This is a genomic window from Neolewinella persica DSM 23188 (assembly GCF_000373105.1).
Classification (GTDB): Bacteria; Bacteroidota; Bacteroidia; order Chitinophagales; family Saprospiraceae; genus Neolewinella; species Neolewinella persica.
Genome location: NZ_KB890430.1, coordinates 1 through 57,671, shown reverse-complemented (window position 1 = coordinate 57,671; position 57,671 = coordinate 1). Strand labels below are relative to the sequence as shown.

The window sequence follows — 57,671 nt, the reverse complement described above, 5'->3', positions numbered from 1 at the left end:
CTTAAGGAACTCCTTGTCGCGAGCACGTTCGCTTGCTAAAGTACTTAGCTCTAATTGGGCGGACCGCAACTCCTGTTCCAATTTTCTACGGTCCGAAATATCCGTAGCCACCAACATGGCTGAATGAACCGGATATCCTTTTACGTCACAAATCTCTACTTCCACGGACAGAAGTTTCCCATCGCGACGTATAAACTGAGTTTCGTATTTAGCACAACCTTTTTCGCGCGCAACCTTTAATCGATGACGCCAGGAAACTTCAGAAAATTCAGTGTCAATCGCGCTCATGTTCAATTCGATATCTTTCCCATCGGCTTCGGCCGGGCAAAGAATCCGTTGAGCCGCAAAATTCAGGTAACTTGTTTGTCCCTTCCCATTCACCATTAACACCAGTGGCGGCAGATTCTCAAGATAAGCAAATGGATGCTCCGCATTAACTACTACCTCGGGTAAGTCTTTGTCCTTAATAGAAATGGTGCAAAAGACAATATCAACCTCTTTTATGTAAACCGCATTAAGCCAGATCGTATGACTATTATTCCGCAATCGGGTAGCAGGTAAGCTAACGCGTTGCACAGGCCCTACGGTAGTAAAACCCTTTATAAATCCCCGAAACTCTGCTTGATTGTTAAAAATGCCAAGACCAACCAAACTCCTCTGGCGTGCAGAATTTTCACCCCCGATCAACCGCTTCATCTCGTCGTTGAGATAAAGAAGCTCCGAACTGGTTGATGCTAAAAAAGCAGGCAACTGAACAATATGTAGTAGCCGAGATAACTGGGCTTCCATAAAGCGGTAGGTAAAAATTAACAGCCCTCAAACAAAAAAGAATGATAAAGCGAGCAGATTTCAGGTACGAGTACGTATCAAATTTACAACAAAGAAATGAACACGGTGCCACCATAAAGCTCATTCTTTAGCGCTCTTCAGGTTCTAATTCTCTTCTCTTAGTATACCGCTCTCTGCTCAGTGTTGCCCTGAATGTATATTTCCTGTTGGAAATAACAGCATATATTAGGGCTGTTTAATATCGTCCGACGCTCCGGCTTTCTGTACTAGTCTTCCTTTCTATCGCTATACTTCATTGCAGCCGCCACAAAGGAAACAAACAAAGGATGCGGTGCCTCCACGGTACTCTTTAGCTCCGGGTGAAACTGTACACCGATGAAATAAGGGTGGTCCTTCAACTCGATGATCTCCACCAGGCCAGTATCCGGGTTGATGCCAGTGATCTGCATACCAGCCTTTTTCAGCTGGTCCAGATAGGCATTGTTGAATTCGTACCGGTGACGATGGCGCTCATCGATGGAAGTGGTGCCATAGGCCTTTGCGGCAATGGACTTTGGCGTTAGTTCGCAGCGGTAGGCACCTAGTCTCATGGTTCCTCCCATGTTTTCAATTTGCTTTTGCTCCTCCATTATCGCAATGACGGGAGCCTTGGTCTCCTTATCTACTTCAGTAGAGCTGGCATTAGGGATGCCAGCCATGTTTCGGCTGAACTCAACCACTGCACATTGCATGCCCAGGCAAATACCGAAGAACGGAATGTTGTTTTCCCGGATGTATTGGATTGCGGCAATTTTTCCTTCGATTCCACGCTCACCGAAGCCGGGGGCGACCAGAACGCCATCGAACTGACTGAGGTACCGGCCCAACTCTACCTTGGTTCCTTCCAGTTGTTCGGAATGGACGGGAACGACCTTTACTTTGCACTCGTTTATGGCACCAGCGTGGATAAAGGCTTCGTAAATGGATTTATAGGCGTCTTGCAGTTCGTTGTACTTTCCAACCAGGCCGATGGTTACTTCACCGGTAGAGTTCTTTAGTTTGCCGAGGAACTTTTTCCATCGGCGAAGGTCTGGGGCTTTCCGGTCGGGCAGCCGCAGTTTACTCATTACCTGGGCGTCGAGCCCTTCCTTCAACATCAACAGGGGAACGTCGTAGATGGTCTCCGCGTCGATCGCTTCAATAATGCAAGCCTTTTCTACATTGCAGAACAAGGCGAGTTTACGCCGGATGGAATCGTCGATCTGGTGCTCCGTTCGGACCACCAGTATGTCGGGCTGAATACCTGCGGAAAGCAATTCCTTGACACTGTGTTGGGTAGGCTTGGTTTTTAGTTCTTTAGCGGCAGCGAGGTAAGGAATGAGGGTGAGGTGGATAGCCACGCAATTGTCCCGACCAAGTTCCCAGATAAGCTGGCGAAGGCTCTCAACGTAGGGTAACGATTCTATATCGCCCACGGTGCCACCTAGTTCGGTGATGACGATGTCATAGTCCCCGGTCTGTCCTAGCAACTGCATCCGTCGCTTGATCTCGTCCGTAATGTGCGGGATAACCTGGACTGTTTTGCCCAGATAATCTCCCTTCCTTTCCCGGTCAATAACCGTTTGGTAAATGCGACCGGTGGTCACATTATTCGCTTGGCTGGTAGGCGTATTCAGGAATCGTTCGTAGTGTCCCAGATCGAGATCGGTCTCCGCTCCGTCATCGGTAACATAGCATTCCCCGTGTTCATACGGGTTCAGTGTGCCGGGATCGACATTGAGATAGGGATCGAATTTTTGGATGGTCACTGAAAGACCTCTGGCTTGCAAAAGCTTAGCTAAAGAAGCGGCAATGATGCCTTTACCAAGGGATGATGTGACCCCGCCCGTAACGAAAATATACTTGCTCATGTAGTTAAATTACGGGAAACAAAGGTAGCACATATATCGGCCAAGCCTAATGTTTCGACAGCTATTTGAAATACTTTTCCTCCGGACTTTAGAAAAAGATTAAGCCGTTATCAGAAGTCCCACTGTTAAAAACACGTCCAATGTTAATTTAATGTAAATTAGGTGTTACTTTAGCGTTTGTTAATCAGTTGCAATGTTAAGCCATCATATCGGCAAGTCGGGGCATATAAATAGGTACTACTGCTCAGTGCTGGTGGTTATACTATGTATTTTTTCGGCGCGGACGCAGGATGCAGTGTCCGTTTTGAAAGCACCGTTCAGTGTTGAGCGGACAGCTAATACCGATTATGCGGACATTGCTGAGCAACCATTTAACCTTACCCGGAACCTGATTTTTTTTCCTGCTCGTATTGATGGCCAGACCGGTAATTTCGTCCTGGACACCGGCGCCCCTTCTTTACTATTGAATAATCGGGGCAAAGATGTGAAGGGGCATCCGGCTCCGGCGGGAGTTGCTACTGGAGGGAGTGTTGCCCTGACCAATCAGATGGTAGAATCGTTTGAAATCGGTGGTCGTAACCTTGGTAAGCGCTGGGCGCTTGCACTCGATCTACGCTCAATGGAGCAAAGAACAGGACAAACCATTGACGGATTCGTCGGCCATGACTTGTTGGATAATAAAGAGCTACGCATCAATTTTCCTGATGGCAAGTTCCAATTACGAAAATCCGTCAAACATCCCTTGCATAAGGGCCAGGAACCCCGCAAGGTCCTGAAATTCGATTTTGTGGACCACCTTCCGGTCATCACCGTTAAAATCGGAAAGCGTAAACTACGTTTTGCCATCGATACCGGAGCCGGTGTCAATATCATTGACGAAGGCTACAAGTCGCTTTTGCGGGCTAGTGGTGAGGAGATGAATATCCAGGGGCTCGATGGAAACAGCTCAATGAACAGTGTGGTAACCATCCCTGAACTTAGCATTGTTGACCCTGCAAAACTGGAGGACATCTCCTTTGTGAGTATGGACCTTACCCATCTTCAATCGTCATCGGGAGCACCAATTTCGGGGATCATCGGTTCGGCATTTTTACATGATTACGTTGTTAGTATTGATTATCGGCGGCGGAAACTTTATTTTTGGTAACCTGGGATTCCCCGCAATTCTTCACTAATGGACTTAAGTCAATTTCCCGAGCGTTTTCGGGCGCACGTTCTTTCCTGTATCGTCCGCAACAACCGGAAAGGAATCGCGATTCGATTTGGCAAATTGGATGGCCAGGTGCTTCCGCTTAGTATTCGTCAGGAACCTCTGCAGCCAGAAGCATTACCTCCGCAAGAACTGGAGAAAATGGCTCGAATGGCTTTTTCTCAACTGCCTTATGATCTTAGAATCAAGGTTGGAGAATAATGAGGACGACTAAGACCTTGTCTGAAATTTCAGGCACGCTCTAGGGTTTATCATTGCTCCTTATCAACTTTTCCCTGAACCTGCGGCCGCGCCATCTGCTGTTCTTAAGTCAGCTGTACCTCAAACCTTTACGGTTTGGGAATATTAAAGCTTCAAAACTTAGAAAAGGAACCCTATGGAAAAGTGGGGGCCCAATATTCCATGGGGTCTATTGCTTCCTTGTCTTTACCATGTAGCACCTCGAAATGCAAGTGAGGCGTGGTGTTTTTGGCATTGCCTGTATCTCCGACGGTGCCCAGGATTTGCCCAGCTTCCACCGGTTCGAATTCTTCAACCTCCCACGAATCAAGGTGGGCATAGTAGTACAGCCGGCCCTTTGCATCACGCAGGTAAAGCTGCTTACCACCCGATCCCCCTTCTTTGATTCGCTCAACGAACCCATTGGTAGTAGCGACTACATAAGTCCCTCGGGGAGCTTTAATATCGATGCCTTCATGACTGCGTTTGCCGCGCTTATCTCCAAATACGGAGATGACGTCCTCTGTATCATGACCCGCAACGGGAAAGGTGAGCTCGCCACTACGGATAGTGCTTACGGGCTTTGGTTTTTCTGTAGGGAGTAAGTCTGTCGCCCGATCTTCGCTGGCTCTGGAGGACACCGTCACTTCAGTACCTGACGAAGGAGGTGCCTCGCTGGTTTGGCGAACTTTCAGGCTGATCATACCTCCAATCAGTACTATTTCTAATAGAAGCACTTTGTAGAACATAATGGGTTGCTTTTCAGTGCTCTAACAAGGTGCAACGGTTAAAAATTGTTTGACGGTACCTGTTATACTTACCTTAAACAAGGTTGATTCCAGGGTTAATTTACTGGTTTTTAGTGGTTTAAAGGTAGCTTGCGTTCTATTGCTTTATGATCTTCCGAACCACCTTTTCAGCTCCTTTTTCTAATTGAAGCAGGTAAGTACCTGCGGATAAATCACTAAGATCGAGATCTCGTGTTGTACCTGCCAGCCTGCGTACCCGTTGTCCGTTTACATCAAAGATGACCAATCGATCCAGCGAAGGCAAATTACCTCTGATGTTGAGCGGGCCAGCAGTGTAAGGATTGGGGAAAATGATCAATTCCCTTCCCCAGTTCGGCTCCCGAACGGCAACAGTTCCCATTACGGTAATGGTGGTGTTACTTCCTTGGATATCTGCAGACGACTGGTCGGCTAACAGGAAAGTATCCGGGACGATTTGAAACGTTAAGTCGTAATCTCCACCGTCGACATTGTCAAGTGCGATAAAACTGATCTTACATACCTCTCCGCCCGGGTTGGTTGTGTTGACCTGGTCCTTTCTGCTAAGGGCTATCTCCAGGCGGCCGTTTTCATTCGGGCTCAGGCGGGCAATGGTGAGCAGGTCTTCTCCCAGATAGGAATCATCGAAGTCGACGGATATCGTATTCAGGTCAATTTGGTCAGGATTGAAGTTGAGGACAAAAGCCATCCCGTAACCGACTGCGAGAGGATCATTGTTTTCCCCAAATGCCACCGAAAGGGTGGAACGTTCTCCGGAATTAATGGGACCTCCAACCAGGGCAAGTGCTGGTCCCTGTCCGGTGGAAGCACCATTTCCAGGTTCCCAGAGACCATCAATGATCCGGCCATAGTAGGTTTCGACTAAGGTCAGATCCTGGCTTTCGATCAAGCCGTTGCCATCACAATCAACTTTTGCCTGGTTTAAGCCGGAGTTAAAGCTATTGGGCCATGCCGGAGCCACTTTCTCCTCAAAGGTAACTCCCGGAGGTGTACGGGCCGGGCCGCTGGTTCCATGGATGAGGCCAATGTTGAGAAGATCCTTATGGTCTATCTGGCCATCGTCATTTGTGTCCCCGGGCCACATCGTGGTGGCGACGTTGCTACCATAGTTTATACTTCCTGAGAGTAAGGTGTCGGGAAAGGCAACAATCGTTCCTTCCTGGGCAAACTCTCCGGGAAGGGCTGCATCCCAGTTCAAAGGCGTTGAACCACTTTCCATTGTTACGTCGAAGCATAGCTCAAGAATTACGGTTCCTGGCTCAAGAGTAATCCCGACTAATCCGGGCGTAAGAAAAGCGATCAAATAAATATTGGATTCTGGCATGGACGCAGCCATGTCATCAAGGCCGAGTGGGTTGTCTCCAAGGCGGGCTTCAGTAAAAGTTACCTGGGTGGTGTCCCAGTCAATCGAAAACTGCAACGAGGCAATGTTCGGGAAACTATCAGCAATGATCGGCACACATATTTCGGTAACGCCCCCGGGGGCAATTACGTCCGGAATAGACAGCTGAACTTTCGTTTGCGCCTGCAAACTGGCAACCAGCAAGAATGCCAGAAGGAGAAAAGTAATACGTTGTGTCATGTGTTGTTCTGTTCAAGAGTAAATGCGTCATTCAGACGGTGAAAAAAGCAGCAAAGTCACACCTTAAACGGTTTGATTTTTACGAATCAGGCGAAGCGTGCTGGCGGGATAACCATCAGTACGTCATCAGGCAAACACACCGTTAGCAAACGCTAAGTTAAGGCTTACAGATTCTCCAGCATGATCTGCCCGGATAGGTAGGTGATGGCCTGACCGGTCAGCCGGACCTTCTTTCCTTTTAGTTCGCAGGTTAGGTTTCCGCCACGGGCGGAAATCTGACGGGCGTCCAGCCGCTTCTTTTTTAATTTTTTTGCCCAGTAAGGGGTCAAAAGCGTATGTGCGGAACCAGTTACCGGGTCTTCATCAATACCGTAGGCCGGGAAAAAGCCCCTGCTGACAAAATCATGCTTTTTACCCGCTGCGGTCACCAACAAGCCCCTCCGCTTTTTCAAGGAAGCCAACATGGGGAAATTTGGTGTTAGGTTTTTAACCTGCTTTTGATTTTTTAATACCACCATCAAATCATCCAGACCGGCATAAACCTCCACTGGTTGAAGGCCGCCCAGGATACCCTTCAGACCCTTAGGCGCTCGAACTTTTTTGGGTATATCAGCCGGGAAATCCATTGAATACGAACCTGCCCCGTTTGCGGTAACTACGATGGTTCCTGCCTCCCAGGTACGGAAGTGCATCTTCTTAAATTGTTGCCCACCAGAATGAAACATGATGTGCGCTGAGGCTAATGTAGCATGCCCACATAACCGTACCTCCATGGTGGGGGTAAACCACCGGATATCAAATTTCCCAGGCCCGCGAACTACGACGAACGCGGTTTCTGATAAATTATTCTCAGCGGCAATTTTTTGCATGACTTCGTCCGGCAGGAATTGTGGCAAGGGGACAACAGCTGCTGGGTTGCCACCAAATAATTGGTCAGAAAAGGCATCAACCTGGTAGAGAGGTAAATTTTGCATATGAGCGAATTGTTTTTTGTTTATGGCGTTAAGTATAGTGTTTCTGTAGGTAAAATTTGGCGCTTTGACATCTAACCGTGACTTTTTTACGTAAGTCTCGTCACATAGTCGTCTTATGGCCGGAACGAAGTTTTCCGGGTAAGGCTACCGCAACTGATACATACAATTATTCATGCACTTTACCTATGAACTATTTTACTAAATCTCCCGATCATTTGTTCCTGCGGGAAGGGACAACTTACGTAAAAATTCCCCTTTCTGAGATTGAATACATCCAGGCAGATGGCAATTATGCTTACCTCCAGACTGGAAGCAAGAAATTCGCCATCAAACGTTCGTTAGCTTCAATTGCGGAAGAACTACACGCTCCGGAATTTGTTCGTGCAAGTCGCGGAGTTTTGGTGAATTTCACCAGAGTCACCAAAATCAGTTTTGCCACTGGCACAATCCACCTTGGGGACCATGAACTCAAAATGGGTAAAGCTTATCACGCAGAGATTAAAAGCCGTATGCCACGCCTTTAATCGAATTCCCTTCAGAACGGATTCATTTCAAGAATTTATTTCAGTCACGAATATTTTGGCCAGGTAACCCTCACAGGGCTATCTGGCTTTTTATTATAGCGCCTTCCAGTTCATAAACCAGTTATTTTCGTTCTGGCTGAACCTTACACCCCCTTCCCTGCATTCTCTGAGGGTGAAGTTTATTGTATACGACATTGAGGCTACCTGCTGGGAAGGACGGCCACCGGGACTAGTGCAGGAAACCCTGGAAATCGGAGCTTGTGAATTAGATGCCTATGGCCGGATTAACGGCTATTTCAGCCGGCTGATCAAGCCAACACTACATCCGCAGATGAGTCACTTTTGTCGCAACCTGACTAAAATCGATCAACAGGAAGTCAATCGGGCCAGAGACTTTACACGCGTCGTTAAGGAATTTCAAGACTGGATCGGCGTGGGGTATGATGAATACCTGTTAGCCAGCTGGGGAGACTTTGATCCGGAGCAATTAGGTGCAGACTGCCGGATGCATCGCCTTGACGACTATTGGCTTGATGAACACATCAACCTCAAAGCCCAGTACCGGGACATTAAGAAACTTCCCAAAAAGCGCGGCCTTAAATCAGCCGTCAAACATGAGGGGCTTACCTGGGAAGGGGAACAACACCGGGCATTAACGGATGCCAAGAACACCGCTAAAATATTTCAGGCTTTGATTGATGTATGGCAATACTAGGTGAAAATTCGCTGCGCTCCTTTTCTCGGTAGCCTATCCTCTACCCACTACCAACAGTGAAGCGGTGTCTACCAGGAAAACAAGCGCAGCGGGTTTTCGTCTGATGAAGGAGGTCTTTACCGGTCAAAAAGCACCCGTTCCCCCTTCATCTCCTCAAAGAAGAGCCCCCGGTCATAAGCCAGGTGCCCGGAAACGATGGTCTGGCGAACCCGTCCTTTGAATTGTTCCCCCTCCAACGGAGACCAACCAACTTTGTAGAAGATATTGTCCTGGGCTACGGTCCATTCGGTGGCCGGATCGTAAATCACAACGTCGGCCCACATACCTTCATCGAGGTAGCCGCGACGGTCGATCTCGAAACAAATGGCCGGCGCGTGGCACATTTTTTCAATGACGCGCTCCAGGCTGATCTCTCCACGCTGGACCATCCGCATCATCATGTCCAGAGAATGCTGAACCAATGGCAGGCCACCCGGCGCTTTGAAGTAATCTGTCTGGGCCTTTTCTTCTGCCGTATGCGGGGCATGATCGGTGGCAATAACGTCGAACCGGTCATCGAGTAGCGCGGGCAGCAAGGCTTTACGGTGATGCTCGGATTTGATGGCTGGGTTACACTTGATCTTATTCCCAAGTCGCAGGTAGTCGTCTGCATTGAACGTGAGGTGATGCACACAGACTTCGGCCGTGATGCGCTTCTCCGCCAGCGGGATGTCGTTTCGGAAAATTTCTGCTTCTTCAGCAGTGCTTATGTGCAGGATATGTAGTCGGGTGTTGTGTCGTTTGGCCAGTTCAATGGCCAGCGTGCTGCTTTTCAGGCAACCCGCTGCGGAACGAATGTTGGGGTGCTCAACGACCGGAATATTATCACCATACTTTGCCCGAGCAGCAGCGGCGTTGCCGCGGATAGTGGCTTCGTCTTCACAGTGTGTGGCAATGAGTAGGGGGCAGTCCGAAAACAAGGCGTCGAGCGTCTTTTCATCGTCTACCAGCATATTTCCCGTACTGCTTCCCATGAAGATCTTGAGCCCACACACCGTTTTAGGGTCCGTTCTCAAAGCTTCCTCCCGGTTATCGTTAGAAGCGCCCATGTAGAAGCTGTAGTTGGCGGGACTGACGGCGGCTCCGATGTCGTATTTGTCTTGCAACAGGCGTTGGGTGAGGGCCGAGGGCTTGGTATTCGGCATCTCCATCCAGGTAGTGGTGCCGCCGGCTACGGCGGCGCGGCTTTCTGTTTTGATGGTGGCCTTATGGGTCAGGCCGGGTTCCCGGAAGTGTACCTGATCATCAATGATGCCGGGCAATACCAGGCAGCCTTCCGCATTGATCTCCCGGTCTGCGGAACGGTCGATGGAAGGGGCAACCTGCTCAATGAAGCCATCCTTTAGGTATAAGTCACAAACAGTACGGGTACCCCGGTTTACGATGGTGCCCCCTTTGATCAAAATAGTGCCTTTGCGCATAGTCAAATAATTGAGAAGGCGCAAGGTAATAAGATGGCCGGGAATATTGTAGGTCAGGTGGGCGACGGCGCGCAGGTGCAGAAGAAAGTTGAAGAGCAGGGTAGGGTGTAACTTCGGCTTTAGCCGGGATGCTTTATTCCTCTACCTTAGTGTAGCGCTTAATGCCCTTAGTGACTTAGTGGTAACCTACTTCCGCAAACTCCACACCTCATGAACGGGGTCTCCCTTAGTACTAACACCCCGGTGGACCCAATCACCGTTAACCAATTCAAAGTCAAAGCTCAACTGCTGGCCGGCACGCGCCGGATCCCGGCTAAAGAACTCAATCTTCTCGATGTACAGACCTTCCTTGTTCGTAGTGTAGCTTCCCCCTCCGGTTGCCGAGAACTGGTTTGTCTCAGTATTGAAGGCAATCCATTGAAAGCGCTTGCCGGACATGATTTTCATGGTTTTGCGGGGGCCGGTCCGCCTACTGCTGAGGTCCTGCATTACCCCATCCCGTTTCCGACCGATAATCTCCCAGGCACCGGCCAGGGCACCGGGGGTACCGTCATCAACCCTGGTCCAGAATTTATCTTCGTTAAAGATCAATACGGATCCAGACAGCTTATAAGGCATGGTGGCTACGCCACCAACCTGGGAAGAATCCGATGAATCAAATTCGTAGGTAATGCTGAAGTTGTCCCAATCGGCGCGCCAGCGACCACCCAGGGTTGCGATGAACTCCCCACTATCCGCGTTATAGGCCGTCATGGCCATAAACCCGTCGACGATGGTCATCGTTAAATTGGAGTTACGCCCTTCGCTGTCCACAAAGGTCGACTCCCAGGCCCCCAGCAGTTGGGTGGCAGGAGACTGGGCCTGAAGGGTGAAGGAGGAAAGGACTAAAAGGAGAAAAGGGAAGAAGCGCATGGATGTAGCTTATTATTTGGGGTAAAGTTAGGGAGGATTTGATGGTAAGCGCAATTCAAGTTGCGGGACCTCGAGGTCCCATTCAAGCAAACCAGATATGGCGGTCCGGAACCTTACAAAATCTAAGGTACTAACGCTGATCACAACGGTTTCCTTGCCCCACAACTTCTCTTGCACCCGCGGCCCCGCCCAAATCCTAAAAGCAGCCTTAAAGGCATTACCGATCGGATTTTCCAGCGAAGCCGTACCTTTACTGGTGAACGATTTTAACTCAGGTTCGTTGAACCGAGACAATGTGCAGCGAATATTAGCTGCACCAGACTACCAGACCGCCCGTCTACCAGACCAGATACCTATGGGTTTACGTAAAACAGCTTCCCTGATTATTTACCGTTTTCGCGAGCGTGGCCTTGAGGTCTTTATGACCCGCCAGTCTGACGAATGGGGCCTGCCCGGTGGTGAGGTAGACATGGATTGCCACAATGAAATGATCGAGTTGGAGCCCAGCGCCAACCGGGAAGAAGCCGTAGCCATTGAAGGAGATTGGCACGAAATACCTTCGCTTAAGCAAATGCTTTACGAAGAGTCTGGCGAATTGGCCGAACGGCTCAAAGACATTGAGCAAGGTGCCTTCGTAACCATCAAAGAAGCCCTCAAACATCGCCTTTCTACCGGACAGGTAGAGTTTTTGCGGGAATTGCGGGATGTCATTACGGACCGTAACTCTCTGCGGGATATTTAATAGTCAGGAACTCAAATAGTCAATGAGTCAGATCGCCAAGGAGTCAGCTAGTCAAACAGTACTAGCTGACTCCTTGACTGTTTTGACGATCTGACTCCAGCACTATTTGACTTTAAGACTATCTGACTGCTTGACTTTATTACTAACTTTGCCGCTTACCCAAAATGACCACTCCCCATGGCGGCAGCCCACGAAGTATTAGCAGACGTTGAAGTAGCAAAGAACCTGGGCCTTACGGCCGCCGAATACGACAAGATCGTAGAAATCATGGGGCGCGTACCCAACTTCAATGAACTGAGTATTTTCTCTGTAATGTGGTCTGAGCACTGCTCCTACAAAAACTCCATCATGTGGTTGAAAACCCTCCCCCGGGACGGTGATCGCCTGTTGGTGGAAGCCGGAGAAGAAAATGCCGGCCTCGTTGACATTGGTGGCGGATTGGCCTGTGCTTTTAAAATTGAAAGCCATAATCACCCCTCCGCACTAGAACCCTACCAGGGCGCAGCGACCGGTGTTGGTGGTATTCACCGCGATATTTTTACGATGGGCGCTCGCCCGATCGCTTCGCTCAACAGCCTCCGCTTCGGTGATCCGTCACTGCCGCACACTAAGCATTTGGTCGACGGCGTCGTTCGCGGTATCGGCGATTACGGCAACTGTTTCGGCGTACCGGTAGTTGGTGGCGAAGTGGTTTTTCACCCAAGCTATAACCAGAATATTCTGGTCAACGCCATGTCTGTCGGCATCGTGAAGCACGGTGAAACCGTCAGCGCTTCCGCCGATGGCCCGGGCAACCCCGTTTTTATCGTTGGCTCTGCTACCGGTAAAGACGGTATCCACGGCGCTACTTTTTCTTCTGCAGATTTGACGGAAGACAGCGCCGATGACCTGCCAGCTGTACAGGTGGGGGACCCTTTCCAGGAAAAATTGCTGCTGGAAGCCAGCCTCGAAGTAATCACCACCGGCGCAGTAGTCGGTATGCAGGATATGGGCGCCGCCGGTATTACCTGTTCCACTTCTGAGATGTCTGCGAAGTCCGGTACGGGCATGCGCATCGACCTCGACAAAGTACCCACCCGCCAGGCGAACATGAAGCCTTGGGAAATCCTGCTCAGTGAGAGCCAGGAGCGGATGCTGATCGTTTGTAAAAAAGGCATGGAGGCTGAACTTCTTGCCGTGTTTGACAAATGGGATCTCGAGTGTGAGGAAATTGGAGAGGTGACGGATACTGGTCGCCTCCATTTCTACGCCGGAGGCGAGCTGGTGGCCGACGTGCCCTCAGAACCACTGGTACTCGGCGGCGGAGCGCCGGTTTACGAGCGGGAAACCGCCCGGCCAAAATATATGGATAAGATCGACGCCTTCAAGGCGGAAGACATCCCCGTACCCGCGGACCTGAAGGCTACGGCCGAAGAGCTGTTCATCAGCCCCAACCTGGTGGCTAAGAACTGGGTGACGGACCAGTATGACGGTACCGTCCGGACAAACTCCATGTCCGAGAACCTTCCCTCTGACGCTGCCCTCATTCGGGTGAAAGGCACCAATATGGCACTGGCCGTCACGACGGACTGTAACTCGACCTATGTATACGCCGACCCTTATAAAGGAGCCATGATTGCGGTAGCGGAAGCTGCCCGGAACATTGTTTGTACTGGAGGCGAGCCGGTGGCCATTACCAACTGCCTCAACTTCGGTAATCCTTACAATAAGGAAGCCTTCTACCAGTTCGTCAACGCCATCAAGGGAATGGGCGATGCTTGTCGTGCCTTCGGCACACCGGTGACTGGTGGTAACGTTAGCTTCTACAACCAGAGCCAGTACGAGGGTGGTCGCGTGGAGCCCGTTTACCCGACGCCCACCATTGGTATGCTTGGCCTTCTGGACAACATCAAGTACCGGATGACGTCCAACTTCAAAGACCAGGGAGACGTCATTTACCTGATCGGCGACAGCAAGAACGATATCGGCAGCAGCGAATACCTGCGTCGTATTCATGGCGTGGAGCATAGTTCCGTCCCGCACTTCGTGTTGGAAGACGAGCAGCTACTGCACAAAGTTATTGGCGGGCTGATTCGTAAGGAATTCATCAAATCGGCGCACGACGTAGCTGACGGTGGCCTCTTTCAGGCCCTAACCGAATCGGCCATTGACGGCGGCCATGGCTACACCATTGACACTGATCCAGCTTTCCGTAAAGACGCCTATCTCTTCGGAGAGGCGCAGAGCCGCGTTGTCGTATCTGTCGACGAATCAAAAACCGCCGATGTGGAAGATTTCCTGCGGGAGCACGGCATCGGCTTCAAAGTCCTCGGCAAGGTAGAAGGTATTGACCTGATCATCGACGGCGAAAATTGGGGTGACCTCAGTGAGTGGATGGTTCGGCACGAGCTTACTTTGGGGGCGGTCCTGGAGGCTTAATTGGTCTGTTGGAGTTGTTGTTCATTTGCTACTATTGGGAGATGAGCCTAATAGACCAATAGCACCAAATAATGGCGCGGCCGCAGGTGCAAAGTGAGGTATGGAAAAGCAAACGGCGCAAAATTCGTAGAGGATGGGCGATACCTGCGGCTAATAAAGTAGCCAGGGAGGGCTTGACTTTTTCCTAAACCTTCCCCTGCACCAGTGGCCGCGCCCAATTACCCCCTATTTAATCACCTTCCGCACAAACCGCTCCCCATCCGGCGTAGTCATCCGCCAAACGTAATGACCTGCCGGTAACCCCGCAGGCTGAAGCGGGACGCGGTTGTCCATCTTGCCCTGTAAGTTAATGGTGCCACTTCGCAGACGACGGCCCTGTGCGTCCAGCAATTCAAAATTCGCCAGGGCATCCTCAGGCGCATAAACCTTGATGTAGCTTTCGGCGCTAACGGGATTCGGGCGTGGCAGGCCAACGGCCCACGCTCCCTGCCGGGTACCCCGCAAGCTGGCGATCTGTACATTGGAAGTAGAGAAGGTGCCATCAGCTGCTTCTACTTTTACCCGGTAGTAATACAGTGGGCCTTTCCGCACATCGCGGTCCTCTATAGCGTATTGTTCTGATCCTCCAACGTCGGCCGCCATTCGGCGAATGGACCGAAAATTGCGCCCATCTTCTGACCGTTCCACGGTAAACCCACGAGGAGGTGCATCAAACCGGGTGTGCCACTGGACGTCGATGAACTCCTCCATGCCGACAGCACTGATGGAGTGAACAGAGGTGGCAAGCACCGAAGAACATCCACTGGCGATTGGCAGGTAGGTAAAGCCACCATTGAACAGCGACTGGACGGTAGCCATCCGCATTTGAAACCAATCCACCAGAACTGAGCCGTAAACATCCCGGAAGTCGTACTGGAATGGGACGCCCACATTTTGTTCTACTTCAGGGTCAATGACCGGGTTATTTCCCAAAACACCTCCCTGAACACAGTTGCCAAAAAGGAAGAGTGGCCCTGCGTCGCCGTGGTCCGTACCGTTACTTTGATTGGACCGAATGCGTCGGCCGAATTCACTAAAAGTCATGCCCATGACCCGATCTGCACAACCTAGCAGCGCAAGGTCGTCCATGAATGCTTTGATCGAAGCGCTCAGTTCTTCCATTAAATCTCCATGATCACCGGTAAGCGGATCATCAGTTTGAATTTGATCGCTGTGTGTGTCAAAGCCGCCTAGTGTAGCTACGTAAATCTTGGTTTTTAAACCACCGCTAATGAGGGTGGCTATGTTCTTCAGCTGGCTGGAAAGCGTACCATCCGTGTAGGTAGTTGCGAGCGACGCTCCTGCATTGGCAGTTTCCTGGACAATGGCTCCGTACTGATTACTCTGGCTGATCAGGTTTCGAACGTAGCTCACTTCATCTCCGTAGAAGTTCTCCGGCAGTGTAGTGTCTCCACCAGGGGCAATGTAGAGGTAGTTGTAGGGGTTGTTAACCACCACACTCAGATTGGCCATGGTTCCCTGGCAAGTGGAGGAAACGACATTGCCCATCGTCATTGCCAGAGGGTAGTTGAAAGTCTCATTTGGGTATCCGGTGGGGAATTCGGGGTGCTCCAGTTCGAGGTATCGACCCAACCAGCCTTTGGTTTGGGTTTCATCCGCACCCGCACCGGCAGTCCAGATATCGGTACTGCGGAAGTGAGACCGGTTTTGATTTGGGTACCCTACGGCCTGAATGGCTCCTAGTTGACCATTATCAAACAAGTCTTTCATCCCGGCCATTCTACCGTGCAGGCCAACAGTGTCATTAAGCTGGAGGACCCCGTCTGCTGGCAAGGCAACATTGGGGCGAACCTGATGCAGGTTCTCCAGCTGGTCCAGCCCAATCAGGGTGTTGAGACCGTCGTTTCCACCAGACAGGCGGATCAAGACCAGTATTTTATCGCTATCGGGATTAATAAATTGGCTGAAGAAGCCAGCAGGGTCGGCGGCAACACCGGAAGAAAGTAAAGCGGGCAAACTGAGTGCACCGGTCGTGCGCAGGAAATTTCTTCTGTTCATGACAATTTTTTAAGAGGTGAACTCAATTAGTGGACCTGGAACTCGGCCAGCTGAAGCAAGCCGGAAACCATTTCTTTTAGTCTGTTCTCTACGGAAGCCCGCAGATTATCATCGTTGGGGTTGGCAAGGTGGTTTGCATATTCGCCTGACCATACAAAATCCTGGAGCCCGGGCAGCAATAGCTCTTTAAGTGCAGCAATTTGCTCTGGAACGAGGGGCTGGGGAAGTAACTCCGCCGTCATTTGGGCAATCATCCCATTCGGTTCACCGGGGTTATCGTAACGAGTAAGGGCGCCTAGCCAGTTAAAGGGGTGGGCGTCGCCATTCCACGAAAAGCCGTTTCGCCTGAGCGCAATAACCACCAGGTCCGTGCGGGTCTTCAGGGTAGCCGTATTTAGCCACAGCCGGAAATAGCTTGGCTCCTGGTAGTAGGAGGTCCATCCGGCGACGCTTGGGGGTTGACGTAGATCCATCCCCATGTTTCTAACTTGAATAAAGGCCCGCCTGCCAGCTTCGTAGTCGTCGATGAGGTTCCCCTGGTCATAGAAATCGGCTGCTTTGAAGATACTGTGGACGAAATCAAGTGGCGACTTTATGACATCGCCCACAATAGCGCGATCATAGAAATGCTCACTGCTCAGTAACTGGACCAACGCAGGACCGATAGTATAGTCGTTGTTGCGCAAGGTCTGAGCCATAGGTTCAATGATCCCGGATTCTACACTTTCGTCAATTTTATAGTAAACGAAGTAGCGATATAGTTTTCGACAGATGAAACGGGATACCTCATCTTGTTGAAAGATGAGGTCTACAACGTTTTTGTACTCGTCAATTCCTGCATTCGGTATTTCTGCGAAGTTGAATCGGTGGCTAAGTGTTTTAGTGGATGTATCGTGCCGATTCTCCGTGAAATAGCTTTCTGGTGCTTGCCCTGGAACCTTAGTACCAATGTACCGTGATCGCCAACCAGTAAAGGCTTTGGCCAGTTCGACCACATCCAGTTCCGTATAATTGGTGTAGTCCGTACCTGTCTGTGGTCCTTTTCCTATGGTGAAGAGTTCGAGTATCTCCCGGGCAAAGTTCTCATTTGGGTTCGCTGCCGTACTGGTATGGCCGTTAAGAAACCGGAGCATCATTGGGTCGATGGTGATTTCCTTGACGAGGTCCCGAAAGTTGCCTATGGCGAACTGTTGATATTTAGCCAGGAATTGATAAATGCCACGAGCATCGTTATTGCCCCCCATTCCGAAATGATTGTGCCAGAAAAAGCACATCTTTTCCCGAATGTTAATCCCGGTATCGGCGCTGGTGAGCATCCACCAGGCATCCAGGCTGCGGCGGCGGGCGTTACCGTCATTATTGGCGTCATTCGGATTGGTATGATGGTCAACCCAGGTTTCACCGATGCTAAGATCGGGGTGAGCATCATAGTCGTAATACAGAGGGGGGGAGGGTGGAGGGCCCAACGTTAGCAAGGTCGTAATGGTCTCTTCCAGGCCTAAATTTACGGCTTCATCAATTTCAGTCTTTAATGGAGAAAAAGTGGTGCGGCGGAGAAGGTGACCTGCCTCTATTGCCGTCCAGGGGCCAGTGTAGGGTGCGATGGACGCAGACGAAACCAGCGCCTGAAACATTTCAGAAGTAAGCATAAAGGAAATAAGTATGGCCGGTAGAAGCGTGCCCACCGAGTTGGTTATTCTATGAGAAACTGTATACTGAGAAACCTACAAGTAAAAGGAAATGTCAGTACTAAATGGGCAAAGTTCAAAACAAATATAACTATTTAGTATAAAACAAATAGGTTTTTGAGGGGCGACGTGGTGCTAAAATGTTTTACCCGTAGCGTCTCTTGAAAATTCACCTCCAGCCATCGGCATTCCAATCAATCCAATCCCGACATTTAGAAGTAACGAGGCAGTGCCAGTGAGCCTCCCGTCTTATCTTTGCGTCCCTTTAAAGCAAAGTCTATGTCAACTACATCTCTTCGCCATATTTTCCAGCAACGTATCCTTGTACTCGACGGGGCCATGGGCTCCCTTATTCAGGGGTACGGATTGACGGAGCAGGACTACCGCACCGGCTACTTTGAAGATCACCCCAGCGACCTGAAAGGGAACCACGATCTATTGGTGCTGACCCGCCCGGACGTCATCCGGGAAATCCACGAGATGTACCTGGAGGCTGGGGCGGACGTGATCGAAACGAATACTTTTTCCGGCACCACCATTGCCCAGGAAGATTATGGTACCGAACACATTGTTTATGAGATGAACGTGGCCGCCGCCCGCGTCGCCCGCACAGCAGCTGATGCTTACACCGCTAAGAACCCGGCAAAACCCCGCTTCGTAGCCGGGGCCGTTGGCCCCACCAACCGGACCCTCAGCATTAGCCCCGACGTGAATGACCCCGGCTTCCGGGCCATCACCTTTGCGCAATTGGCCGATGCTTACGAAACGCAGATTAAAGGCCTGGCCGATGGTGGTGCCGACCTGATCCTCATCGAAACCATCTTCGACACCCTTAACGCCAAAGCCGCCCTCTTCGCCCTCGAACGCGTACGGCAACAGCTGGACCGGGAACTCCCGGTCATGATCTCCGGCACGATCACCGATGCCTCCGGCCGTACTCTTTCCGGCCAGACAGTAGAAGCCTTTTACTACAGCATTGCCCACGCCGATCCGATTTGCGTTGGCCTCAACTGCGCGCTCGGCGCTCAGGAGATGCGCACTCACCTCGCCGCCCTCGCCAAGGTAGCCGAATGCAACGTCCACGCCTATCCCAATGCCGGCCTGCCCAACGAAATGGGCGAGTACGACCAGGATGCGGAGGAGATGCAGCAGTACATCCGTGACTTCGCCGCCAGCGGTTTCGTCAACCTCATCGGTGGTTGCTGCGGCACCACGCCGGCCCACATCGCCGCAATGGCCAAAGCCGTAGATGGTTTGAAAACCAGAACCATCCCCAAGCTGCCGCAATACTCTACTTACGCCGGCCTGGAACCACTCGTACTCCGTCCGGAAACCAACTTCGTCAACGTTGGGGAACGGACCAACGTAACTGGCTCCAGAAAATTCAGTCGTCTGATCATGAACGGCGACTACGACGAAGCCCTGGCGGTAGCCCTTCACCAGGTGGAAGGCGGTGCTCAGGTTATCGACGTTAATATGGACGAGGGCCTGCTCGATTCCAAAGAGGCCATGGTTACCTTCCTTAACCTCCTGATGGCGGAGCCGGACATCGCCAAGCTGCCGGTCATGATCGATTCCTCCAAATGGGAGGTCATCGAAGCAGGCCTGCAGTGTGTGCAGGGCAAGTGCATCGTTAACTCCATTTCCATGAAGGAGGGCGAAGCGGAGTTTCTCCGGCAGGCCAGGTTGGTCAAGGCCTACGGTGCCGCCGCCATCGTCATGGCATTCGATGAAACCGGCCAGGCAGATACTGAGGATCGGAAAGTCGAGATCTGTGCCCGGGCCTACAAGCTGTTGGTGGAGCAAGCCAACTTTAAGCCCCAGGACATCATCTTCGATCCCAACATCTTTGCGATTGCAACGGGCATCGACGAGCACAATAATTACGGCGTCGATTTCATCGAAGCTACCCGACGGATCAAAGCGCTTTGCCCCGGTGCCAAGATCAGCGGCGGTGTCTCCAACGTAAGCTTCAGCTTCCGGGGAAACAACGTAGTGCGCGAGGCCATGCACTCCGCCTTCCTCTACCACGCCATTGCCGCGGGGATGGACATGGGCATCGTCAACGCCGGCATGATCGAGGTCTACCAGGACATCCCGGAAGAACTGCTCGTGCACGTCGAAGACGTGATACTGAACCGTCGGCCCGATGCTACAGAGCGACTAACGGACCTCGCAGAAAGCCTGAAGAACGTTGGCGGCCGATCGGTCGTCAAGGATCTCGTTTGGCGGGAGAGCACCGTCGAACAGCGCCTTCAGCACAGCCTGGTGCGCGGCATCACGGAGTTCATCGTAGAGGATACGGAAGAAGCCCGCCTTAAGTACCCGCGTCCACTCCACGTCATTGAAGGTCCCCTGATGGACGGCATGAACGTAGTGGGCGATCTCTTTGGCTCCGGGAAGATGTTTTTGCCTCAGGTGGTGAAATCCGCCCGGGTGATGAAGCAGGCGGTGGCTTATCTGAACCCGTTTATTGAGGCGGAGAAGGCGGAGATATTAGCTGCTGCCCGTCGCCTCTCCCCCGACCCCTCTCCCCGGGAGAGAGGAGGCGAGGCAGGCGTTGGAGGCGGAACTGAAATAACTGATGTTTACTGGCAAGTAGCTCCGGGACACGAAAAGATTATCCTGTCGTACGCTAAGGAAATGAGGAAAACGCCCACGAAGGCGGAAGAAAAGCTGTGGGGTTTAGTGCGAGCTAATAAGCTCGGTCATAAAGTCTATCGACAAAAGCCTATGGGCTATGCCATTGTCGACTTTTTGTTTCCTGCTAAATCTGTTGTCGTAGAAATAGACGGAGCCTACCACAATGCCCCGAATATGATGTGGACGGATGCAGAGCGTGATGCAAAGTTCGCTCGTGTAGGCTACGAAGTGCTACGTTTCACCAACGATGAAGTATTAAACGATCCGCTAGCGGTTGCTGGTAGGATCAAATCCGTGTTAGATAACCGCAAGGATCGTCCCTATTCCTTTCCCCGAGAAGTCTACATCGAGGACTCTACGAGCGAAGCGAGCAGAGCCGTCCCCCCTCTCCGGGGGAGAGGGGCCGGGGGAGAGGCGCCACGAGCAGAGGCACCCGAGCACACCACCCGACAATACAAAGGCACCATCCTCCTGGCCACCGTAAAAGGTGACGTTCACGACATTGGCAAGAACATTGTCGGTGTTGTGCTGGCTTGCAACAACTACGAGATCATCGATCTGGGGGTAATGGTGCCGGTCAATAAGATCCTCGATGAGGCGGAGCGGGTAGGGGCCGACATCATCGGCTTGTCGGGTTTGATCACTCCCTCGCTGGACGAGATGGTGAATGTGGCTACAGAAATGGAACGCCGTGGCATGAAAACGCCACTGCTCATCGGTGGTGCCACCACAAGTAAAACGCACACGGCATTGAAGGTGGAACCGGCCTACTCTGGTGCTACCATCCACGTACTTGACGCGAGCCGGGCAGTAACCGTTGCGGGTAGTTTGCTGGACGGAGAACCGGAAGATCGCCGGGCTTATCGGGAAGGCATCACGGCAGAATACGAGCGCGTCCGGGTTCACCGGGCCCGGCAAAAGTCGGAGAAGGCCTTCCTGCCGATCGCTAAGGCGCGGGAGAACGGTTTGAAGCTGGATTGGGACAACTACGTGCCGCCGGCTCCCACGTTCACCGGTTCCAAAGTCTTTGAAGATTACGACCTGGCGGAATTGGTGGATTACATCGACTGGACCCCATTCTTCAGCAGTTGGGGGCTCGCCGGCAAGTTTCCCAATATTCTAACCGACCACGTTGTGGGAGAGGAAGCGTCGAAGGTGTTCGAGGAAGCAAAAACTTTGCTTGATCAGGTAGTTAAAGAGAAGTGGCTCCAGGCAAAAGGCGTCATTGGCTTCTGGCCCGCGAATGCGGTCGTAGAAAAAGATGCTATTCTGGTGTATGCAGATTTAGCTTCGCAGCTTCCTTTGGAGGTGGCGGGGCCGCAGGTGCAGATTACGGGTAAAAAGGAGCAAGGGAAAAAGGAGGCAGACGACCCTTCTTCCCTTTCCCCCCTTACTCCCTTACCCCTTTACCACTTGCGCCAGCAAAGCAAACGAGCGAAGGGTTTACCCAACCTTGCCCTTACTGATTTCATTGCACCGGCGGCCGCGCCTCATCAGGATTATCTCGGCGGGTTTGCCGTGACGGCCGGCATCGGCATCGAGCCACACATCAAACGCTTCGAAGACGCTGGAGACGACTACAACGCCATCATGCTTAAGGCTCTGGCCGACCGCCTTGCCGAAGCCTTCGCCGAACGGATGCACCAGCGGGTACGGATGGAGTTCTGGGGCTATGCCCCAGAGGAATCCGTCACCAACAACCAGTTGATCGCCGAACAGTACCGGGGCATTCGCCCAGCTCCCGGCTACCCGGCCTGCCCCGAGCATACCGAAAAAGAAAAGCTGTGGCAGCTGCTGGACGTCGAAGCAGCAACGGGTATGCAACTGACCGACGGGATGGCCATGTACCCCGCCAGCTCCGTCAGTGGCTGGTACTTTAGCCATCCGGAATCAAAATATTTTACCGTTCGTGGCCTTCGCGACGATCAGGCCGAAGACTACGCCGCCCGCAAAGGCTGGGACAAGGCTACTGCTGAACGATGGCTTGCAGCGATCAGGTAACAGGGTTCAGTGTTCAGATATCTGTATTCATGGTTCAGTATTCAGGAACCAGTATTTATGGGGTAGTACTCAACTGTAGGTTGTAGGCTCAGCGATCATTGGTTACAGTGCTAAGAGTTAAGGGGGGACAAATCAGACTCCTAAACACTAAGGCGTGACGCCTGACCTCTGAACCCTGAGTACTGACTCCTGGTTCCTAAACGCGCCTAACTTCCTAAGAACCAAAGAACAATTCGTTGATAAAAGATCATATGTCTTATATTTGTTATGTACTTGACCGGCCCAATGAACAACAAGAGGGCCTGCGTGCGTTATGGTCAGGACGTAAACCAACGATACCATTTATCTTATGAAATTTTTGCTCACCGCTTTATTTGTTTTTACCACCCTGATGCTTGCTGCTCAGACGGAAAAACCGCCCTACTGTGATGAAGGCCCCACTGCCTACGGTAGTGTAGTTACCATCCCCGGAGGCTCCACTCCTCCACCTTTGCCACGTTTTACCACCACACCGACTAAGGAGTACAAAATTCAGGTAGCCATCCTCCGCTACACTGATCCGGCAGAATATCCTTTTCATCCTAGTTTGGTTGCCCGGTACCGCCCCTGTGAACAGCTTTGGGTCGTTGAGAGCCGGGAAAGCTTCCCAAATCGTGCAGATGCAGTAGCCTTGCAAACAAAGCTTAAGGACCTTGGGTACGGCGGTGCTTACATCACGGACCTGATCGGCTACCAATAAGTTGCTTGGTAGTAATATGCCATTGTTCTTATCTTTGTGGCCCAATAAATTATCCAATGAAGAATTTTCTGAATTTCCTGACCGTTGCTTGTTTCGGTCTCATTCTGTCGGCTTGCGCAGGCAGCGAACAACAGGCCGTTGAAGCCACCGCTGAAGCACCAACCAGCGAAACTACCGAAATAGCCGGCACCTTCGGTGCCGAGTTTACCCCGACGGAGGTTTTGGCTGCCAACAAACTATTGACTACTTACGAAGAGTCGCTAATTGTTGACACCCTGCAAACTACCCTGCGTGGTACCGTCAATGAAGTGTGCCAGGCCAAAGGATGCTGGATGACCATCGCCGCAAGCGACGATGATGAAATGATGGTGAAATTCAAGGACTACGGATTTTTCATGCCAATGGACATCAGCGGCCGGGAAGTAATCATGCACGGCATGGCTTACTACCAGATTACTCCGGTTGACGAGCTGCGTCACTATGCAGAAGATGCCGGAAAGTCTGAGGAAGAAATTGCCGCCATCACCGAGCCTAAGCGTGAACTTCGGTTCCTTGCCGACGGCGTTCAGCTTTTAGGGGAGAAGATGTAAGCTTGCCCTTATAAGAGAATTGGCGGAACACTTAAAGCCGCCCAAAGACCCGCTTGTCCATTAAAAGGCAAGCGGGTTTTTTGTTTTTATTTAATTAATGAATTTTATTTAATCAAAATTGAAATTTAGGCGAAGGCGCAACTATTTACTAGTCAGTTGATTGCGATTTGGCATAATTTTTGATGAAGTTTAGTAATTTGACGTGTATAGTAACAGATTTTTCAAGAGACTACTTCAGCTACATGACCAACCAAGAATTCATCAATCAAATCAATAAACTGGAAAACTTACTCTTCTCTTTTGCGCTTCGCCTGACCCGCAATCGCCACGATGCGGAAGACCTGATGCAGGAGACCAGCCTTAGAGCCTACCACCACCGGGAGAAATTTACAATGGGCACCAATTTCAAAAGTTGGGTGTCTACCATTATGCGAAATACGTACATCAACCGGTACCGTAAAATGAAGAGTAGAAAGCACGTGAACCAACCCATTGAGGATTTCTCATTTGCGCTGGAAAGCAAAAACGCTATCCCAAATAAAGGAGAACACGATATGCGGATGAAAGAACTTCAGCGGATGATGGCTGGTATTGGCAACCTCTACAGTGTGCCGTTTCTTATGTTTTACAGAGGCTATGAGTATAAAGAAATTGCTGCACATCTCAACATTCCCATTGGCACGGTCAAAAGTCGGATTTTCCTGGCCCGGCAACGGATGAAATTGGCAATTGGAGACCGTTACCAAAATTAGGCATCATTTGGCCCTGGTCTGAGTCAAGCACCTTCATGTCGCTTGACAAGGGACCGCTAAAATATGAACCCTTCTCTTATTGCCTGAAACTTTAATTCATCCCAGGTTTTTACTTGCTTCAAGCAAACCTTAGTAACCGTATGGACGAAGAATTTCTTCAGCAGCGCTTTAAAGATCATTTACGTACCGAAAAACTCCCTTCTTCCTTACTTGCTCAGGAGTGGCTCGAAGGGCTGCTGCAATTTCTTTTTCCGGAGTATAGTCCGGTAAAGTTTGCTACTGACCGTGGGTTTCGCCTGCATTATCAAACCAACGACCTTAGGTTATTTACCATTCTGGATGGTCTTGCCGACGAGCTGCGAGACCCTCCGGTAGTAATACGAGACGCCTTTGAGGCTGCCTTACCCACGATCTACCAATCGCTCTCCGAAGATGCGGACGCCATCCTCGCCGGAGATCCCGCAGCAAGAAGCCGTACTGAAGTAATCAGCACCTATCCCGGATTTTACGCCCTGGCCGTACATCGGGTTGCTCATCGGTTGTGCCGCCTTGGGGTTCCCCTGATACCAAGAATCCTAAGTGAGATAGCCCACCGGGAAACCGGCATCGAGATCCACCCGGGAGCTTCCATTGGTCGTCGTTTTTGTATAGACCATGGAACCGGGGTGGTTATTGGAGAGACGGTTGAAATCGGAGACGATGTAAAGATGTACCAGGGGGTCACCCTGGGGGCCCTCTCTGTCCGAAAAGACATGGCGAGAACAAAAAGACACCCTACCATTAAGGACCGGGTCGTAATTTATGCCGGGGCAACCATCCTTGGAGGAGACACGGTGATCGGCGAAGACTCCATCATCGGCGGTAATACCTGGATTGTTAAGAGCGTGCCGGAGAAGAGCAGGATCTATTACGGGAAGGAGTAGGATACGGCTCAGATACACAAAAAACCTCTCGCCTCCGCTAAGGGAACGGGTATCGAAAGCTGTTCCATCCCGCTCTAGGAGGCATGGTTACTGAACACTGGATTCGATCACCTGGCGGAGTTGAGGTAGCAGCGCCAATTCCCTGTCGTTAACTGGATACCTGCGCCGTACCTCGTAAATCCGCAACTTTTAAGACTCCGGAAAACCTATGTTTTCGGGCAGACAGCGTACTTTTACGGCCCCAAAAGTATCCAAGATGAGAGTTGCAGTTGTTGGCGCCACCGGTTTGGTTGGTAGCGTAGTATTTGAAGTGCTCCGTGAGCACAAATTCCCGATCACCGAGTTATTACCCGTTGCTTCGGCGCGTTCTGTCGGCAAGATCATTTCTTACGATGGTACGGACTATCCCGTCATTGGTATGGAAGAGGCCATCAGCCGCCGGCCTGATGTGGCTATTTTCTCCGCTGGGGGAGGGACCAGCACGGAGTGGGCCCCCAAGTTTGCTGAAGTAGGCTGCGTTGTGGTTGATAACTCCAGCGCATGGCGGATGGATCCTACCAAAAAACTAGTGGTACCTGAAGTCAACGCAGATGAGTTGACCGAAAGCGATCTCATCATTGCTAACCCGAACTGTTCCACCATTCAGATGGTCCTGGCCCTGGCTCCACTGCACAAAGCTTTTGGAATCAAGCGTTTGGTAATCTCCACTTATCAGTCTTTTACCGGCACGGGAGTGCCGGCGGTAAACCAGTATGAGGCCGAGAAGCGCGGGGAAGATACGGCCGGTACCGACCGCCCCTACCACTACCCGATTTTTGAGAACTGTATCCCGCACTGCGATGTCTTTCTTGACAATGCCTACACTAAGGAAGAAATGAAGCTCGTCCATGAAACCAGAAAAATTCTGGGAGACGACAGCATCGCCATTACTGCTACGGCAGTGCGCGTACCGGTCCACGGAGGTCACAGCGAGAGTGTAAACGTTGAGTTCCATCGTTCTTTCGAGGTGGAAAAAGTTCGTGAATTACTTGCGGCCACTCCGGGCATCATCGTTCAGGATGATATAAAAAACAACGTCTACCCTATGCCGTTGCTGGCCAAGCATCGGGATGAGGTTTTTGTCGGCCGGATTCGCAAAGATGAATCGATCGAGAATGGTCTCAATCTTTGGATTGTGGCCGACAACCTTCGGAAAGGTGCAGCTACCAATGCCGTTCAAATTGCCAAGTATTTGGTAAAAAATGAGCTGATTGGAGACAAAGTGGCAGGCTAACACGTTTTTAATGTGTCAGAAGGCAGCTGCCTTAGGCCTTCCTCCTTACCTTTCGCTCGATCTGGCGGGAACGCAGGTGCATGCAAAGTAGTATGGCAGGGTTTTTGCAACCTTCCATCATCCTTTGTACTTGTGGCTTAAGGCTCCTTTACGGGCCTGTGCCTGACAAAAGATAGAAATCATAAATTACCAGAATGGTCTGCTGACCATTCGCTGCGATTAACCGAAATTAAAGAATTACTGCCGCCGGGGTTAACCTAAATACGCCGGTACAACGCTAACCGAAATGAGAAATCGAATTGCCGTCTGGGGGCGCAACGCCCAGGAAAACCGCGTACTGATTACGATCGAACTGCAAGTTTCCGATAACATCGTCCGCATCCAAACTTATCCGGAGAAAGTAGTATCCGATGATGTGTTTAAGGCCTTTATGGACCAGTGGCGCAAAAACCAGGAAGTAGAGCTGCCAGAACCTGACCGGGTTATTGCCCGTGAACTGAGCGTCTCCGAAGGGCTTTTACCTGATGACCTCAAGGCGGAGCAGACGGACATGATCCTTCGTGCCCAAACAGAGTGGCACTTCCACGTGCTGAGCGATAAGTTGGCGCAGAGTTACAAATCTGAACTTGCGGAGATCGAAGATCGAATCGAGCGCGCTACGGAATACTCCTCCGAACTTTGGAACCAGGCCAAAAACTTCTGGCAAAAGGTCCAGGGGCAACTGCAGGATAAAACACTCCTTCGGGATCAAGGCAATGATATCCGGAAGCGGGTAGACAAGTCCTTCGAACAGCTCAAAGCCATGCGCGATGAGCTTAACTCAAAATACAAGGAAGAATCCGTTAAGCAGGTAGCCAAATTTGGCGAACTCCTTGAAGATGCCGAAAAACGCATTAACGAAGGGACTCACCTGAATAAAGTCTTTAACGACTTGCGGGAGATCCAAAAGAAATTTCACAACGTAAAGTTCACCCGGGAAGATCGCGACGCTATCTACAATCGCATCGATGCCGCCTTCAAGGACGTTAAGGCTAAACGTGGCCAGGGAGGAGGTAAAGACCGGAATGCAGGTCGTACCCAATCGCGTCTTGATGGCCTGATCAAGGCAATGGACCGGATGCGGAGCGGAATCGGCCGCGATGAGAACGACCTGAAGTTTGAGCGTCGTCGTATCGAAAAGACCGATGGTCAGCTGGAAAAGCAGATCCGGGAAGCGAAAGTCGTGATGATCGAGAGCCGTGTTGCCAGTAAGCAAATCAAGCTGGATGATATGGTGAAGACTAAAGCCATGCTCGAGAAGAAGATTGAGCAGGAGAAAGCCAAAGCAGAAAAGCATGCCAAGAAAGCTGCCGAGCGGGCCGCCGCAGACGCTGCTAAGGCAAAGATCGCTGCTGACATGGCTAACCGGGTCGTGAGCCCGGAAGAAAAGGCCAAACTGGAAGCTGCCGCAGCTGCCATTTCCAAAGGCAAGAAAAAGAAAGGTGGTCGTACTAAGCCCGAAGACCGTACGCCAGAGAATGTAAAGAGCATGGTTGCGCTCAGCGAAATCACCAGTGGTGAAACGCCGGCAGCAGATGCTTCTATGGCAGAAAAGGCAGGCGATGCTATTGCGACTGCGATTACCACCGTTGGAACTGCCGCTGATAAGGTGACTGAAGAGGGCGGTTTCCTCGATCAGATCGGAGACGCAGTCTCCGCAGCAACCGACAGTATTTCAGAAACATTTGAAGACGTCTCTGATACGGTGAAGGCAGTAGCTAAAGTTGCCGCAGAAAAACTCGATCATGCAGCTGACAAAGTCGAGGATGTGGTCGAGGACGCCGTCGAAGCAGCGACAGAGAAGTTTGACCAAGCCAAAGATAAAGTTGAAGATGTCGCCGAAGTGGCCACTGAAAAGCTTGAAGAGGCAGCTGATAAAGTCGAAGATGTGGTCGAAGACGCCGTTAAAAGTGTTAAAGAAGAAATTTCCGGAGAAGAAGAATAGTCTTTCTGGACTTTAATTGTCACAATTTAAAGTGTCAATGATCTGATTTTCAGGTTGTTGACACTTTTTTTGTGCTATAAAGTTTCACAAATAGATGAATGTGTCTTTTGCCTGGGGCATATCTAGCTGCACCTTTACATTGTCAGGAGGGGGAACGCCCCCAAAAGCCTGTACAAAAAGATACTATTCTGAGATTACGATTATTCTTGAAAGTGTGTTCTGGTGGTTATATGGTTACTGCCAGAACACATTTCACTTTCTTGATTTTTCTCAGCTAACGATATATGTTCATGGGATTATTGAAAGCCAAGACCAATTGAGGTCTTGGCTTTTTTATTTTATAATGGGAATTTCCCTGAACGTGCGATTTAACCATACATACTAATTAGTAGAGCGTTTGTTGGTACTTCTTTGCCCTCAACCTCTCCTTGCACCCGCGCGCCGCCGCCCAAAAACGAGCACTTACTTTCCCGCTCCAGTTGATATAAGCTACCTTTGCGGCCCATATATACCCATCACGAAGTGGTTTGGTAACTTCCATGGTGCTGAGCGCCCGTAAACACTACCAACCGCAAGTCAACTGAATCCTAAACCTTTACGGTTTGGGTATAAACATGCCAATTAAGTGAAGCTAGAGATTCTCTATCAGGACGACCACCTCGTCGTCGTCAATAAACCCGCTAACCTCCTCTCTGTACCGGACCGTTACATTGCGGATATTCCCAATGTGACCAATATGCTGGGCGATATGTTTGGCGACCCGATCATTGCGGTTCATCGGCTGGACAGGCCCACAAGCGGTTGCCTGGTCGTCGCACGTACACCAGAAGCCCACAAAGAGCTGAATCGTCAGTTCCAGGATCGGGAGGTAGACAAAGTCTACCACGCTATCGTAGAAGGACAACCGGCCAACGAAGAAACTGAAGTAGACGAACCGATTGCGGCGAACCCCGGGAAATTAGGCGCCATGATGGTGAGTAATAAAGGGAAACATGCGCTTACCATTTTTAAACCGATGGAATTTTTCGGTCATCAGTTCAGCTTGGTCGGCGTGCAGATTTTTACCGGTCGGACACACCAAATTCGTGTTCACCTCGCCTACGCAGGGTATCCGCTGATGGTAGATCCTTATTACGGTAAACGGGAGGAGTTCAAACTCTCGGAGATTAAAAGGCGCTATAACCTCAAAAAGGACAAAGAAGAAAGACCCCTGCTCAGCCGCGTGCCACTTCATGCATCGCGGCTGGCCTTTGACCACCCGGAAACGGGAGAGCGGTTGTCTTTTGAGGCACTCATGCCTAAGGACATGCGGGCGACGTTGAACCAGCTGAGGAAACTGGGAAAATAGAAGGCTTTAGCTACTCTGCTTCTACTACGGAAAAACCCACACTGGAAATAGCTTCCAGCACCGGCTCCCGGGAGTTTTGTTCAACCGTAAGGTAATAGTCTCCCGTTTGCTCAAAGCGGGCATTTTGGAGGAAGGTAATATCCAGGTCGCAGGATGCTCCGGAACAACTTCCTTTCCATGCACCGTAGGCACCGGCCAACTGCAACGAGAGTTGTTGAGAGTTACGCTTGCCATTCGGGAACCCGGTGTGCAGGTTGACGTAAAAATTCTGGTAGGGGAAATCGGTACCATGCTCCAGGTGAAGCACGAAATTGTAAGCAGTTTCCGGATCGGTGATGCTGAAGTTAAAGTGTGCGGTGTCTGGGTAGGCCCAGCCGGTGGCGGGCAATTCGACTTTTTCCTCAAAGATGATGGTTGGCCCACAGGCTGAACACAGGCAGGCAAGCAAGAAGAGGAAGGGGAGGATACGCATAGTAACTTTTAGTTATTCTCGGGTAGGAAGGCCCGGTCGTTTTGCAATTGAACGATAGAGCGACCAGAGGTAATGTGTACTCTCCGGATTGTTTAGGAAACAAAAACCTGCGCTAACTTTTAGCCAAGAATCCGTCAGACGGGCGGTTCCGGCCGTCCGACAAATTCTTTTGGCCTGGCTAAGCCGGACAAAAGTTTGCCTGACGGCTAATGATTGATCGAGAACCGTTGGATGCTTCCTTTGGGGGAATAAGCTAAGAAGTTAACTAAAATACTCCTTCATTCGCTCGAAGAAGCCTTTGTCTCCCTTTTCCAGCTTTGGTTTGAAGTTCTCCATATCCCTCATCTGTTCCAGAAGGGCGGTTTCTTCCTTCGTCAGCGTCTTGGGGGTCCAGAGGTTAACGTGGATAAGTTGGTCTCCGGTACCATAAGCCTGCAGCGCCGGCAGTCCCTTGCCACGTAGACGGAATATCTTACCCGACTGTGTTCCGGCGGGAATTTTGATTTTTACGCGTCCGGATATAGTAGGAACTTCAACGGAGGTGCCAAGTGCTGCATCTGCGAAGTTGAGGTGCAGGTCGAAAATCAGTTTCTGCCCATCGCGTTGCAAGAATTCGTGGGGTTTTTCTTCGATGTTGATCAACAGGTCACCTGCCGGGCCACCACGGCGGCCGGCATTACCTTTGCCGCGCATACTGAGCTGTTGCCCTTCTTCTACGCCGGCTGGAATATTGACCTCAATGGTGTCTTCGCCATACACACGGCCCTCTCCCTTGCAGTTACTGCAATTAGTCTTGATCATTTTACCCGTACCGGTACAGTTCGGGCAAGTTGTCGTAGTAGCCATTTGGCCGAGGAAGGTAGAGCGTACCTGACGTACAACACCGGCGCCACCACAGGTGGAACAAGTAGATACGCTGCTTGAGTCTTTAGCACCGCTGCCATCACAAGTGCCGCATTGCTTTTGCCGCTTTACTTTGATACGTTTGGTAACGCCCTCGGCAATTTCCTCCAGGGTCAGGGATACTTTGATGCGAAGGTTAGAGCCTCGTTCCCCGCGCGGCTGTCGCCGTGCGCCACCGCCGCCGAAGAAATCTCCGCCACCACCGCCGCCGAACATGCCGCCGAACTGGTTCATGATGTCTTCCATGGTCATACCACCGGCTCCGCCGCCAAAACCGCCGCCCTGCTCGAAGGCGCGATGCCCCATTTGGTCATAGCGGGCCCGCTTTTGGGCATCGCTAAGTACATCGTAGGCCTCAGCAGCTTCCTTGAATTTTTCTTCGGCTTCCTTATTGTCCGGGTTTTGATCCGGGTGGTACTTCATGGCCTTTTTCCGATAGGCCTTCTTTATCTTGTTCTCGTCTGCACCTTTGTCTACGCCAAGTACTTCGTAATAATCTCTCTTCGCCATATTGGGGTTTACTTGCTTGTTGATTAAATGGTTGTTGGTTGGCCTTATTGCTGTTTCGGCTGAGGGCCAACCGGCAATCCGGTATCAACAATCATTATTTTCCGACCACGACTTTGGCGTGACGGATGATTTTACCGTTTAGAAAATAGCCTGTCTCGACGGTGTCTACTACTTTACCGGCCATCTCAGGATTCGGAATTTCAGTAATGGCTTCGTGAAGATCAGCATCGAATGTCTCTCCGGTGCTGGTCATTGGCTTGAGCCCCTGAGCCCCAAGGCTGGCGTATAGTTTTTTAACAATAAGGCCGACGCCGCTGTCCCACACTTTCTTGGTGGCTTCGTCGCTTTCTGCCTGCTTGGCCGCGCGGTCAAAATCATCTAGTGCCGGCAGCAGTGCCATCATGGTCTTCCGCCCGGCGGTTTCCATCAGGTCCAGTTTCTCCCGCTGGCTACGGCGCTTGTAGTTTTCGAATTCAGCATACAGGCGAAGGTGACGATCATCTTTTTCGGCAATCTGAGCTTCCAGTTGACCGATCATATTGTCGGTATCAGCAACGGCACCTTCGTCAAGATGGTCCTCCAGCTCCTGTTCAACTTCATCAGCCAGATTATTCCCTTCCGGTTCGGCACCAGCGTTTTCGAGCAGTTCGTCGTTGACGATCGGTTCGTTAACATTTTTCTTAGACATGTTGAATACATTTTTAAACATTGGGAAAAGGGCTGCAAATGTAGGGCCATCTTCGCCATTTGGTCATAATGTCAGGTCAGGACGGCAAAACGTGACAAGGTGCCTTTGCTTCATCGGAAACTGAGAATTTTGTAGTCCTCACCAACGTGTGGTGCCACAGTTTCCGTCTGACCTCAAAACCCGATGGTCCAGATGAAATACCTATACCAATTCCTTATTATTTCTTTTTTATTCCTGGCAGGTGATCTCTCTGCCCAACAGTACCGCCTGCGGCTTGATGTAGGCACCAGCGGCGTGTTGAAAAACGATCAGCTTGTAACCCCGGCAGCTACTCTTGGCCTGGAAATGCTCATTAACTTGTCGCCACGAACCTTCCTGATTCCCGAGGCTGGTTTGCAACAGACACACATTTTTCATGAGGAATTCCGAGCAGCTGACCTGTTTTTTATCGGACAAATCCCTGTTGATTTTTTTAACACAGAATCCTATAAAATGAATCAAACGGGTGCTTTTGTGGGTCTTGGGTTGGAGCGACACCTGCACCGCGTTCGCCTTCAACTTTTTGGGCGTGCTGTGCGACGAATTGCCGGTCAGGTGACGTACAATGAAAGCATAAACTTTCAGCGGGGTAGTCGGCCAGAAAATAATTTCTCCGTTACGGTAAAACCGGGAGAGGTTTTCTCTCAGGATATGCAATTGGGTACCCTCCGCTACAGCCATGAGTTTACTTTTCAGGGCGGTATCTCGGTACGGTATGATCTTACGGAAGGCTGCGAATTAGGCTTGGTGTACTCCCATGGCATCGGTAATTCACAGTTGGAGCGCCGCGTGATCAGCTTCTGCGAGAACTGTCCGGTTAGCCCTGAAGCGGAACCGGAACGTTCAGTAGCTGCGCAGACGAACACGGTTAGTGTCACCGGCAGGTACACGTTCTAAGGTTTGCCCGACGGATTTTAGCCCCTGGCCCGTTCGAGCAATACCATCATCATCGTTCCCAATACGAGGCGGGTCTCCTCTCCTGCTTCAAAAGAGGTACTTTTTTCGAGTTCGAACGATCGGCTGATCAAGTCGGGCTTTTTGTGGAAAATTGCGACCAGTGTGCCGTCAGGACGGGTGACATTATAGCTCGGGTTTAAAAAGTAGCCGGTGAACATGCCAAGAATGGGGATTTCGCCAAGCAGGCTATCGATTACTTTAATCCAACCGTTTCCTTCTTTTATTACCAGGTCAGGTTTTCCGGTTTCGTCGTAGAGTTCGTATTCTGCTTTCCACAGGGAACGTGCGCCTTTGCGTACGAGCCGGCCACATTCTTTGCCCGAGTTGTCGGTAAAACTGTAGCTGGCGTTGTAGTCCAGCCAGCGATCTGCCTTGATCTTATACTGGAGGTCTGTTTGGCTTTCGGATTGAAAAACGGAGATATCTTCCTTAAGTTTAAAAGCTTTTTGCTTCACGAAGGCTACGGGCTTTCCGGCCTGGTCAACCACCGAAAATTGGGGGTTAAGGACACCAAATTTGAATTTGATGGTAAGGGGGTAGTTCAGGTTTTGCATAGGGATTTTGTTAGAAAGGCCAAATGTAAGGGATAATGCGCTGAGGTGCAGGGGGGGGAGAGGAGCTAGGTACCCGTCGGGCGGCTACGCGTCAACGCCAGAGGCGTTGTAAAGTGGGCTGTTGGGCGGGTCGGCTTGTGGTCCTTCGAGGACTCCGACCACTACGCTTCAGCGCCGGTTGGTGCACCGCCTCCGAGAGCCGTCCGACCGCCTGCGCCCCGGCTCCGCCGGGACTTCGAGCGGCGCGACGGCCTCCTGCTTTGTAAGTTGGGAGAAATTATTGTTACGTGAAATACCAAACAGGAGCCATCTACCACATTTACAATCGAGGGATTAACCGGCAACCTATCTTCTTTGAAGAAAGGAACTACGCATACTTTCTTCGGAAAATGAGAACACACCTCAAACCTCACGCTCATATTCTCGCCTATTGTTTAATGCCTAATCATTTCCATTGGTTAGTCAGCCCAACGCTTTTGGGAGAGGAGATAAGTGGTAAGAAAATTCCTGTTTTCGGAAATAGTATTGCTCTGGAAATGAGAGGCGTCCAAAATCTGAGCACTTCAATAGGAACTTTACTGAGTAGTTATACTCAAGGAGTTAATAAAGCTCAAAGCAGAACGGGCTCTCTCTTTCAGCAGAATACACCCAATGTAGAATGTTACCGGTATGAAGGAAGCCTTTGGTCTCCAACAGAACAACCCACCTCACATGCGCACCCGGTGAACTGCTTTCATTACCTACACCTCAATCCGGTAAAGGGAGGCTTAGTCAATTCTCCGGATGAATGGCCTTACTCAAGTTCTCTAGACTATAATGGTTTAAGAAACGATGACCTTTGTAGTTACAGTGTTGCTGATTCGATGTTGAATATTAAGCGGACACCTTTCCGCTTGTAGCGGGTTCCCCGTCGGGCGGCTACGTGTCAACGCCGGAGGCGTTGTAAAGTGGGCCGTCGGGCGGGTCGGCTTGCGATCAGTCGTCCGACCGCTATACTTCGTGGCCGGTTGGTGCACCGCCTCCGAGCCGTCCGACCGCCTGCGCCCCGGCTCCGCCGGTGCTCCGAGCGGCCCGACGGCCTCCGGCCTCGATAACCCGACAACCTGAAAACCCGAAATCTCCTATCTTCCCCCAATGAACCGACCACTGCTGCTCCTGCTCTGCTCCTTAACCTTCCTCTGCACCTGCGACCGCGCCCAGGAAAAGGCCGTAACCTTCGCTAAAGAGAACGGCCCGCCCAATATCCTGTGGCTCACCTGTGAAGATATCAGCCCTTTGCTGCCAATGTTTGGCGACAGCACCGCCCAAACACCTAACCTCAATCGACTGGCTGCCCGTGGCGTGCGCTTTCCCAATACTTTCTCCGTAGCGGGGGTCTGTGCGCCAAGTCGGAACTGCATCACGATGGGGATGTACCCGATCAGTATTGGCGGACATAATATGCGAACCCAGGGTGGCATTGACCGCTTGCAGGCCATTGGGCTTCCTGGCGCTTACGGCGCCCTGCCTCCGCCAGAGGCTAAAATGATGTCGCAGGTCTTACGGGAGAACGGCTATTTTACTTCTAACAACCAGAAAGAGGATTACCAATTCTTTGCCCCGAAAACGGGCTGGACGGATAAAGGCTCCCAGGCACATTGGCGACACCGTCAGGACCCGGAGCAGCCCTTTTTTAGCATTTTCAACATGGAAATCACGCACGAGAGCCAGATCTGGATGACCCGAAAAAGCAATTTGCGGTTTAAGGCAGGGTTCGAAAAAGCGTCCACCGAAAAAGCGGGGTGGCAAGGAATACTGGAGGGGGATGATCGTCCGCAGCTGACCGTAGCCCCCGATAACGTTCCGCTGCCTCCATACCTGGTCGATGACCAGGCTACCCGGACCGACGCCGCAAGAGTGTACTCTAACATTGAGATCATGGACCAGCAGGTGGGTTTTCTGCTCGACCAACTGGAGGAAGACGGACTGCTGGATAACACGATCATCTTCTTCTACAGTGATCACGGCGGGCCGCTGCCCCGCCAGAAACGACTGCTCTACGACAGCGGCCTGCGGGTGCCAATGATCGTAGCCTGGCCAGACGGTCGGCGTGCCGGAGCAATTGATTCGACGCTTTTCAGCTTCGTTGATCTGGCACCAACGGTATTCAGCCTGACGGGCATTGAGATTCCGGAATACTGTCAGGGACAGGCCATCCTCGGGGATCAGGCTGCTCCGCCCCGCGACTATGTTTTCGCTGCTTCTGATCGCCTTGATGGTTTCTATGACCGCATCCGCGCTGCCCGTGATAACCGCTATAAATACCTCCGGAATTATTACCCGGAGCGGGGGTACTATCTACCCGTCGTTTACCGGGAACAAATGAACGCTATGCAATCACTCCTGGACGGGCGTGATGACGGCTCGCTGACCGATGTGCAGGCGCAATGGTTTCGTAAGTCCAAACCCGGAGAGGAACTCTTTGATACCCAGGCTGACCCCCATGAACTCAACAACCTGGCGGGTAACCCCGCCTTTGCCGGTAAACTATCTGAGTTGCGTCTGGCCATGGACAATTGGTTAGCGGAAGTCGGGGACCTGGGCGCAACGAACGAAGTGGATCTGGTGCAGCAATTTTGGAACGGAGCCGATGAATTACCGGTGACCGGCCGACCACAATTGCGCCGGGACAGCATCGGCAGGTTCGTTCTGGAGAGTAAAACACCGGGGGCTCAAATTGCCTACCAACTCACCAAGCCAGGCGAAAAACCTGGTCCGTGGGAAGTCTACGTTGAACCATTAATATATACACGGGGAGATACCCTAAGGGCAGTTGCTCAACGTATCGGCTATGCTGAAAGCGGTGAAAGCCTGGGCTGGTAAGTGGTTTTTAGAACAATCGTTCGGGATAGATTATCAGTTGGATAAAGTTGAACTCCAAAGCCCCGAAGGAGATCTGTTGATCGTCGGCCAAATCGAGGTGAAGCTTTGGGTACCAACGTAGGTTGGTCCGTAAAGTAAAGACCTGTAAACGGTTGGGGCGAATGTCCCAGCCAAAGGTCAGACCCGCGGCCCACTTGTTTTGCGTGTTTTGCTGCGTTACCTCCCCTTCAAATGTTTCCGTAAACTCAAGGTGTTCACGACTAAGAATGGGACCTGCAAAAGGGACGAATCCATGAAAATCTCCAAAAGCTTTGGTTACTTCAAAGCCGATAGACCGGCGATTTAGTGCTTGTTCCGTTCCGTAGGCCTTGGCAGAAGTTACCATGCTGCGATGGTTGATCGCAAGGTTAAGATCAGGGTGGTGTAGATAGTAACCGGCGGTAAGGTCCGGCATCACGGTAGTGGAAAACTTGTTAATGTAGGGTCTTTCCTGTTCGTTGTAGGAAGACTTACCGTTCCACCAGGCAGAGGAGGGGGCGATGCCCAGGAAGAAATTATTGAGTTGGCCCTTTGCCGCTAGCTTCTCCGTTGTTTTGTCGAAGTTCCCGTTTTCCCAATCCTCTTCACCACTCACGGTAGTGTCTAAAAAGTAGCGGTAAGACAGGGAAAGAAAAACAGGTGGGAGGGTTATTTCTGCGATGTCGGTACGTGAAATTGGATAGTCTTGCTGGTTGGCATAATTCCAGGTTAACCCTAATTCAAGTAAATGGCTTTTGTGGTTAAAAGTCAGGCCGGTTTTGAGGGGAATGGTGTTGTATTCCTGTTCGGGCCCCTGGCCGAAAGGAATGTCTTCGTCTTTTTGCTCATAGACCAGTGGAGCGATAGAAAAACCGATGTACGGTCGGATCTTACCCTGCTCAATGCGCCAGGGGTAGTATTTAAAAGCAGTCTCCACTCCGGTATAAATGGTAATGTCTTTTCCGCCATTCTGAAACCCGGAGGTTATCAGAGGAAAAGCGACCTGAAAGTCAGCGTGCCCCCAGAAGTGTGTCCCCCCCAGGATCAGGCGAGGTGCGCCGGTAGTACCAAGGGATACGGGGTGCGGGCCTGAAGGGCCCGTGAAAACGGCATTTCCACCGATACTGGAATGGACATCCGCGCCGAAATTCAGCTGTGCGAACCGGTACCGGGATTGCTTTTCAACGTAGAGTTGTGCTGATAAGGTTCCAAAAGTAGATGTGATTAGCAGTAGCGTAATGATGGCTTTGGAGGTGGCGTTTTTTTTCTTTTTTTTCAGCTTCCATTTGTAATACCGGATGAAGGTAACTCCCAGAATTGTTGGGGTAACCCAGGCAATGATTTCTAGGTTTCCACCGAATAGGTTCCCGAAAATATTGCGACCGCCGAAGGCGAAGAAGGCGGTAAACGCGGCAATGGCCGTTACCAGCATACCACTGAGGTGCTCGACGAGCCAATCATATTCCTTTTGTTTGCCGCGATATTTGTCGACCAGGCCAGAAATGGTTATTGCCATTCCCAGAATGCCAAAAATGAGCAGTAGCGTATGTCCGCCCGGCCCCCACCAACCAAGTCCTGCTCCAGCGAGATATATCCCGCCGATAGCAAGGGTGGTTTCAAGCGCCAGTTGGATTCTTTTCATTTTTGCGGATGGTTCCCGCTTATTACGGAGTACGGCGATGCCGTAGAACAGCGGACCGCTGGTCAGGAGAGCGAGGAAACCCAGGAAAAGGGCCTGGACGAAATGCCCCTGGTATAAACGTGCAGCACAGAGCAACAACGCAGAGACCACTACCGTCCACATGCCGAACACGTACCAGCGGCCGACGGTGTTATGCAGCTTACTTCCCTTTTTAGCAAAGGCGGGGATGAAAAACAGGGCGAGGCTGGTGAATCCGGCCACAATGTGGGTGGTGAGTACTATTTGAAATACGGTGTCCATGTCAATTTCGTTTGCTCAAATATGAGTGCAGAACCCTAGTAAAAACAAGGGGTGGGGACGAATGACAATGCTTGCGGGCTGGTTGGCAAGGGTGGGGGACGGACGGCAAAGCAAGGGAGGAAAGGGGTTGGGGAAGAAAGGAAGAACGTCAGGGTTGTTTCAGCTAAGAACACCCTTTTTCTTTGCTCCTTTTGCCCTTTACCTGGCACCTGCCCCGGTAGCTATCGGGGCGTCCTGAAAACTTATAGCAGCATCTCTCTTAAAACTGTCACGTAAGCTCTGGAGACCGGAACTTCTTCCTCTGCACCCACCAAATCGAGCCGGAGCCCCTGGGCATTGCCCCTGGCGCTTCGGATGTGGTCGGGGTTGACGAGGTAGGAACGATGACACCGGAGAATCCCCCGATCAGCCAGTTGTTCCTCCAGCCCGGATAGTGTAGCCCGGATGATTTCTTCCCGGGAAGCACCCTGATCCAGAAAAATACAACGCACGTAATTCTGGCGTGATTCGCAAAAGAGTATGGTGCTGGGATCTACCGAAAAGCCACCATCACCAAGTGTTACGAGCCGGTGATCGGGATTTGCGTGGCCAGACCGGGCGGTGGCCAATTGTAACTGGCCTGCCGTTCGTTGATGGTCCCGTTCGGCGCGTATTTGCACCGCCATTCCGCTGAAGGCAATTGGAAAGAGGCCAATAAGCACGGTAGGTAAGGTGATGTAGGCCAGGACAATGGGGGAGAAAGCCGACCAGTTGACGGTGAAGTTGTAAAACATGAAATTTCCGACGGAGATACAGGCGAGCAGGAGGCCGGAATCCAGAATCCATTTACCTAATGTCCAGCTGTCTCCGCTTTTCTTCCACCCAAAAATACGGGTAGTAACGAAAGCATAGAGGGAGGCTACAATGAAGGTAACTACGGCGTACCCCAGGCAGGTCAGGAAAACATTACCAGGGACGTGCATGCCCAGCGGCCGCAGAAAAAACAAGGCGCAGAATACGAACAGTGAGACCCACAGCATACCTACTATGGTATCCGGGCCAAACTCCCGATCGGGAAAGGGACGACGAAAGGGGTTGTTACTTAGCTTCACTTACCAAAGATGCTGGAATTTGCTTTTTCGTCGGTCATCAGGGAATAAACTTCCTGACCGCGTTTATAAAAGTCTTCAATTTGTGCACTGGGAATGAGCATGCCCTTACGGTAGAAGAGGAGGTAAAAGCCGAGGCCTTCCATTGACCAACCCTTGTTCAAGGTGAAATAATTCAGGACCTCATCATTAAAATGGTGGCGGATGTATTCTTCATCTCCTCCGGTCAACCGATACTGGCCTGAGAACTTGGGGAAACGGACAAAATCAATATCCGTGAATCCCAATAGTTCTCCTAATTTGTGGGTAATGGTTTCTGGCTTCATCCACATTTCTGGCAAACCCAACTTGCCGCTTTGCAGGAAGAAGACTGTTTGGTAAGTCCTGTTCTCTGATCCGCTGCCGCCGCCCCACCGCTGATAGCTGTAATCGAAGATGGCAATATCAAATTCCATCAGTCCGTCCTGACGCCGAAGAATACGTTCTACCTTTTTATCGCGGCCTTCCTGAAACAGTTTGAAGTCCTGGAGCTGTGAAACCAAACCGAAGTCATCCTCTTCGTGAAAGGTAAATTCAAGTTTTCGGGCAAGTGCTGCCAGGTTTCTTTGGCGGTAGGGGTGAACCATGGTAGTCGAGTTGTCAGGTTGTCTGTTTTAGAACGATGTAGGTCTGAAACAGGATGCTCAATTTGAGCACAAGGTAAACGTTTATGGGCTAGTTCTTTTGGGGTTCTGCTAAAAACAGGAAAGCCCCGGATTGCAGGGCAAACCGAGGCTTTCTTATTTTTGAACTGGTAAGGCTTACTTACCGCCACCGTTGTTGAACAGGCCCTGGCCTTGCTCAGGTGTTGCGGCAGGCTCAGCTGGCTTTGGCTCGACGAGACCTTTGATGGTCAGTACGATGGGCTCTTCGCCAGCGTTGGTGGTCAGGGTTACACGCTTACGGAACTGACCGAGACGGTGAGTGTCATAGCGAACCTTGATCTCACTGGTCAGACCAGGAGCAACAGGTGCTTTGCTGTAGCTGGGAACCGTACAGCCACAAGAGCCACGGGCATTGGTGATCAGCAGTGGTTCGTTACCAGCATTCTTGAATTTGAAAATACGGAATGGGTCAGAATCCTGCTCGATGGTACCGAAGTCAATTTCTAAAGCTTCGAATACCATAACTGCACCGTCGGCGGGCGCGGGGGTGGTTGCTTCAGTGGTTACGGCATTTGCAGGAGCAGTTTCAGTCTGTGCCTGAACGGCTGCAGAAAAACCGCAGGCCAACACGAGGAGGAGGAGAAGTTGTTTCATGTGGATATTAAATTTTCTTGAGTTACAAATATAGGCACAAATCCGACGTAGCCGGTTTAATGAGCTGTTAATGGATGGTTCAACCTTATGGCTTCACTCGCTTTAACGGATTTGTGACGCAAAAGGTGGGAAAAGGACACGGATTTCTTGTTAAGGGTTTCTAAAAGTTGCGGGATTCGCTTTGCTCATGTTGCGGGGGTTGCAGGGGGTCGCTTCGCTCCTGTTGCAGGGGTTGCAGGGTCGCTTCGCTCCTGTTGCAGGGGTTGCAGGGTCGCTTTGCTCCTGTTGCAGGGGTTGCAGGGGGTCGCTTCGCTCCTGTTGCAGGGGTTGCAGGGTCGCTTTGCTCCTGTTGCAGGGGTTGCAGGGTCGCTTCGCTCTTGTTGCAGGGGTTGCAGGGGTTGCAGGGGGTCGCTTCGCTCCTGTTGCAGGGGTTGCAGGGGCGCGCTTTGCTCCTGTTGCAGGGGTTGCAGGGTCGCTTTGCTCCTGTTGCAGGGGTTGCAGGGTCGCTTTGCTCCTGTTGCAGGGGTTGCAGGGTCGCTTCGCTATAGTGACGGCTGCAACAACTGCAACCCCTGTAACAGGGAGCGCAGCGACCCTGCCACACGAGCGCAGCGAGTTTTTTTCTGAAACTTTTCGCTTCCGCTTTGACATTTACAGTTACGTGTATATCTTTGCGTCCGCTTAAGGAATTAAGCTTGCTCTATCTGGGGGATTAGCTCAGTTGGCTAGAGCGCTTGCATGGCATGCAAGAGGTCACCAGTTCGACTCTGGTATTCTCCACTCCCAGAAAAGCCCGTCCGACATTGTCGGATGGGCTTTTTGCATTCTGTACTTCATCAGTGTACTCAAGCGTAAAGGTCTGGGATGCAGTTTACTTGAGATGAGTTCTCAGCGCCACGTAATTTCCCAAACTACTCGTGAGGAGTATATTGCTCCACGACCGCCTTCTTTCCCGCTTTTCGCGCCAGCTTCTTAGCCTCTCTCGCCGCCTCCTTTTCCGCCTTTTCCAGTTCTTTTTCACTCATCTGATAGCCAACAATGTGGAGGTCACTGAGTTCCTTGAGCACGATGGCACCCGCAACGGAGGTGACGAGTGGGCCAAGAATAGTACCAAAAACGGGAACCTCCATCATAATCAGCAAGGGAAGGCCCAGCCCGGCACAGATGCCGAGGTAGTTCCTGTAGAGGTTGCGCCGGCTTTGATCGATGGTCAGTCCGAATTGTTCGTTGTAGTTGTCGGCAATGACGTAGCCGAGGAACATGGCCCTGATGGCGACGGAGATGACCCAATAGAGCGTACCTCCGGTCAGCATATCGAAAAAACCAAGGAGGAAGGATTCTATGAAGAACGCAATAAAGGATACTTTTATCATCCGAATCTGAGCGTGCAGAAAGGGCTTGAAGGTATGCGCATTTTCGACATCCTTTTTCAGTATGATCTTCAGGGTTTGTCGCATGAAGTGATAGATGACCACCTCAAGGAGGATCAGGGTAATCCAGTTGAACACCCCGCTGCCCATTGACTCCCTGGCCTCTTGCATAAATTGGAGCAGCAGGCTTTCGCCGCCGATCATCATGGCCGACAAAGGCGCGTCGGCATGAGTATCAAACCAATTCATCGCTTCGATAACCATATATAAGGCCAGCAATACACCGATGATGACCAGCCCCCGTGCTACCCATCCGTACTGGCGAAGCCCTTCCCAGAGCCGGTGGTTACGCATGAACCGCCACGCCCGTGGGAAAGCGAGCAGGGTGTAGAAGAATTCGTGGATGCCTTGGAGAATGAGGTGCAAAGGAGGAGTCAGTTAGTCAAGGAGTCAGATAGTCAAGTATGCTTAAATGATGCATTTTGACTTTATATATTGGCCTTGGCCACCAAAGGTGATTACGCGTTCGCGGAGCGAACGTGGCTCTTATGAAGGTAAACCAGTAGGGGCGACCCTTGCGGTTGCCCTACTGGCAAAAGTATTTTACCTCTGGTACCCGAGGATAGTAAAACCATCGACCCCAAAAATATACAAAACTGCCCGTAGAACAAGAGAATTACGACGGATCGTCGTTTGTTGGAGACGATTGACCGATTCGGGCCGAGATTCGTCGGTAATCTTCCGGTGTATCAATGTCTTCGGGTGGCTCTTTATAACGGACGACCTTTACGGCATCACCTTCTTTTGCAATCAACTGACGTGCGCCCCGGCTTCCTTCTCCGGAAAGCAGGTCGTCGGTAAATCTGGCGGGGAAGATGGCGGGGACGCCCAGGCGTTCGGGGTACCAGGTGGCTACTACGGATTCGGGATGATCCATAAACGTATAGAAATGGCGACGTAAGGATGCTTTGCCCAACAATGGCTGATCAGCAACCGTAACGAGGAAGCCGTCAGGCTTGTAAGCAGCCGCTGCTTTTACACCGGCGGCGATACTGCCCGCCATGCCTGCTTGCCATTCTGCATTATAAGTGAAAATCAGGTGATCAATATCCGCCAAATGCTCCCGGATCTCTTGGTCGTAAGCGCCGGTTACCACTACGGTAATGCCAAATCCCTTTACAGCGGCAACTGCCCTCCGCAACATGGACGAACCTAAAATGGGTAAAAACAGCTTGGGTTCCCCCATTCGCCGGGATTCACCTGCGGCGAGTACGATGCTGGCTAGGGGTGGGGCGTACATGGTCTATCGTTCAACTACAATTTCGATGATCTTAGTATCGGGCTCAATGGTAGAGGGATCAATCTCATAGCTCCAATTTCCGGCATCGAGTCTATAGGAGATCCCATCAGAAATGGCGTAGGTCTGTCCTTCTATTTCTGATCCGTGGACTTCCAGCGCACCCAATTTTTCCACTAACTCGGAATAACTTATGCCTACCCGGATGCCTTCTTCTGTCACCACTTTTGGGGAGGTAATGTAGATGTTCCCAATCGTACCCCCGTCTCGGGGATCGGCCATGACGTAGCCTAGTTCATCGCCTTCGGCGCTGTCGATGTAGTGAACGTCGAAGTCGCCATCGCCGGTTTGCAGCACCCCGGAACGGAGCCCGTCGACAAATTCCGCTAGTGATCCACCCGGGGTAAGGCCCAGGAAATACCCATTGCTGATGAGGTAGGGATCATCGTCGTCTACGTCGTAAATAGCGGTATTTCCGTCGTTGGGGTCGGGGGTGTCAGCAGCGGGCGTTTCAATACCCTCAGTATCGGCGATGGTCTTATTGTTGCCGCAACTCATCAGGACGACCAGAAATAGAAAGGCGAAAATGGATTTCATATGGGTTGGTTTGTTGCCAGCTATAAGGACTTCTCAGGCTAAATGTTCGATGCTTTGGGCGCGGCCGCAGGTGCAAGGGAAGGTGGGAAAGGCAAAAAGAAGGCAGTCCCTCTTTTTCCTTACTCCTTTTAACTCTCTGTCGCACCTGCGGCCCCGCCCACCTTAATATTCAGTGGTTAGGGTTCAGCAGTCAGGCTAAGGATTCAGTCCTTAGGTTTCAGGGAAAGATTACAATGCCAGTGTCTGATTACTGCACCCTGTTCACTGAATCCTGTAACCTGAATACTGCGCACTAAAGTCCCGCTAAAGTCTCAAACAACTCCCCTGTATCGATCAGTGCACCCTCTTCCATGATCAGGAAGATGTCCTGGTCGCGGCCAATGGGAAGGTAGGCACGATCCGCTTTATAGATCTTTGGTGTTACGTTCTCCGCCTTAATCCGTTCAAACATCTCCTTCGGGGGAAGGTCAGTTTTTGTAAAATCTATCGACGTTTCTCCGTCGAGCAGTATGCCCCGCATTTCAATTTTATCCGGTCCGGTCTTGTACGTTCGCAAGTCATGGGGCCTCCGATGCACCAGGTAAGCGACCTTTTCAATCACTCCGGCAAAGACTATTTGGGAAAACTGCAAAATGAAGCCATCGGCCTGAGAGGGCTGTTTTTCCTTCATTTTTTGCCAGCTACCGGCGTCAATACCGTTGATACTCAGGAATTTGACGAATTGTCCGGTTACTTCTTCAAGCTCGTCGCGGCGTAAGCGACGGAATTTCGTTTCTTTCATGTTTTTCCAAACATCCCGCCGCTGTTGTAGTTTTGTCTTCAGGCGTGAAAACGTCAACTACGTTTTATACCCCCTTGCAGTATGTATGACATTCCAGATTTCGGCAGCGGTGCCGTTTGGCTCTCTCTCCTTACCCTGACGTTCCTCGAGATCATCCTTGGTATCGACAACATCATCTTCATCTCCATTGCTTCGAATAAGCTAAAATCGGAGCAAGACCGTAAGAAAGCCACCAACATTGGCCTTGTCCTGGCCATGGTCTTACGTATCGTACTTCTTTTCGGCGTGTCCATTCTGGTGGCCATGAACGATCCCTGGTTTAATTTCGATCTCGGTTGGGCAAGTGGCGGCTTTAGCGGTCAAAGCCTTATCCTCATCGCTGGTGGCGTCTTTCTGCTCTATAAATCAACCTCAGAAATTCATCACAAGCTGGAAGGCGACGAACATACCGATGGAGATCCGACTACTGGGAAATCCGTCGGTGCTTCGCTCCGTTCGGTCATCGTCCAGATCACGATCATCAACATTGTGTTTAGTTTCGACTCCATCCTTACGGCCGTGGGGATGACCAATGGTGTGACTGGAGCCCTGATCATTATGATCATTGCGGTTGTGGTCTCCGTTGGCATCATGATGCTCTTTGCCGTTCCCGTTGGCAACTTTGTAAACCGTAACCCAACCATCCAAATGCTGGGCCTCGCTTTCCTGATCCTGATTGGCTTTATGCTCATCGTAGAAGGGGCTCACCTTGCACACTTCAAGTTGTTTGACTCAGAGGTAGGTACGGTTCCCAAAGGCTACTTGTACTTCGCTATCGCATTCTCTCTGGGTGTTGAGTTCCTCAACATGAAGATCCGCCCCGGTAAGCCGGAGAAACAGGTGCACCTGAACACCTTTGCGGAAGAAGCGGCCAAAGAACAGCAGTAGATTTTTGAGGAAGCGCTCGTCGGGCGAACGGTCTTAACCCAATGAGCAAAATTCTAAGTACTCTACTTACGACGAGCGGCTAGACACGAAGGCCGTTTGCACTAACTTCCATCGTCTATTGCAGGATAATCGGAACTTCTATCGCCCGCTGAAACCCTTCGGTTTCACTTGGGTTATCCAGCTTGAAGATCAGCCGGGCTTCGGTGTTTGGTGCAGCGATGAATATAATGTCCGCTTTGAATGGGATCCAACCTGACCCCTTACGACTGTCCAGGGCCGTCGCAGGAGCAGAGGAGAGTAAAGTGCCATTTTCATCCTGAAGCAAAACCGGGAAATCACCCTCAAAGTACCAGGATTGCTTTGCTTTACCCGTCACCCTGTAGGGGGAGCCGATGATTGATCCGGGATAAATTCCATCGATTTGGATCAACTCGTTTAGCGGTCTTTCGTCGTTGCCAGGGTTGTAGTCCGTGATCTGATCTCTGGTGCGAAGTGCGTACTCTGCGCTGACTGTTGAGTCGGTGTTACCAGATTGGCAACTAAATACCATTGACGCAAGGAGAAGGAGTTGGAAAAGGCGCATCTGGGTAAGGATTGATTCCGTTCAGTCAGCAAAAGCGCGTAGGGTGACGGAGATTCTGCGGCCAAGGTACTTTTTCATTTTGGGAATCTCGTGAGTCCACGAGAGATTGGTCGCCCAGGGCATCACCAACACGGAACCATCTGTAAGTAGGGTGTCTCTATATCCGTCGCCTTGCCATGGACGTATCCGGAAAATCCGTTCCTCGCCACGAGAGATGGTAACAATAGGGCTGTCAGGTACGAGCCCCTTGCGTGCGTCCCGGTGAGGGCCCATGTAGTGGCCAGCTGTCCCATCATACCAGTTAAGCAGGAGACCGTTTAATCGGGGATCAACATTTTGCTGGCCCCAGGCCAAAAAAGGTTCCAGGATTTCAGGTATTGGTAAAGCGTTGTTCCGTGAACCCGAGTATTCGTAGGAGTAGCCATATGCCTGTTGCCACCGCGGGGTCTTAACTTCCTTGCCGTGCATCATTAAGGTGTGAAACTCTTCTGGATGTAGTTCCCACAACGTTTCCAGCTTTGTTATAAGCAGGTCGGTGATGGGGAAATTCGTTCGGTAGATTACGTGACCAGCAGCATCAAGTGAGACCGTGGAGAAGAGGGAGGAATTTAGCATGAAGCTAAGTTAACAATAAATGTTTTTATTGTTAAAATAATACACAAAACATAATCATTGGGTTAGTGTGTTCTCAAATAAAACACGCTATATGATCGCTCTAGCCGGCTGGGTCGGCGCCCTTGGCCTACTTTTCGCCTTTGTGGCTTCCTCGCTCGATAAGCTCGACAATCTGGGGACACCCTACCACATCATCAATTTGATCTGCGCCTTGCTCCTGATCGTAAACGCTACGGCTAATGAGGCATATCCGTTCATCCTCATCAACGCCTTTTGGTCACTGATGTCTACCTACGCTATCGGGAAAAACCTGCTGAAAAAAAATGCGGGCTAGAATTACTTCCTGACGAAAAGCCACTTCACGCCTGAATACAGGCCTTTAAAAACGAAGCCCAACGGCCCCAGCTTCGCTTTTCGTTGGAGGTCGACGGAAATGGTGGCGTAGGCTTCCAGCTGGTCCAATCTGTTCATTTTTCCCTTCAGCAGGTCAATGGTTTCGTTTAGCCTTTCCAGCTCACGTTCTACCAGAAGGGTTTCTTCCACGTTTACGGCCTTTGCGAGTAATTCCAGGTATCGCTGGCGGGATTGTTCGGCATTGTCCAGCCGAATCCCATAGTCGCGATAGGCGTCGGTGACGTCTTCTCCCATCAGCCGTTTGTATCGGGTTTTGCCAAGTGCCTGAATCTGGGCGATAATGTTTTCAAATTCGTCAGCGGGTACCCTGATGGTTACACCATTGGAGGAAGATTGGGTCATAAATCCTTCGGCTTTATGGGCCACGGCGATTATTCGTTTGGAGGTGGAGTCGGGCTCTGAAACAATAAGACCGATGTTAGCAGAAAAAATACGTTTTCGGTCTTCTTGCTGGATACGAGTGGCTGGTCTTGCAAATGCGGGGTCACTGTAATCAACGCTGTAGGTTTCGTCTGCATAAGCATCGGCTAAAGTTGCACTCCGGGAGGGGGTACAGCCAGAGAGCAGTTGGATACACAGCAGAAGAGGAAGGAGTAGGTGTTGTGGTTTCATCATGATTAGTAAAATGCCAAAATGGAAGTTTTGGTGGTTGGTTGACCGGATTTTAACTTGTGGGATAGGCCGCTATTTTGCCGGCCAGTCTTTGGCTTAGGTAGGTGCTGACGTGTCCGAGTTGGTCCAGAATAAGCTGAGCTTCTTCCCGGTACGCTGCCTTTTTCGTCGGTGTCCAGTAATGGGGAGGCGGCGATAAATTATTGATTCGGTCACAGAGTTTTACGGCCGCGATTTCGGGTGGCGCGGCAAGGATGCGCTGCAGGCTGTCTTCCATCTGTTCGCGTTTTGAAGGGAGATTTTCGTCTTTGGTCAGGGCCCGAACACCGGTAAGAATCTCTTTGCCGAAGGTGGTCTCCACCTGGTCTGGCGTAAGGTCGGTATCTTCCAGCGTGTCATGAAGCACGGCGCTGCAAAGCAACAGGTCTGCGTCGAATTCCGGGTGGTGATGCAGTGCTTGCTGCGCTTCGATCAATACGGCGCCGATATGGGTCAGATAGGGTAGGGTGAGGCCTTCTATCGGGGTGTTGTACCGTTGGTTTTCGTGGTGGTGGGCCGCCAGGAGCCAGGCTTTTTGGAGGAGGTTGGGCATGGTTGGTGCTGTTGGTCTATTGGTGAAGTAACACCTGTTGGAAATGGGAAGTTTCTTTGGGCGGGACCGCAGGTTAGGGTGTTCAGTCTGATACCTTTTTCGCCCTATGTATTTTCGCTCGGCTGAGTACTTGATTTGGCCCACCAAAAGTCAGGCGAGACCAGCAGTGCTGAAACGGCGTCCTCCCTGCCGGGGGCGTTCTTTTGTCGCAACAAAAGAACCAAAAATGCCGGGCTGTGCCGGTCACCGCCACCACCGAAGATAGCAGCGAAGCTCACGCCGATCTCTGGAAGTCGAAACCGGAATTCCATCGATCGCTACCTGATTTTTCGTAAAAGTTTCAGCCTTATGGATAAGCTAAAACTTTAGGTTTCATGCTTGAAAACCAAGACTTTGTCTCCTCCCACTGAATTTTACTTAACCCACCAGATTAGTTGCTTTGCCTGAAACGCAAATCGTTCCCTGCAACCACCAGCTACGGCCTTGGCCCCGGCCGCAAATGCTGCTCCTGCCGGCCGTTAAGAAATGCAAATTGTATGAGCCATCACCAGGCTCCTACTTTTCCCATGAAAAGTAGGCCGCCGGCAGGCAGGTATGACGGGATGCCACGTAGACGGAGTATTCTCATCGTTTAGAAGCATTGCGAGACTAAAAAACGTAGGGGAGGATTACTATCAGACTGGACACCCTAGGCCGCAAGTGCTATGGAAAGCACTAAAGGGCAGAAAGGTAAAAAGGAAGGTAGTGAGCACTATTCCCTTGCTCTTCTCAACGTATGTCCAGCACCTGCGGCCGCGCCAGAAGACACTACTCTGGCAACAACGAATATCGGCCATCGTCCTCTATGCCGAACGAAGGCGGGACCTGGTTTTTTTCGAAATACGCGTAGATATCCAGAAGCTCTTGCCAGAACGAAAAGTGGGGACTGTCCTTCATCATCTTCTGAAAGGCTGAAGTATGCATCCGTCCGGGAAAAACATGGACCATCACCTGCTGTTGACCCCGCTTTTGGGCCGTTTCCACCAGGTGGTAAACCTCCTCGATCAGCGGGTCGGTGAGCGGAATACAACCTACCGTTACGCAGGCACCATGAATAAAAATATCGGAACCCGGCTGCTGCTGGTCTCCTCTTATCCGATCAGACTTATTTGGGTAATTCAATCCAAGCGACAGGTGGTAACTACTGTTGGGGTTCAGGCGGTCAATGTGGTAAAACCCTTCGGGGACCTGCCGGTCCCCCTCCTGTCGTTTGGGCCCCAAATCTCCACTGGCCCGGCACACGGGGTAGGTCTTCAGCAAAGTGAATGCCGCAGAATGCTCCGTTTTTATCCATACCTCCAGCTCTTGCTCCAGTTTGAACGAGCGGATGAAAACCTCATAATTCATCGTGTCTAAGCCTTGACCTATCATAAGATCTTCCAACTGTTCTGGTGGCGGACGATTGGTTTGGTGACAGGCGGCGAACAACAGGCCCAGTAATAAGGAAAGCGGGAGTCGAATTGCCATAGTTGATGGTTTAGCCCTCCACCTCCACTAATGTGTTGTAAATGATGTTCAGGTTCCTTATCTCGCCAAACGGGATGACGAAGTAAGCGCCCGGGAGGGCATAGTAGCGCTCGTCGAAGTCCTTGACCCGAAAGCTGGGGTAGTCGTCCGGTGGGTCATCACGTTCTGTCTCCACCATAGCGAGATCTTCGGTAAACTCCCGGCGGTAAACGTTGGAGAGGAAAAGGCGATCAATACCCTGGTCCTTATTGAGGGTATAGTTCTCCAGCACCCCCGTGTACAATACGTCCCCTTTGGCAGATTGTACGACCACGTCGACCTGCACGAAGTCGATCCTTTTCCTTTCGGCTTCGGGGAGTACTGCCCCGGAGAAGTATTTATCCCAATCGTTATAGATGCGGAGGATTTTATACCGTTCATCCCAGCCAAAGTAGACCACGATTTTTTGGAGCCAGATGCCGAAGAATCCAGCCACAATGCACAGTATAAGAATGTACAGAACGAAATAAGGGAACCCTTTTTCAATCAGGCTGAAGTCAAGCCCGTCACCATTTCCGGTAAGGAGGAGATAAAGGGTTTTCAGGTCAAGTTTCTTGCCAAGAAAGCCCTGGGCAACACCCTGGCCAGCAAGGTGAAGTAAAAGCGAAGGGGTAAGGATAAATACGACCTCATTTAAAAGGCTCAGGTCAATCGTCTTTCGTAAAGCATCACTGCGGATGTAGAGGTAGCGAAAGATAATGCCCGGAAGTAGCAGGATTGCTACGAGCAAAGCGCCGATGGCCAGATTCATCTGATGGGGTTGTCTGGTGTAGCAGGAAACTCCTGCACGTTAAGCTATGATTCGGTGGAGGGCTTTGGCAAGGTCGCAGGCACTGCTTCACCCAACGAGACTACCCGGTAACGCTTACCGGCAAACTCAAAAACCCGCTCCAGCCAGCTGCGACGGCGCCCGGCAATAGAAGACCTGACCGCCTTTTGGGCAATCTGCTTATTGGTGCGCTGCATTTCGCGGAATCTATCGCTTTGGGGAGCATCCATGGTTTAATCGAGTTTTCGGGTTGTCTTGTTGTCTGACAAGTTAGGGGTTAAAGCCGTAACTGTCAACTAATAACGTTTGAACGTCGGGATTAGTTATTCCTAAAAAGATCGTTGGGCCTAAAAAGTATACCCCAGCGTCAGGTAACCATACCCGGTACGTGCATCTATCCGGGAATTAATGGTGTTGAATTCCTCGCAAGGAGGAATCGAGCCGCAAGTTGCTATAATTGTTCCGTATTGAAGTTCGTACTGCGTTAGTCTATGGCGGTAAGCTAAGCCGAATTGGAGTTGCTCCTCAAGGGCATAAGTTTAGTAGTTATTGGTCAGGTAGTCACCGATCTATGAACTATTGAACTATGCACTAACCTTTTACCGCCTGCGCCAAATCAGCAATAATATCCTCCACCGCCTCAATACCAACCGACAGCCGGATCAGTCCGTCGGAGATACCGTGCGCAGCGCGCACGGCCGGGTCCACTCCCCGGTGGCTCATCGTGGCCGGGTGCAGGACCAGGGTATCGACGTCCCCAAGGGTAGGGGTGAGGGTACAGAATTTGATCCGGTTCATGAAGGACATCCCCGCCTCGGTTCCGCCAGCCAGCTCGAAACTGAGCATGCCGCCCATCTGCGACATCTGCGCCTTGATGGTCGCTTCGTCCGGATGCCCGGGTAGGCCGGGGTAATTGACGTTAGTAACGCTGGGATGCTTCACCAGCCACTCCGCCACCGCCTGCGCATTCTGGCTGTGGCGTTCCATGCGGAGGGCAAGGGTCTTCAGGCCGTTCAGGACCAGCCACGCATCCCAGGGATTGCCACTGCCGCCGTAGAGTCGGTAAACGGGTACTAGCTTTTCATTCAGCAACTCCGGATCTCGGCAAACAATGGCGCCGGCAATTCCGGTGCCGTGCCCGTTGATGAATTTGGTGGTGGAGTGGACCACGATATCTGCGCCGAAGGCCATCGGGCGTTGTACGAAGGGGGTAGCGAAGGTATTATCGGCTACCAGAAGCGCGCCGTTGGCGTGCGCGACTTTGGCGAGGGCGGCCAGATCGGTGACGCGCAGCGTCGGGTTACTTGGCGTCTCGACGTAGATCATCCGGATGCGCCCCTCCCGGTTAAAGGCAGTATTGACGGCCGCCTCATCGCGCAAATCACAGGTGGTCGTCTGGATGCCCCGTTTTTCAAGTTGCTGAAGCAAGCCGGTGGTTCCTCCGTAAAGGTCCGCCTGGGTTAAGACCGTATCTCCGGGTTCACAGAGGCCCAGCATGACGGTGGCGATGGCGGCCATGCCGCTGCTGCAGAAGAGGCCGGCGGCGGGCTGGTCGAGGCCGAAGCCTTCCAGGGCGGCGATCTTCGCTGCTGCCGCATCAATCGTCGGGTTCCCGAACCGACCGTAAACGTGGCCCGGCTGCTCCCCGCTGAATATGGCCATGCCTTCCTCAATGCTGTCGAATACGAAGCTGGAAGCAGCTACCAGGGGGATTTGGTGGGGTGGGTTAAGGTTTTTGAATTCGGGGTCGCGGACGGAGAGGGAGTCTATGGTCATGTTGGTCTGTTGATCTGTTGGTCTGTTGGGGGCGTAAGGTCGGGAGAAAAATGCTTTCTGCCTGGTGAATGGTTGATCAAACGTTTCATAATGGGATGTCGATTGCTCTCACCCTGTTCCTTCAACCTTCCCCTGCACCTGCGGCCGCGCCCACTTATTAGTCTGGTAGGCCCGGCACACGTGCTTGACCGGCTTACCAGACTACTGAACTACCAGATAAACCGCAACGATAGCGAAGGGAATCAACACAAAACCATGCTCTGGAAATACCTACCTTTGCGGCATGTTATCCAAACACCCCGTCGACCACATTGAAACCCAGGAAATCCTTGTCGATCCCGGCCAACAGCCGGTGCGCATCGATAAATTCCTGACCGATAAGCTGCCTAAAGTCAGCCGTAACCGGGTGCAGAACGGCATCAAGGCCGGCACCATTCTGGTGGACGGCCAGGAGGTGAAGGTGAACCATAAGCTCAGCCCCGGCGAAGTGATCACCATCGAGATTCCGCGCTATCGCCCCGAAGGGGAGGATGGCGCGCCGGTTCCGCAAGATATTCCGCTAGACATCCGCTACGAAGACGATGCGGTGCTGATCGTCCACAAACCGCCGGGCATGGTGGTACACCCCGCTAACGGGCACCGGGACGGGACGCTGGTCAACGCGCTGAAGTTTTACCTTAATAAAACGGATCTGCCCACCCTGTCCGGCAACGACGAAAGCCGGGTTGGCCTCGTACACCGCATTGATAAAGATACTTCCGGCCTACTGGTGATCGCCAAGACGGACGAGGCGATGACGCACCTGGCGAAGCAATTTTTTGATCACACCATCGAACGGACTTACCAGGCCGTTTGCTGGGGAGAGCCGGAAGAAATCGCCGGTACCATCGACGCCTACATCGGCCGTGATGCGAAGAACCGCCAGAAATACCGCGTTTATGAGGAGCCGGAAGAAGGGCACAAACACGCCGTCACGCACTATAAAGTGATGGAGGCCCTGTATTACGTTTCGCTGCTCGAACTGAAGTTGGAAACGGGGCGGACGCACCAGATCCGCGTTCACATGAAGCACCTTGGCCATCCGCTGTTCAACGACGCACGCTACGGCGGCGACCGGATCCTGAAGGGGACGGTGTACAGCAAATTCAAGATCTTCGCAGATCGTTGTTTTGACCTCTGCCCGCGGCAGGCACTCCACGCCAAAAGCATTGCCTTCACGCACCCAACGACCGGGGAACGGATGTCGTTCGACAGTGACTTACCCGACGATATGCTGGAGATGATCAACCGCTGGCGGAACTACATCGAGAACCGTAAACAGAGCGATCCACACCCATGACCCCGGCCGAACAAACGATGAAATGGGTGCGGGATTTCGTGATTCGTCACGGCCTTTGCCCCTTTGCTGCGCTGCCCTTTGAACAGGGGAGGGTAGTGGCGATACCGGTGGAAGCAGCAGATGAAGAAGGCGCTTTTTATGCGGCGCTGACGCAGGTGCAAGCCTTGGTGGAGGAGCAAAGTGAGGTAGAAACCATCCTCCTGGTTTTTCCTGAACTGCTGGCGGATTTCGACACCTTTCTCGACTTCGTCTACACCTTCGAAGAAGCCCTGGCCGAAACTGGTGCCGACGAGTTGGTACAGCTTGCGCACTTCCACCCCAATTACCAGTTTGAAGGCGTTGCTGCTGATGACCCGGGGAACCGGACAAATCGTTCGCCGTTTCCGATTTTGCAGCTGCTACGGGTTGATTCTGTTGCTACTGCCGTGGCAGGATATGCGGATGTGGAGGGGATTCCTGAGCGGAATGTTGCTTTGATGCGGGAGGTTTTTAACCACTAAGGCAGTAAGAACACTAAGTACTACACTGAGAGAGGAATGGAACCATTAAGGTCATTTAGGCATTAAGGAGCAGGGGGAATAACCACTAAGACATTAAGGGCAGTAAGTGCTACACTAAGGGAAGTGTGGGAACCATTAAGGTCATTTGGGCATTAAGGAGCAGGGGGAATAACCACTAAGACATTAAGGGCAGTAAGTGCTACACTAAAGGAAGTGTGGGAACCATTAAATGCAATTAGCAATGGTTTGTACGTAGCGAGTTGGCAAATAGAGAAGCGGAAAGAGGGAAGTTATTAACTCGCGCGAAGCAGCAATGGCGTTATCAAGATCGTTTTTGGTTTAAGAATTCTGCTACACTTAATACCCTAAATAACTAGAAATGAAAAACACTGTTATTGCAAACTTCTACCTGGCTGTTTTACTGGTCTGCCAATTATCATGTGTAAAAGAGGAGGCTCCGTTGAATTTATTGGAGGCCGTTCCTATTTGTATTGAAGATAAAATCCGTGAGTTTGATAAGTCCTCCAATGGTAAGGTCTTCCGTTGGACTACACAGGATACGACACTTTATTTATTCGCTGCTGAAGGTTGTTGTGATTTGGGGAGCATCTTGTACACCCCCAATTGCGACTATTTCTGCACACCATTCGGAACGATTACGGGTAATGGGCTTGGCAATTGTCCTGATTTTTCAAATGACCTTTTGGATGTTTTGGTTTGGGAAAGCGAAAATTAGGCACTGCTTACGCAGTCCTCTCCAACCCGTATAAAGGTGAGGCTTATCGGGCCTGTCCAGCTGTTTATTGCGACAGCCCTGCCCACTACTTACTACCCACTATCGAGCGAAGCGAGAATCTAGTACCTTCGCGCCATGACCCTCCAATCCCGCCTCTCCACCCTCCATCAACTAGCGGCTCATCTCAAAGCCGGCGAAGACGAGTTCCTCACCGCGTTGCAGACGCGGACGGAGTTCAACAACCAATGGTTTACCCTCGAAAATCAGCAGGCTTCGTTGAATGCTATCGTTGAGGAGTTCCTCGACGAAGAGAAACTCAATGCCTGGCTGTCGAGGTACAAGATCATCCCGGTTGCGGGAGAAGGTTTTGTGCCGCAGCCCGGCCCGAATGGAGAAGGACAAAAGACCGTTGGCCTGGTGCTGGCGGGGAACATCCCCCTGGTTGGGTTTCACGACATCCTTTGCGTGTACGTGGCCGGGCACAAGGCGATGCTCAAGCTGAGCAGCAAGGACGAATACGTCCTGCCCTACCTGCTGAAGCTGCTGGCCAGGTTTGACGAGGCTGCCGCGGACTACTTCAACATCGTGGAAAAACTGGAGGGCTACGACGCAGTTATTGCCACCGGCTCGAACAACTCCGCCCGTTACTTCGAGACCTATTTTCGTAACGTCCCCCACATCATCCGGAAGAACCGAAACGCCGTCGCCGTGCTCTCCGGCACGGAAACCGAGGAGGAGATGCGGGCCCTGGGTCACGACGTTTTCCAGTACTTCGGTCTGGGCTGCCGCAACGTTTCCAAGCTTTACGTGCCCGAGGGCTACGACCTGGACCCGCTGCTCCACGTCTTCCACGAATGGAAGATGATGCAGAACCACACCAAGTGGAAGAATAATTTCGACTATAACTACGCCCTGACCACCCTGAATAAGGGCAGCTTCCACCTCACCGGCCCGTTGATGGTCATAGAAAACGAAGCCATCACCTCCCGGATCGGTACCCTGCACTTCGAGTATTACACGGACAAGGCGGCCCTGGCGACCGAACTCAACGCCCGTGCCGAAGAGATTCAACTTGTCGTCCACCAGCCCGGTTTTCTGGAGACGTCGTTGCCAACCTTCGCCTTCGGGGCCGCGCAGCGGCCGGGGCTGGCGGATTATGCGGATGGGGTGGATACTTTTGAGTTTTTGTTGGGGGTGTAGGGCTGTTGCTCTGAAAATGAAGTTTCATACCTTCATGAGAGGCTTTGAATCCAAGGTTTTCATAAAAGCTAAGCACTTCAGGTCGCTTTATACCAGTAGGGTTAACGCCCTCTCAACTGGCCTTCATTTATGATTAACGATTGTGGCTGGACCTCTGAGCGAGGCGCAGTAATGTTCCCCGGACCTTGTTCCGCTACTGTACGCTTCCCCTAGGCCGCTACCACTCTAAAGTAGAAATTCTGTTTTGATTTCTCGTGATTTACGGGTGATTTGTATCCAATGCTGCTGTGTGGCCGTACCTGATTGTAAACTACCGACCATTCTTGTATGCGCTCGTTCAGTTCCACTAGAGATTGGAACCAGTTCAGATCAAGGCATTCAACGCGTAAGGTCTTGTTAAGTCGTTCCATTAAACCATTCTGGGAAGGTTTGCCCGGCTGTATGTATTTGAGCTCAATGTCATTGT

The 57,671-nt window shown here is 51.4% G+C and carries 53 protein-coding genes and 1 tRNA gene (1 of these 54 running past the window's edge); 23 read left to right on the top strand and 31 right to left on the bottom strand.

Translation table 11 applies throughout. From position 1 onward, the window contains the following. Both B036_RS29135 and B036_RS0112285 read right to left on the bottom strand, forming a co-directional pair. Positions 1-789 carry the 5' end (the start) of a sigma-54 interaction domain-containing protein gene (locus B036_RS29135; RefSeq protein WP_020569025.1) on the bottom strand. It extends 990 nt beyond the left edge of the window, so only the first 789 of its 1,779 coding nucleotides appear in the window; its start codon is at positions 787-789; its stop codon lies off the left edge, out of view. 266 nt (positions 790-1,055) lie between these two features. After that, a complete protein-coding gene (locus B036_RS0112285) occupies positions 1,056-2,678 on the bottom strand; it encodes a CTP synthase (protein WP_020569024.1) in 1,623 nt (540 codons plus the stop codon). 193 nt (positions 2,679-2,871) lie between these two features. Between B036_RS0112285 and B036_RS0112280 the strand changes: the two genes are divergently transcribed. Continuing rightward, entirely contained in the window at positions 2,872-3,825 is a 954-nt protein-coding gene (locus B036_RS0112280) for a pepsin/retropepsin-like aspartic protease family protein (RefSeq protein ID WP_083926195.1), read from the top strand. Positions 3,826-3,852: 27 nt separating this feature from the next. Then, on the top strand, positions 3,853-4,089 hold the full coding sequence (locus B036_RS0112275) for a hypothetical protein (protein ID WP_020569022.1): 237 nt from the start codon (positions 3,853-3,855) through the stop codon (positions 4,087-4,089). 173 nt (positions 4,090-4,262) lie between these two features. Here the strand turns inward: B036_RS0112275 and B036_RS32040 are convergent, their stop codons facing one another. From B036_RS32040 to B036_RS0112260, 3 genes are all read right to left on the bottom strand, one after another. Further along, on the bottom strand, positions 4,263-4,856 hold the full coding sequence (locus B036_RS32040; RefSeq protein ID WP_020569021.1) for a M23 family metallopeptidase: 594 nt from the start codon (positions 4,854-4,856) through the stop codon (positions 4,263-4,265). 136 nt (positions 4,857-4,992) lie between these two features. Continuing rightward, positions 4,993-6,477 (bottom strand): T9SS type A sorting domain-containing protein, encoded by a 1,485-nt coding sequence (locus tag B036_RS0112265; RefSeq protein WP_020569020.1) that lies wholly within the window; start codon positions 6,475-6,477, stop codon positions 4,993-4,995. A gap of 164 nt (positions 6,478-6,641) precedes the next feature. After that, complete coding sequence (locus B036_RS0112260) at positions 6,642-7,451, bottom strand: PhzF family phenazine biosynthesis protein (RefSeq protein ID WP_020569019.1); 810 nt, start codon at positions 7,449-7,451, stop codon at positions 6,642-6,644. A 185-nt stretch (positions 7,452-7,636) separates the two neighbouring features. On the opposite strand from B036_RS0112260, the gene B036_RS0112255 reads away from it, so the two are divergent. After that, the gene (locus B036_RS0112255) at positions 7,637-7,975 is read left to right on the top strand and encodes a LytR/AlgR family response regulator transcription factor (protein ID WP_020569018.1); all 339 of its coding nucleotides are present in this window, start codon (positions 7,637-7,639) and stop codon (positions 7,973-7,975) included. A gap of 172 nt (positions 7,976-8,147) precedes the next feature. Further along, positions 8,148-8,690: a 3'-5' exonuclease gene (locus tag B036_RS0112250; RefSeq protein WP_020569017.1), complete on the top strand. Its 543-nt coding sequence runs from the start codon at positions 8,148-8,150 to the stop codon at positions 8,688-8,690. Between the two features lie 116 nt (positions 8,691-8,806). Here B036_RS0112250 and B036_RS0112245 read toward each other — a convergent pair whose 3' ends face one another. Further along, entirely contained in the window at positions 8,807-10,150 is a 1,344-nt protein-coding gene (locus tag B036_RS0112245; RefSeq protein WP_020569016.1) for a dihydroorotase, read from the bottom strand. 186 nt (positions 10,151-10,336) lie between these two features. Next, positions 10,337-11,062: a hypothetical protein gene (locus tag B036_RS0112240; protein ID WP_020569015.1), complete on the bottom strand. Its 726-nt coding sequence runs from the start codon at positions 11,060-11,062 to the stop codon at positions 10,337-10,339. A gap of 97 nt (positions 11,063-11,159) precedes the next feature. Here B036_RS0112240 and B036_RS34265 point away from each other — a divergent pair, with 97 nt between their 5' ends. Both B036_RS34265 and purL read left to right on the top strand, forming a co-directional pair. Then, positions 11,160-11,804, top strand: a complete 645-nt coding sequence (locus tag B036_RS34265; protein WP_020569014.1) for an NUDIX hydrolase — start codon at positions 11,160-11,162, stop codon at positions 11,802-11,804. Positions 11,805-11,981: 177 nt separating this feature from the next. Next, positions 11,982-14,222 carry a phosphoribosylformylglycinamidine synthase subunit PurL gene (gene purL, locus B036_RS0112230; protein ID WP_020569013.1) on the top strand — a complete coding sequence of 747 codons (2,241 nt, stop codon included), beginning with the start codon at positions 11,982-11,984 and terminating at the stop codon, positions 14,220-14,222. A gap of 225 nt (positions 14,223-14,447) precedes the next feature. Here purL and B036_RS29125 read toward each other — a convergent pair whose 3' ends face one another. Both B036_RS29125 and B036_RS0112220 read right to left on the bottom strand, forming a co-directional pair. Further along, positions 14,448-16,280, bottom strand: coding sequence for a DUF1501 domain-containing protein (locus B036_RS29125; RefSeq protein ID WP_020569012.1), 1,833 nt, complete (start codon positions 16,278-16,280; stop codon positions 14,448-14,450). A gap of 26 nt (positions 16,281-16,306) precedes the next feature. Continuing rightward, a complete protein-coding gene (locus B036_RS0112220) occupies positions 16,307-17,929 on the bottom strand; it encodes a DUF1800 domain-containing protein (RefSeq protein ID WP_020569011.1) in 1,623 nt (540 codons plus the stop codon). 318 nt (positions 17,930-18,247) lie between these two features. Between B036_RS0112220 and metH the strand changes: the two genes are divergently transcribed. From metH to B036_RS0112180, 8 genes are all read left to right on the top strand, one after another. Beyond that, entirely contained in the window at positions 18,248-22,612 is a 4,365-nt protein-coding gene (gene metH, locus B036_RS34260; protein ID WP_044102564.1) for a methionine synthase, read from the top strand. Positions 22,613-22,961: 349 nt separating this feature from the next. After that, complete coding sequence (locus tag B036_RS0112210) at positions 22,962-23,351, top strand: hypothetical protein (protein WP_020569009.1); 390 nt, start codon at positions 22,962-22,964, stop codon at positions 23,349-23,351. A gap of 56 nt (positions 23,352-23,407) precedes the next feature. After that, positions 23,408-23,941, top strand: coding sequence for a DUF4920 domain-containing protein (locus B036_RS0112205; protein ID WP_020569008.1), 534 nt, complete (start codon positions 23,408-23,410; stop codon positions 23,939-23,941). A gap of 242 nt (positions 23,942-24,183) precedes the next feature. Then, the gene (locus B036_RS0112200; RefSeq protein WP_020569007.1) at positions 24,184-24,693 is read left to right on the top strand and encodes an RNA polymerase sigma factor; all 510 of its coding nucleotides are present in this window, start codon (positions 24,184-24,186) and stop codon (positions 24,691-24,693) included. Positions 24,694-24,833: 140 nt separating this feature from the next. After that, positions 24,834-25,616 (top strand): serine O-acetyltransferase EpsC, encoded by a 783-nt coding sequence (gene epsC / locus B036_RS0112195; protein ID WP_020569006.1) that lies wholly within the window; start codon positions 24,834-24,836, stop codon positions 25,614-25,616. A 256-nt stretch (positions 25,617-25,872) separates the two neighbouring features. Then, complete coding sequence (locus tag B036_RS0112190) at positions 25,873-26,889, top strand: aspartate-semialdehyde dehydrogenase (protein WP_020569005.1); 1,017 nt, start codon at positions 25,873-25,875, stop codon at positions 26,887-26,889. A 286-nt stretch (positions 26,890-27,175) separates the two neighbouring features. After that, positions 27,176-28,873, top strand: coding sequence for a methyl-accepting chemotaxis protein (locus tag B036_RS33260; RefSeq protein ID WP_020569004.1), 1,698 nt, complete (start codon positions 27,176-27,178; stop codon positions 28,871-28,873). Between the two features lie 625 nt (positions 28,874-29,498). Continuing rightward, a complete protein-coding gene (locus B036_RS0112180) occupies positions 29,499-30,221 on the top strand; it encodes an RluA family pseudouridine synthase (protein ID WP_020569002.1) in 723 nt (240 codons plus the stop codon). Positions 30,222-30,231: 10 nt separating this feature from the next. On the opposite strand, the gene B036_RS0112175 is transcribed toward B036_RS0112180, so the two are convergent. From B036_RS0112175 to B036_RS0112165, 3 genes are all read right to left on the bottom strand, one after another. Continuing rightward, positions 30,232-30,693, bottom strand: coding sequence for a gliding motility lipoprotein GldH (locus B036_RS0112175; RefSeq protein ID WP_020569001.1), 462 nt, complete (start codon positions 30,691-30,693; stop codon positions 30,232-30,234). Between the two features lie 261 nt (positions 30,694-30,954). Then, a complete protein-coding gene (gene dnaJ, locus B036_RS0112170; protein ID WP_020569000.1) occupies positions 30,955-32,106 on the bottom strand; it encodes a molecular chaperone DnaJ in 1,152 nt (383 codons plus the stop codon). 94 nt (positions 32,107-32,200) lie between these two features. Continuing rightward, positions 32,201-32,794: a nucleotide exchange factor GrpE gene (locus B036_RS0112165; protein WP_026231923.1), complete on the bottom strand. Its 594-nt coding sequence runs from the start codon at positions 32,792-32,794 to the stop codon at positions 32,201-32,203. Between the two features lie 192 nt (positions 32,795-32,986). Between B036_RS0112165 and B036_RS0112160 the strand changes: the two genes are divergently transcribed. Further along, entirely contained in the window at positions 32,987-33,730 is a 744-nt protein-coding gene (locus B036_RS0112160; RefSeq protein ID WP_026231922.1) for a hypothetical protein, read from the top strand. Positions 33,731-33,747: 17 nt separating this feature from the next. Here the strand turns inward: B036_RS0112160 and B036_RS0112155 are convergent, their stop codons facing one another. Then, positions 33,748-34,344, bottom strand: coding sequence for a hypothetical protein (locus tag B036_RS0112155; protein ID WP_020568997.1), 597 nt, complete (start codon positions 34,342-34,344; stop codon positions 33,748-33,750). A 1,134-nt stretch (positions 34,345-35,478) separates the two neighbouring features. Here B036_RS0112155 and B036_RS0112150 point away from each other — a divergent pair. Further along, positions 35,479-37,206, top strand: a complete 1,728-nt coding sequence (locus tag B036_RS0112150) for a sulfatase family protein (RefSeq protein WP_020568996.1) — start codon at positions 35,479-35,481, stop codon at positions 37,204-37,206. A gap of 7 nt (positions 37,207-37,213) precedes the next feature. On the opposite strand, the gene B036_RS0112145 is transcribed toward B036_RS0112150, so the two are convergent. The 4 genes from B036_RS0112145 to B036_RS0112125 all read right to left on the bottom strand — a co-directional run bounded on the left by B036_RS0112145 (position 37,214) and on the right by B036_RS0112125 (position 41,552). Further along, on the bottom strand, positions 37,214-39,166 hold the full coding sequence (locus B036_RS0112145) for a hypothetical protein (protein WP_020568995.1): 1,953 nt from the start codon (positions 39,164-39,166) through the stop codon (positions 37,214-37,216). 242 nt (positions 39,167-39,408) lie between these two features. Further along, positions 39,409-40,257 carry a LytR/AlgR family response regulator transcription factor gene (locus tag B036_RS0112135; protein WP_026231921.1) on the bottom strand — a complete coding sequence of 283 codons (849 nt, stop codon included), beginning with the start codon at positions 40,255-40,257 and terminating at the stop codon, positions 39,409-39,411. Beyond that, positions 40,254-40,880 carry a hypothetical protein gene (locus tag B036_RS0112130; protein ID WP_020568993.1) on the bottom strand — a complete coding sequence of 209 codons (627 nt, stop codon included), beginning with the start codon at positions 40,878-40,880 and terminating at the stop codon, positions 40,254-40,256. Before B036_RS0112130 ends, B036_RS0112135 begins: the two co-directional genes overlap by 4 nt. A gap of 174 nt (positions 40,881-41,054) precedes the next feature. Further along, a complete protein-coding gene (locus B036_RS0112125; RefSeq protein WP_020568992.1) occupies positions 41,055-41,552 on the bottom strand; it encodes a DUF1573 domain-containing protein in 498 nt (165 codons plus the stop codon). Between the two features lie 706 nt (positions 41,553-42,258). Here B036_RS0112125 and B036_RS0112120 point away from each other — a divergent pair. Continuing rightward, a tRNA-Ala gene (locus tag B036_RS0112120) sits at positions 42,259-42,332 on the top strand. A gap of 131 nt (positions 42,333-42,463) precedes the next feature. On the opposite strand, the gene B036_RS0112115 is transcribed toward B036_RS0112120, so the two are convergent. From B036_RS0112115 to B036_RS0112100, 4 genes are all read right to left on the bottom strand, one after another. After that, positions 42,464-43,348 (bottom strand): hypothetical protein, encoded by an 885-nt coding sequence (locus B036_RS0112115; RefSeq protein ID WP_020568991.1) that lies wholly within the window; start codon positions 43,346-43,348, stop codon positions 42,464-42,466. Between the two features lie 250 nt (positions 43,349-43,598). Then, a complete protein-coding gene (locus B036_RS32030) occupies positions 43,599-44,222 on the bottom strand; it encodes a nucleotidyltransferase family protein (protein WP_026231920.1) in 624 nt (207 codons plus the stop codon). 3 nt (positions 44,223-44,225) lie between these two features. Then, entirely contained in the window at positions 44,226-44,816 is a 591-nt protein-coding gene (locus B036_RS0112105; protein WP_020568989.1) for a hypothetical protein, read from the bottom strand. Between the two features lie 292 nt (positions 44,817-45,108). Next, complete coding sequence (locus B036_RS0112100; RefSeq protein ID WP_020568988.1) at positions 45,109-45,597, bottom strand: DUF6495 family protein; 489 nt, start codon at positions 45,595-45,597, stop codon at positions 45,109-45,111. An 81-nt stretch (positions 45,598-45,678) separates the two neighbouring features. Between B036_RS0112100 and B036_RS0112095 the strand changes: the two genes are divergently transcribed. Further along, entirely contained in the window at positions 45,679-46,524 is an 846-nt protein-coding gene (locus tag B036_RS0112095) for a TerC family protein (RefSeq protein ID WP_020568987.1), read from the top strand. 115 nt (positions 46,525-46,639) lie between these two features. On the opposite strand, the gene B036_RS0112090 is transcribed toward B036_RS0112095, so the two are convergent. Next, positions 46,640-47,107 (bottom strand): Gmad2 immunoglobulin-like domain-containing protein, encoded by a 468-nt coding sequence (locus tag B036_RS0112090; protein ID WP_044102562.1) that lies wholly within the window; start codon positions 47,105-47,107, stop codon positions 46,640-46,642. A 21-nt stretch (positions 47,108-47,128) separates the two neighbouring features. Further along, the gene (locus tag B036_RS0112085) at positions 47,129-47,722 is read right to left on the bottom strand and encodes an alpha-ketoglutarate-dependent dioxygenase AlkB (RefSeq protein ID WP_020568985.1); all 594 of its coding nucleotides are present in this window, start codon (positions 47,720-47,722) and stop codon (positions 47,129-47,131) included. A gap of 91 nt (positions 47,723-47,813) precedes the next feature. Between B036_RS0112085 and B036_RS0112080 the strand changes: the two genes are divergently transcribed. Beyond that, positions 47,814-48,056, top strand: a complete 243-nt coding sequence (locus B036_RS0112080; RefSeq protein ID WP_020568984.1) for a CBU_0592 family membrane protein — start codon at positions 47,814-47,816, stop codon at positions 48,054-48,056. 2 nt (positions 48,057-48,058) lie between these two features. Here the strand turns inward: B036_RS0112080 and B036_RS0112075 are convergent, their stop codons facing one another. From B036_RS0112075 to B036_RS0112045, 7 genes are all read right to left on the bottom strand, one after another. Then, complete coding sequence (locus tag B036_RS0112075) at positions 48,059-48,751, bottom strand: DUF4349 domain-containing protein (RefSeq protein ID WP_020568983.1); 693 nt, start codon at positions 48,749-48,751, stop codon at positions 48,059-48,061. Positions 48,752-48,800: 49 nt separating this feature from the next. Then, positions 48,801-49,340 (bottom strand): HD domain-containing protein, encoded by a 540-nt coding sequence (locus tag B036_RS0112070; protein WP_020568982.1) that lies wholly within the window; start codon positions 49,338-49,340, stop codon positions 48,801-48,803. A 104-nt stretch (positions 49,341-49,444) separates the two neighbouring features. Further along, entirely contained in the window at positions 49,445-49,651 is a 207-nt protein-coding gene (locus B036_RS0112065; RefSeq protein ID WP_020568981.1) for a hypothetical protein, read from the bottom strand. 496 nt (positions 49,652-50,147) lie between these two features. Then, a complete protein-coding gene (locus B036_RS29110; RefSeq protein WP_157472136.1) occupies positions 50,148-50,846 on the bottom strand; it encodes a L,D-transpeptidase family protein in 699 nt (232 codons plus the stop codon). Positions 50,847-50,856: 10 nt separating this feature from the next. Then, positions 50,857-51,636, bottom strand: coding sequence for a hypothetical protein (locus B036_RS0112055; protein ID WP_020568979.1), 780 nt, complete (start codon positions 51,634-51,636; stop codon positions 50,857-50,859). Positions 51,637-51,680: 44 nt separating this feature from the next. Continuing rightward, the gene (locus B036_RS33545; protein WP_020568978.1) at positions 51,681-51,884 is read right to left on the bottom strand and encodes a hypothetical protein; all 204 of its coding nucleotides are present in this window, start codon (positions 51,882-51,884) and stop codon (positions 51,681-51,683) included. Positions 51,885-52,245: 361 nt separating this feature from the next. After that, positions 52,246-53,430 carry a trans-sulfuration enzyme family protein gene (locus B036_RS0112045; protein ID WP_020568977.1) on the bottom strand — a complete coding sequence of 395 codons (1,185 nt, stop codon included), beginning with the start codon at positions 53,428-53,430 and terminating at the stop codon, positions 52,246-52,248. A gap of 283 nt (positions 53,431-53,713) precedes the next feature. Here B036_RS0112045 and B036_RS0112040 point away from each other — a divergent pair, with 283 nt between their 5' ends. The 4 genes from B036_RS0112040 (at position 53,714) to B036_RS0112025 (ending at position 57,205) form a co-directional block, all read left to right on the top strand. Beyond that, positions 53,714-54,769, top strand: a complete 1,056-nt coding sequence (locus B036_RS0112040) for an RluA family pseudouridine synthase (RefSeq protein WP_020568976.1) — start codon at positions 53,714-53,716, stop codon at positions 54,767-54,769. Then, the gene (locus tag B036_RS0112035; RefSeq protein ID WP_020568975.1) at positions 54,766-55,269 is read left to right on the top strand and encodes a DUF1415 family protein; all 504 of its coding nucleotides are present in this window, start codon (positions 54,766-54,768) and stop codon (positions 55,267-55,269) included. Before B036_RS0112040 ends, B036_RS0112035 begins: the two co-directional genes overlap by 4 nt. A 379-nt stretch (positions 55,270-55,648) precedes the next feature. Beyond that, entirely contained in the window at positions 55,649-56,005 is a 357-nt protein-coding gene (locus tag B036_RS32025; RefSeq protein WP_020568974.1) for a DUF6970 domain-containing protein, read from the top strand. Positions 56,006-56,140: 135 nt separating this feature from the next. Further along, positions 56,141-57,205, top strand: coding sequence for a hypothetical protein (locus B036_RS0112025; RefSeq protein ID WP_020568973.1), 1,065 nt, complete (start codon positions 56,141-56,143; stop codon positions 57,203-57,205). A gap of 209 nt (positions 57,206-57,414) precedes the next feature. Here the strand turns inward: B036_RS0112025 and B036_RS29100 are convergent. After that, positions 57,415-57,671, bottom strand: a 257-nt coding sequence (locus B036_RS29100) for an integrase core domain-containing protein (RefSeq protein WP_020568972.1), incomplete at its 5' end; no start/stop codon positions are given.

What these genes read in the sequence shown, in the direction of transcription:
- B036_RS0112285 (WP_020569024.1), bottom strand. Translation starts at nt 2,678, where the DNA reads ATGAGCAAGTATATTTTCGTTACGGGCGGGGTCACATCATCCCTTGGT.
- B036_RS0112280 (WP_083926195.1), top strand. Translation starts at nt 2,872, where the DNA reads ATGTTAAGCCATCATATCGGCAAGTCGGGGCATATAAATAGGTACTAC.
- B036_RS0112275 (WP_020569022.1), top strand. Translation starts at nt 3,853, where the DNA reads ATGGACTTAAGTCAATTTCCCGAGCGTTTTCGGGCGCACGTTCTTTCC.
- B036_RS32040 (WP_020569021.1), bottom strand. Translation starts at nt 4,856, where the DNA reads ATGTTCTACAAAGTGCTTCTATTAGAAATAGTACTGATTGGAGGTATG.
- B036_RS0112265 (WP_020569020.1), bottom strand. Translation starts at nt 6,477, where the DNA reads ATGACACAACGTATTACTTTTCTCCTTCTGGCATTCTTGCTGGTTGCC.
- B036_RS0112260 (WP_020569019.1), bottom strand. Translation starts at nt 7,451, where the DNA reads ATGCAAAATTTACCTCTCTACCAGGTTGATGCCTTTTCTGACCAATTA.
- B036_RS0112255 (WP_020569018.1), top strand. Translation starts at nt 7,637, where the DNA reads ATGAACTATTTTACTAAATCTCCCGATCATTTGTTCCTGCGGGAAGGG.
- B036_RS0112245 (WP_020569016.1), bottom strand. Translation starts at nt 10,150, where the DNA reads ATGCGCAAAGGCACTATTTTGATCAAAGGGGGCACCATCGTAAACCGG.
- B036_RS0112240 (WP_020569015.1), bottom strand. Translation starts at nt 11,062, where the DNA reads ATGCGCTTCTTCCCTTTTCTCCTTTTAGTCCTTTCCTCCTTCACCCTT.
- B036_RS34265 (WP_020569014.1), top strand. Translation starts at nt 11,160, where the DNA reads ATGGCGGTCCGGAACCTTACAAAATCTAAGGTACTAACGCTGATCACA.
- purL (WP_020569013.1), top strand. Translation starts at nt 11,982, where the DNA reads ATGGCGGCAGCCCACGAAGTATTAGCAGACGTTGAAGTAGCAAAGAAC.
- B036_RS29125 (WP_020569012.1), bottom strand. Translation starts at nt 16,280, where the DNA reads ATGAACAGAAGAAATTTCCTGCGCACGACCGGTGCACTCAGTTTGCCC.
- B036_RS0112220 (WP_020569011.1), bottom strand. Translation starts at nt 17,929, where the DNA reads ATGCTTACTTCTGAAATGTTTCAGGCGCTGGTTTCGTCTGCGTCCATC.
- metH (WP_044102564.1), top strand. Translation starts at nt 18,248, where the DNA reads ATGTCAACTACATCTCTTCGCCATATTTTCCAGCAACGTATCCTTGTA.
- B036_RS0112210 (WP_020569009.1), top strand. Translation starts at nt 22,962, where the DNA reads ATGAAATTTTTGCTCACCGCTTTATTTGTTTTTACCACCCTGATGCTT.
- B036_RS0112205 (WP_020569008.1), top strand. Translation starts at nt 23,408, where the DNA reads ATGAAGAATTTTCTGAATTTCCTGACCGTTGCTTGTTTCGGTCTCATT.
- B036_RS0112200 (WP_020569007.1), top strand. Translation starts at nt 24,184, where the DNA reads ATGACCAACCAAGAATTCATCAATCAAATCAATAAACTGGAAAACTTA.
- epsC (WP_020569006.1), top strand. Translation starts at nt 24,834, where the DNA reads ATGGACGAAGAATTTCTTCAGCAGCGCTTTAAAGATCATTTACGTACC.
- B036_RS0112190 (WP_020569005.1), top strand. Translation starts at nt 25,873, where the DNA reads ATGAGAGTTGCAGTTGTTGGCGCCACCGGTTTGGTTGGTAGCGTAGTA.
- B036_RS33260 (WP_020569004.1), top strand. Translation starts at nt 27,176, where the DNA reads ATGAGAAATCGAATTGCCGTCTGGGGGCGCAACGCCCAGGAAAACCGC.
- B036_RS0112175 (WP_020569001.1), bottom strand. Translation starts at nt 30,693, where the DNA reads ATGCGTATCCTCCCCTTCCTCTTCTTGCTTGCCTGCCTGTGTTCAGCC.
- dnaJ (WP_020569000.1), bottom strand. Translation starts at nt 32,106, where the DNA reads ATGGCGAAGAGAGATTATTACGAAGTACTTGGCGTAGACAAAGGTGCA.
- B036_RS0112165 (WP_026231923.1), bottom strand. Translation starts at nt 32,794, where the DNA reads ATGTCTAAGAAAAATGTTAACGAACCGATCGTCAACGACGAACTGCTC.
- B036_RS0112160 (WP_026231922.1), top strand. Translation starts at nt 32,987, where the DNA reads ATGAAATACCTATACCAATTCCTTATTATTTCTTTTTTATTCCTGGCA.
- B036_RS0112155 (WP_020568997.1), bottom strand. Translation starts at nt 34,344, where the DNA reads ATGCAAAACCTGAACTACCCCCTTACCATCAAATTCAAATTTGGTGTC.
- B036_RS0112150 (WP_020568996.1), top strand. Translation starts at nt 35,479, where the DNA reads ATGAACCGACCACTGCTGCTCCTGCTCTGCTCCTTAACCTTCCTCTGC.
- B036_RS0112145 (WP_020568995.1), bottom strand. Translation starts at nt 39,166, where the DNA reads ATGGACACCGTATTTCAAATAGTACTCACCACCCACATTGTGGCCGGA.
- B036_RS0112130 (WP_020568993.1), bottom strand. Translation starts at nt 40,880, where the DNA reads ATGGTTCACCCCTACCGCCAAAGAAACCTGGCAGCACTTGCCCGAAAA.
- B036_RS0112125 (WP_020568992.1), bottom strand. Translation starts at nt 41,552, where the DNA reads ATGAAACAACTTCTCCTCCTCCTCGTGTTGGCCTGCGGTTTTTCTGCA.
- B036_RS32030 (WP_026231920.1), bottom strand. Translation starts at nt 44,222, where the DNA reads ATGTACGCCCCACCCCTAGCCAGCATCGTACTCGCCGCAGGTGAATCC.
- B036_RS0112105 (WP_020568989.1), bottom strand. Translation starts at nt 44,816, where the DNA reads ATGAAATCCATTTTCGCCTTTCTATTTCTGGTCGTCCTGATGAGTTGC.
- B036_RS0112100 (WP_020568988.1), bottom strand. Translation starts at nt 45,597, where the DNA reads ATGAAAGAAACGAAATTCCGTCGCTTACGCCGCGACGAGCTTGAAGAA.
- B036_RS0112095 (WP_020568987.1), top strand. Translation starts at nt 45,679, where the DNA reads ATGTATGACATTCCAGATTTCGGCAGCGGTGCCGTTTGGCTCTCTCTC.
- B036_RS0112090 (WP_044102562.1), bottom strand. Translation starts at nt 47,107, where the DNA reads ATGCGCCTTTTCCAACTCCTTCTCCTTGCGTCAATGGTATTTAGTTGC.
- B036_RS0112085 (WP_020568985.1), bottom strand. Translation starts at nt 47,722, where the DNA reads ATGCTAAATTCCTCCCTCTTCTCCACGGTCTCACTTGATGCTGCTGGT.
- B036_RS0112080 (WP_020568984.1), top strand. Translation starts at nt 47,814, where the DNA reads ATGATCGCTCTAGCCGGCTGGGTCGGCGCCCTTGGCCTACTTTTCGCC.
- B036_RS0112075 (WP_020568983.1), bottom strand. Translation starts at nt 48,751, where the DNA reads ATGATGAAACCACAACACCTACTCCTTCCTCTTCTGCTGTGTATCCAA.
- B036_RS0112070 (WP_020568982.1), bottom strand. Translation starts at nt 49,340, where the DNA reads ATGCCCAACCTCCTCCAAAAAGCCTGGCTCCTGGCGGCCCACCACCAC.
- B036_RS0112065 (WP_020568981.1), bottom strand. Translation starts at nt 49,651, where the DNA reads ATGGAATTCCGGTTTCGACTTCCAGAGATCGGCGTGAGCTTCGCTGCT.
- B036_RS29110 (WP_157472136.1), bottom strand. Translation starts at nt 50,846, where the DNA reads ATGGCAATTCGACTCCCGCTTTCCTTATTACTGGGCCTGTTGTTCGCC.
- B036_RS0112055 (WP_020568979.1), bottom strand. Translation starts at nt 51,636, where the DNA reads ATGAATCTGGCCATCGGCGCTTTGCTCGTAGCAATCCTGCTACTTCCG.
- B036_RS33545 (WP_020568978.1), bottom strand. Translation starts at nt 51,884, where the DNA reads ATGGATGCTCCCCAAAGCGATAGATTCCGCGAAATGCAGCGCACCAAT.
- B036_RS0112045 (WP_020568977.1), bottom strand. Translation starts at nt 53,430, where the DNA reads ATGACCATAGACTCCCTCTCCGTCCGCGACCCCGAATTCAAAAACCTT.
- B036_RS0112040 (WP_020568976.1), top strand. Translation starts at nt 53,714, where the DNA reads ATGTTATCCAAACACCCCGTCGACCACATTGAAACCCAGGAAATCCTT.
- B036_RS0112035 (WP_020568975.1), top strand. Translation starts at nt 54,766, where the DNA reads ATGACCCCGGCCGAACAAACGATGAAATGGGTGCGGGATTTCGTGATT.
- B036_RS32025 (WP_020568974.1), top strand. Translation starts at nt 55,649, where the DNA reads ATGAAAAACACTGTTATTGCAAACTTCTACCTGGCTGTTTTACTGGTC.
- B036_RS0112025 (WP_020568973.1), top strand. Translation starts at nt 56,141, where the DNA reads ATGACCCTCCAATCCCGCCTCTCCACCCTCCATCAACTAGCGGCTCAT.